The organism is Acidovorax sp. DW039 (assembly GCF_037101375.1).
GTDB lineage: Bacteria > Pseudomonadota > Gammaproteobacteria > Burkholderiales > Burkholderiaceae_C > Acidovorax.
In genome coordinates, this window is sequence record NZ_AP029020.1 from 172,333 (window position 1) to 228,660 (window position 56,328).

48 protein-coding genes and 9 pseudogenes (1 of these 57 only partly in view) are annotated in these 56,328 nt (G+C 59.5%); 34 read left to right on the top strand and 23 right to left on the bottom strand.

The annotated features are described in order from the left end of the window. From AACH87_RS22480 to AACH87_RS22505, 6 genes and pseudogenes are all read right to left on the bottom strand, one after another. Positions 1 to 23: pseudogene (locus AACH87_RS22480) on the bottom strand (IS3 family transposase) (its annotated part extends 118 nt beyond the left edge of the window); the annotation flags it as partial. A 75-nt stretch (positions 24 to 98) separates the two neighbouring features. Continuing rightward, entirely contained in the window at positions 99 to 1,550 is a 1,452-nt protein-coding gene (iaaH, locus tag AACH87_RS22485) for an indoleacetamide hydrolase (protein WP_338799361.1), read from the bottom strand. A 344-nt stretch (positions 1,551 to 1,894) separates the two neighbouring features. Next, a pseudogene (locus AACH87_RS22490) lies at positions 1,895 to 2,394 on the bottom strand (integrase core domain-containing protein); the annotation flags it as partial. A 169-nt stretch (positions 2,395 to 2,563) separates the two neighbouring features. Continuing rightward, complete coding sequence (locus AACH87_RS22495; protein WP_338799348.1) at positions 2,564 to 3,028, bottom strand: transposase; 465 nt, start codon at positions 3,026 to 3,028, stop codon at positions 2,564 to 2,566. Beyond that, entirely contained in the window at positions 2,959 to 3,642 is a 684-nt protein-coding gene (locus AACH87_RS22500) for a transposase (RefSeq protein ID WP_338799349.1), read from the bottom strand. The genes AACH87_RS22495 and AACH87_RS22500 overlap by 70 nt, the downstream gene beginning before the upstream one ends. A 103-nt stretch (positions 3,643 to 3,745) precedes the next feature. Further along, positions 3,746 to 3,895: pseudogene (locus AACH87_RS22505) on the bottom strand (helix-turn-helix domain-containing protein); the annotation flags it as partial. Between the two features lie 201 nt (positions 3,896 to 4,096). On the opposite strand from AACH87_RS22505, the gene AACH87_RS22510 reads away from it, so the two are divergent. From AACH87_RS22510 to AACH87_RS22550, 9 genes and pseudogenes are all read left to right on the top strand, one after another. Continuing rightward, entirely contained in the window at positions 4,097 to 4,858 is a 762-nt protein-coding gene (locus AACH87_RS22510; RefSeq protein WP_338799350.1) for a LuxR C-terminal-related transcriptional regulator, read from the top strand. Between the two features lie 79 nt (positions 4,859 to 4,937). After that, positions 4,938 to 5,291, top strand: coding sequence for a transposase (locus AACH87_RS22515; RefSeq protein ID WP_338799351.1), 354 nt, complete (start codon positions 4,938 to 4,940; stop codon positions 5,289 to 5,291). Positions 5,292 to 5,474: 183 nt separating this feature from the next. After that, the gene (locus tag AACH87_RS22520) at positions 5,475 to 5,762 is read left to right on the top strand and encodes an IS3 family transposase (protein WP_338799352.1); all 288 of its coding nucleotides are present in this window, start codon (positions 5,475 to 5,477) and stop codon (positions 5,760 to 5,762) included. A gap of 325 nt (positions 5,763 to 6,087) precedes the next feature. Continuing rightward, on the top strand, positions 6,088 to 6,786 hold the full coding sequence (locus AACH87_RS22525) for an HAD-IA family hydrolase (protein WP_338799362.1): 699 nt from the start codon (positions 6,088 to 6,090) through the stop codon (positions 6,784 to 6,786). Then, positions 6,783 to 8,012: an amidohydrolase gene (locus AACH87_RS22530; protein ID WP_338799353.1), complete on the top strand. Its 1,230-nt coding sequence runs from the start codon at positions 6,783 to 6,785 to the stop codon at positions 8,010 to 8,012. The genes AACH87_RS22525 and AACH87_RS22530 overlap by 4 nt, the downstream gene beginning before the upstream one ends. Before the next feature lie 66 nt (positions 8,013 to 8,078). Beyond that, the gene (locus tag AACH87_RS22535; protein ID WP_338799354.1) at positions 8,079 to 8,432 is read left to right on the top strand and encodes a cupin domain-containing protein; all 354 of its coding nucleotides are present in this window, start codon (positions 8,079 to 8,081) and stop codon (positions 8,430 to 8,432) included. A 335-nt stretch (positions 8,433 to 8,767) separates the two neighbouring features. Continuing rightward, positions 8,768 to 9,230: pseudogene (locus AACH87_RS22540) on the top strand (IS3 family transposase); the annotation flags it as partial. 258 nt (positions 9,231 to 9,488) lie between these two features. Continuing rightward, the gene (locus AACH87_RS22545) at positions 9,489 to 12,497 is read left to right on the top strand and encodes an IPTL-CTERM sorting domain-containing protein (RefSeq protein ID WP_338799355.1); all 3,009 of its coding nucleotides are present in this window, start codon (positions 9,489 to 9,491) and stop codon (positions 12,495 to 12,497) included. 232 nt (positions 12,498 to 12,729) lie between these two features. Next, positions 12,730 to 14,967: a choice-of-anchor U domain-containing protein gene (locus tag AACH87_RS22550; RefSeq protein ID WP_338799079.1), complete on the top strand. Its 2,238-nt coding sequence runs from the start codon at positions 12,730 to 12,732 to the stop codon at positions 14,965 to 14,967. A 414-nt stretch (positions 14,968 to 15,381) separates the two neighbouring features. On the opposite strand, the pseudogene AACH87_RS22555 reads toward AACH87_RS22550, so the two are convergent. The 8 genes and pseudogenes from AACH87_RS22555 to AACH87_RS22590 all read right to left on the bottom strand — a co-directional run bounded on the left by AACH87_RS22555 (position 15,382) and on the right by AACH87_RS22590 (position 23,731). Then, positions 15,382 to 16,336, bottom strand: a pseudogene (locus tag AACH87_RS22555) (IS5 family transposase). 237 nt (positions 16,337 to 16,573) lie between these two features. Then, entirely contained in the window at positions 16,574 to 17,767 is a 1,194-nt protein-coding gene (locus tag AACH87_RS22560; protein WP_338799081.1) for an FAD-binding oxidoreductase, read from the bottom strand. Further along, positions 17,764 to 19,152, bottom strand: coding sequence for an NAD(P)/FAD-dependent oxidoreductase (locus tag AACH87_RS22565; RefSeq protein ID WP_338799082.1), 1,389 nt, complete (start codon positions 19,150 to 19,152; stop codon positions 17,764 to 17,766). Before AACH87_RS22565 ends, AACH87_RS22560 begins: the two co-directional genes overlap by 4 nt. Next, positions 19,149 to 19,553 (bottom strand): (2Fe-2S)-binding protein, encoded by a 405-nt coding sequence (locus tag AACH87_RS22570; protein WP_338799084.1) that lies wholly within the window; start codon positions 19,551 to 19,553, stop codon positions 19,149 to 19,151. The genes AACH87_RS22565 and AACH87_RS22570 overlap by 4 nt, the downstream gene beginning before the upstream one ends. Before the next feature lie 18 nt (positions 19,554 to 19,571). After that, complete coding sequence (locus AACH87_RS22575) at positions 19,572 to 20,066, bottom strand: Lrp/AsnC family transcriptional regulator (protein ID WP_338799363.1); 495 nt, start codon at positions 20,064 to 20,066, stop codon at positions 19,572 to 19,574. Between the two features lie 96 nt (positions 20,067 to 20,162). Then, positions 20,163 to 21,566, bottom strand: coding sequence for an aspartate aminotransferase family protein (locus AACH87_RS22580; RefSeq protein ID WP_338799085.1), 1,404 nt, complete (start codon positions 21,564 to 21,566; stop codon positions 20,163 to 20,165). Positions 21,567 to 21,841: 275 nt separating this feature from the next. Then, positions 21,842 to 22,795 carry a glyoxylate/hydroxypyruvate reductase A gene (locus AACH87_RS22585; protein WP_338799086.1) on the bottom strand — a complete coding sequence of 318 codons (954 nt, stop codon included), beginning with the start codon at positions 22,793 to 22,795 and terminating at the stop codon, positions 21,842 to 21,844. 39 nt (positions 22,796 to 22,834) lie between these two features. Next, positions 22,835 to 23,731 carry a GNAT family N-acetyltransferase gene (locus AACH87_RS22590; RefSeq protein ID WP_338799088.1) on the bottom strand — a complete coding sequence of 299 codons (897 nt, stop codon included), beginning with the start codon at positions 23,729 to 23,731 and terminating at the stop codon, positions 22,835 to 22,837. Between the two features lie 299 nt (positions 23,732 to 24,030). On the opposite strand from AACH87_RS22590, the gene AACH87_RS22595 reads away from it, so the two are divergent. The 9 genes from AACH87_RS22595 (at position 24,031) to AACH87_RS22635 (ending at position 35,741) form a co-directional block, all read left to right on the top strand. Beyond that, a complete protein-coding gene (locus tag AACH87_RS22595; protein ID WP_338799089.1) occupies positions 24,031 to 25,512 on the top strand; it encodes an aldehyde dehydrogenase family protein in 1,482 nt (493 codons plus the stop codon). 210 nt (positions 25,513 to 25,722) lie between these two features. Next, positions 25,723 to 26,388, top strand: a complete 666-nt coding sequence (locus tag AACH87_RS22600) for a haloacid dehalogenase type II (protein ID WP_338799090.1) — start codon at positions 25,723 to 25,725, stop codon at positions 26,386 to 26,388. Between the two features lie 50 nt (positions 26,389 to 26,438). Further along, positions 26,439 to 27,740: an FAD-binding oxidoreductase gene (locus AACH87_RS22605; RefSeq protein ID WP_338799091.1), complete on the top strand. Its 1,302-nt coding sequence runs from the start codon at positions 26,439 to 26,441 to the stop codon at positions 27,738 to 27,740. A 91-nt stretch (positions 27,741 to 27,831) separates the two neighbouring features. Further along, positions 27,832 to 29,451 carry an ABC transporter substrate-binding protein gene (locus AACH87_RS22610; protein ID WP_338799093.1) on the top strand — a complete coding sequence of 540 codons (1,620 nt, stop codon included), beginning with the start codon at positions 27,832 to 27,834 and terminating at the stop codon, positions 29,449 to 29,451. A 37-nt stretch (positions 29,452 to 29,488) separates the two neighbouring features. After that, positions 29,489 to 30,445 carry an ABC transporter permease gene (locus AACH87_RS22615; protein WP_338799094.1) on the top strand — a complete coding sequence of 319 codons (957 nt, stop codon included), beginning with the start codon at positions 29,489 to 29,491 and terminating at the stop codon, positions 30,443 to 30,445. Between the two features lie 80 nt (positions 30,446 to 30,525). Further along, a complete protein-coding gene (locus tag AACH87_RS22620; protein WP_338799095.1) occupies positions 30,526 to 31,401 on the top strand; it encodes an ABC transporter permease in 876 nt (291 codons plus the stop codon). 10 nt (positions 31,402 to 31,411) lie between these two features. Next, positions 31,412 to 33,058, top strand: coding sequence for an ABC transporter ATP-binding protein (locus AACH87_RS22625; protein WP_338799096.1), 1,647 nt, complete (start codon positions 31,412 to 31,414; stop codon positions 33,056 to 33,058). A 32-nt stretch (positions 33,059 to 33,090) separates the two neighbouring features. Further along, positions 33,091 to 34,179 (top strand): tartrate dehydrogenase, encoded by a 1,089-nt coding sequence (locus AACH87_RS22630; protein ID WP_338799097.1) that lies wholly within the window; start codon positions 33,091 to 33,093, stop codon positions 34,177 to 34,179. Between the two features lie 74 nt (positions 34,180 to 34,253). After that, positions 34,254 to 35,741, top strand: coding sequence for an NAD-dependent succinate-semialdehyde dehydrogenase (locus AACH87_RS22635; protein WP_338799098.1), 1,488 nt, complete (start codon positions 34,254 to 34,256; stop codon positions 35,739 to 35,741). 179 nt (positions 35,742 to 35,920) lie between these two features. On the opposite strand, the gene AACH87_RS22640 is transcribed toward AACH87_RS22635, so the two are convergent. Further along, positions 35,921 to 37,315 (bottom strand): class I SAM-dependent methyltransferase, encoded by a 1,395-nt coding sequence (locus AACH87_RS22640; protein ID WP_338799099.1) that lies wholly within the window; start codon positions 37,313 to 37,315, stop codon positions 35,921 to 35,923. Between the two features lie 257 nt (positions 37,316 to 37,572). Then, positions 37,573 to 39,816: a FepA family TonB-dependent siderophore receptor gene (locus tag AACH87_RS22645; RefSeq protein WP_338799100.1), complete on the bottom strand. Its 2,244-nt coding sequence runs from the start codon at positions 39,814 to 39,816 to the stop codon at positions 37,573 to 37,575. Between the two features lie 707 nt (positions 39,817 to 40,523). On the opposite strand from AACH87_RS22645, the gene AACH87_RS22650 reads away from it, so the two are divergent. The 3 genes and pseudogenes from AACH87_RS22650 to AACH87_RS22660 form a co-directional block, all read left to right on the top strand. Further along, entirely contained in the window at positions 40,524 to 42,137 is a 1,614-nt protein-coding gene (locus tag AACH87_RS22650; protein WP_338799101.1) for a PepSY-associated TM helix domain-containing protein, read from the top strand. Next, on the top strand, positions 42,134 to 42,472 hold the full coding sequence (locus AACH87_RS22655; RefSeq protein ID WP_338799102.1) for a DUF3325 domain-containing protein: 339 nt from the start codon (positions 42,134 to 42,136) through the stop codon (positions 42,470 to 42,472). The genes AACH87_RS22650 and AACH87_RS22655 overlap by 4 nt, the downstream gene beginning before the upstream one ends. Beyond that, positions 42,469 to 42,825: pseudogene (locus AACH87_RS22660) on the top strand (IS3 family transposase); the annotation flags it as partial. The gene AACH87_RS22655 and the pseudogene AACH87_RS22660, both read left to right, overlap by 4 nt. Position 42,826: 1 nt before the next feature. Here the strand turns inward: AACH87_RS22660 and AACH87_RS22665 are convergent. Then, a pseudogene (locus tag AACH87_RS22665) lies at positions 42,827 to 43,028 on the bottom strand (IS5/IS1182 family transposase); the annotation flags it as partial. Positions 43,029 to 43,105: 77 nt separating this feature from the next. Continuing rightward, positions 43,106 to 43,840, bottom strand: coding sequence for a Crp/Fnr family transcriptional regulator (locus tag AACH87_RS22670; RefSeq protein ID WP_338799104.1), 735 nt, complete (start codon positions 43,838 to 43,840; stop codon positions 43,106 to 43,108). 449 nt (positions 43,841 to 44,289) lie between these two features. Between AACH87_RS22670 and AACH87_RS22675 the strand changes: the two genes are divergently transcribed. Beyond that, a complete protein-coding gene (locus AACH87_RS22675) occupies positions 44,290 to 45,906 on the top strand; it encodes a methyl-accepting chemotaxis protein (protein ID WP_338799105.1) in 1,617 nt (538 codons plus the stop codon). Positions 45,907 to 46,235: 329 nt separating this feature from the next. On the opposite strand, the pseudogene AACH87_RS22680 reads toward AACH87_RS22675, so the two are convergent. After that, positions 46,236 to 46,373: pseudogene (locus AACH87_RS22680) on the bottom strand (DUF1016 domain-containing protein); the annotation flags it as partial. Positions 46,374 to 46,807: 434 nt separating this feature from the next. Beyond that, the gene (locus tag AACH87_RS22685; RefSeq protein WP_338799106.1) at positions 46,808 to 47,080 is read right to left on the bottom strand and encodes an IPTL-CTERM sorting domain-containing protein; all 273 of its coding nucleotides are present in this window, start codon (positions 47,078 to 47,080) and stop codon (positions 46,808 to 46,810) included. On the opposite strand from AACH87_RS22685, the gene AACH87_RS22690 reads away from it, so the two are divergent. Further along, positions 47,010 to 47,489, top strand: coding sequence for a hypothetical protein (locus AACH87_RS22690; protein ID WP_338799372.1), 480 nt, complete (start codon positions 47,010 to 47,012; stop codon positions 47,487 to 47,489). The genes AACH87_RS22685 and AACH87_RS22690 overlap by 71 nt on opposite strands. A 242-nt stretch (positions 47,490 to 47,731) precedes the next feature. Here the strand turns inward: AACH87_RS22690 and AACH87_RS22695 are convergent, their stop codons facing one another. Next, a complete protein-coding gene (locus AACH87_RS22695) occupies positions 47,732 to 48,715 on the bottom strand; it encodes an IS5 family transposase (protein ID WP_338799107.1) in 984 nt (327 codons plus the stop codon). Between the two features lie 78 nt (positions 48,716 to 48,793). On the opposite strand from AACH87_RS22695, the gene AACH87_RS22700 reads away from it, so the two are divergent. From AACH87_RS22700 to AACH87_RS22730, 7 genes are all read left to right on the top strand, one after another. Then, entirely contained in the window at positions 48,794 to 49,072 is a 279-nt protein-coding gene (locus AACH87_RS22700; RefSeq protein WP_338799108.1) for a hypothetical protein, read from the top strand. Positions 49,073 to 49,220: 148 nt separating this feature from the next. Continuing rightward, entirely contained in the window at positions 49,221 to 49,661 is a 441-nt protein-coding gene (gene ssb, locus AACH87_RS22705) for a single-stranded DNA-binding protein (protein WP_338799109.1), read from the top strand. Positions 49,662 to 49,929: 268 nt separating this feature from the next. Continuing rightward, positions 49,930 to 50,211: a hypothetical protein gene (locus AACH87_RS22710; protein ID WP_338799110.1), complete on the top strand. Its 282-nt coding sequence runs from the start codon at positions 49,930 to 49,932 to the stop codon at positions 50,209 to 50,211. Then, on the top strand, positions 50,208 to 50,366 hold the full coding sequence (locus AACH87_RS22715) for a hypothetical protein (RefSeq protein ID WP_338799111.1): 159 nt from the start codon (positions 50,208 to 50,210) through the stop codon (positions 50,364 to 50,366). The genes AACH87_RS22710 and AACH87_RS22715 overlap by 4 nt, the downstream gene beginning before the upstream one ends. Before the next feature lie 202 nt (positions 50,367 to 50,568). Continuing rightward, positions 50,569 to 50,697 carry a hypothetical protein gene (locus tag AACH87_RS22720; RefSeq protein WP_338799112.1) on the top strand — a complete coding sequence of 43 codons (129 nt, stop codon included), beginning with the start codon at positions 50,569 to 50,571 and terminating at the stop codon, positions 50,695 to 50,697. Positions 50,698 to 50,757: 60 nt separating this feature from the next. After that, positions 50,758 to 50,991, top strand: coding sequence for an antitoxin VbhA family protein (locus AACH87_RS22725; RefSeq protein WP_338799113.1), 234 nt, complete (start codon positions 50,758 to 50,760; stop codon positions 50,989 to 50,991). Continuing rightward, on the top strand, positions 50,984 to 51,676 hold the full coding sequence (locus AACH87_RS22730; protein ID WP_338799114.1) for a Fic family protein: 693 nt from the start codon (positions 50,984 to 50,986) through the stop codon (positions 51,674 to 51,676). The genes AACH87_RS22725 and AACH87_RS22730 overlap by 8 nt, the downstream gene beginning before the upstream one ends. Positions 51,677 to 51,811: 135 nt before the next feature. Here AACH87_RS22730 and AACH87_RS22735 read toward each other — a convergent pair whose 3' ends face one another. After that, on the bottom strand, positions 51,812 to 52,297 hold the full coding sequence (locus AACH87_RS22735) for a GrpB family protein (RefSeq protein ID WP_338799115.1): 486 nt from the start codon (positions 52,295 to 52,297) through the stop codon (positions 51,812 to 51,814). 442 nt (positions 52,298 to 52,739) lie between these two features. Between AACH87_RS22735 and AACH87_RS22740 the strand changes: the two are divergent. Then, positions 52,740 to 53,109: pseudogene (locus AACH87_RS22740) on the top strand (DUF3363 domain-containing protein); the annotation flags it as partial. A 21-nt stretch (positions 53,110 to 53,130) separates the two neighbouring features. On the opposite strand, the gene AACH87_RS22745 reads toward AACH87_RS22740, so the two are convergent. Continuing rightward, entirely contained in the window at positions 53,131 to 54,039 is a 909-nt protein-coding gene (locus tag AACH87_RS22745) for a LysR family transcriptional regulator (RefSeq protein WP_338799116.1), read from the bottom strand. A 98-nt stretch (positions 54,040 to 54,137) separates the two neighbouring features. On the opposite strand from AACH87_RS22745, the gene AACH87_RS22750 reads away from it, so the two are divergent. From AACH87_RS22750 to AACH87_RS22760, 3 genes are all read left to right on the top strand, one after another. Further along, on the top strand, positions 54,138 to 54,638 hold the full coding sequence (locus AACH87_RS22750; protein WP_338799117.1) for a lactoylglutathione lyase family protein: 501 nt from the start codon (positions 54,138 to 54,140) through the stop codon (positions 54,636 to 54,638). Between the two features lie 15 nt (positions 54,639 to 54,653). Then, positions 54,654 to 55,655 carry a zinc-binding dehydrogenase gene (locus AACH87_RS22755; RefSeq protein ID WP_338799118.1) on the top strand — a complete coding sequence of 334 codons (1,002 nt, stop codon included), beginning with the start codon at positions 54,654 to 54,656 and terminating at the stop codon, positions 55,653 to 55,655. A gap of 65 nt (positions 55,656 to 55,720) precedes the next feature. Continuing rightward, positions 55,721 to 56,269, top strand: coding sequence for a hypothetical protein (locus AACH87_RS22760; RefSeq protein WP_338799119.1), 549 nt, complete (start codon positions 55,721 to 55,723; stop codon positions 56,267 to 56,269). Positions 56,270 to 56,328: the final 59 nt, after the last annotated feature.

Genomic DNA, 56,328 nt, shown 5'->3' on the forward strand with positions numbered 1-56,328 from the left:
TCTGAGTGGTGCGTCAGGCTGCCGTCGTCATCGCGCTTGCGGCCGTGTGCCGAAACTCTCAATTACTTGTTCCGGGGCGACGCCACGGCAGGCACCAATCACAAACCTGGAGCAGGAGCAAAGCCCAGCACAGCCTCTACAGACATGCCTATGCCCAAGAGCAACTGATCACTCCCTAGCGGGCCGTCTAGCTCTAGCCCGACGGGCAGCCCGTCACTAGTCATGCCAGCAAAGAGAGAGAGCCCCGGTAGGCCTGCACTGCTGCTGGGGTCCGTATTGCGGACGTAGGCACTAAATTCATCCATGAGAGCGCCTCCATTGATAGACACAGTGGACGAACCTCGAACCCCATCGATGAGCACTGCCGGCAAGGGGGTGGTGGGGAACATTACCGCATCAACAGCGTTCTCGCTGAAATAACGCGCATAGAGGGCCTGCATTGCCGGGCGGTGCACCGCCACCGCGTCTTCGTAAGGGGGACCGCCAAATGCGTCACCAAGAATAGCGAGGAACGCGTCCCGTACATCAGGGCTGGCTACCCCGGCTGCCAAGCTGGCCAGCGTAACTCCGGCGGCGCCATTGGCAGCAAGGTATGCTGGAATATCGCCAACTGCTTCGTGGAGTATCAAGGGGGAGGAGACTCTCTCGTTCAACGTTGCCAAGCCCGCCAAGTCGACGTCAACGAACACGACGCCCTGCTTTGCCAATTCCTCGCGCGCCGCTCCAGCGACGGATGCAACTTGTGTATCCAATCCAGCCCAGAAACTGGTAGGGACACCGACTCGAAGCCCCTTCAAGCCCACCGGATTTGGTACAGAGCGGCCCACAATCGCAGCATCCAGCAATGCTAGGTCGGCGACGCTACGCGCCATGGGCCCTACGGTATCGCGTGTATGACTCAGGGGCACCACGGCGTTGGTATCGGTGTACCTGCGCTGCACACCGCCGTTGCCGACTGAGGGCCGCATGCCGGCGATACCGCAAAGGGCTGCAGGTATGCGGCTTGACCCTGCAGTATCGGTGCCCAAACCGGCGGGTGCGATGCGCGCTGCAATAGCTGCGGCAGTGCCACCCGATGATCCGCCAGGGATACGGGCCGTATCGTACGGGTTCCGGACTGGTCCGGCGAAGGTGGTGAGATTAGTACTTGTGATACCAGCGGCTAACTCATGGAGATTGGTCTTGCCCAGTACGATTGCACCTGCATCGATGAGTTTCTGTAGCGATGGCGCGTTGTCCGATGGCTGAAGGGCCCGTAGGGCTGCAGTACCGCCGGTAGTTGGCAGGCTGCGCGTGTTGATGTTGTCTTTGACAACAATCGGCAGGCCGGCAAGCGGCGGTAAGGGGATTCCCGTCCTGCGCTGCGTATCCACGGATCGCGCGGCGGTCAAGGCGCCGTCCCTGTCCACAGTGATGAAACAATTTAAGTCCTTGAGAGCTTCGGCGCGAGTCAGAAGCGTCGTAACGTAAGCTTCTGCGCTCAGACGCCCAGAATTCATCGCCCGCAGTGCCTCGGTTGCAGTCAGCGCCAGTTGCTCGGCTGTCGTCATGCCTGGGAGCGTGTCATTACCGCCTCCACAGGCGCTGAGACCAACAGTGCTTAAGGGTAGCGATATCGCTGCACCCGTATTCTTCAGGAAGTTACGGCGTGTCTGAGATGTGCTCATGAAAGTACTCCGAAATGGTTGCTAGGTGGCGTTGGTAGATCCCACCGCTAGCATTCTCCAGTTCCCGTTGTTCTGCCAATATCCTCATGAATGAGGACGCTGACCTGCCCCCTTCAGCCGTACCAGTGATTCGGTTGGAGTCCTGGGGTTGAAGGGCTGCAGCCACCCAGCACGTGACCTTCATTGAAGCCCACCCTGAGCGTCATCTCCTACCGTAAGCTCCCCTGTCAAGCAGACAGTTGATTTCTAGAGTCCGCGGCGGTTGTGTTGATCAGTCGGGGCATGAACTGCTCGGGCGGCACGCCACCCAGCGAGTCATGCGGTCGGTACTCGTTGTATTGAGTCAGCCAGTCGTCCGCGATGGCCTGGACCTGCTCGATGGAATTGAACAGGTAGGCATCGAGCACCTCGGTGCGGAACGTCCTGTTGAATCGCTCTATACAGGCGTTCTGGTTGGGCTCGCCGGGTTCGATGTAATTCAGCGCGATACCCCGGCGCTGCGCCCATTCGACCAAGTCGTGGCTGGTCATCTCAGGCCCGTTGTCCATACGGATCGACGGCGGCGGCTGTTCCAGTCCACCAGGCGGTCCATCGTTCGGATCAGCATCGGGCCCGGCAGCGACTGGGCCACCTGGATGGCCAGCACCTCGCGGTTGGCCTCGTCGATGACGTTGAGGGTACGGAAGCGGCGACCGTCGTAGAGCACGTCGTGCATGAAATCGAGCGCCCAGCCTTGATTGACAAACTACCCCGCTGCCAACAGGCACTTCCTGAAACCCCTCGCGCTGCCGGCAATGGCCGGCGAGTGCGCGTGACCTGAGCGGACATTCGAGGTGCGAGGTCCGTCGATGCTCGTTTCCTCCCGCCGCAGCGCCCCGCGACGGGGATTTCAGCCCTCAAGCGGGCCATGCGGACGGACCTCCGCTCTTGACCAGACACACCAGTCGGCGCGCGTAGTACGCCGCGCACTGCAGTGTGATGGCCAGCGCGTTGCGCGACAAGGTCATCGCCCGCACACACTTGCCGCCTTGCTGGGCTAAGCTGGCGCAGACATGCTCGACACGGGCCCGAGTCTTGTTGATGGTGCGGTTGCGCTGGTTCAGTCGAACCCTGGCGGTCTGCCCCGGTTTGGCTCGGCGTGCGATGCCGTCTTGCAGTCCTCGTGCCTGCAGCACTTGCCGTTTCCCCTGGCTATCGTAGCCCCAGTCTGCCAGTAGCCGATCCCGTGTGTTGGTGGTCTGCAGCACGTCGGGCAGTTGTTGCCCATCGTCGGCGTTGGCCGGTGTGATCTTCAGCTCCCGGATGTGCTTGTAGCGCGTCCACGTTGCCGTGCAGCTTGTAGCCGTAGAAGGCCATGCCATGCTTGATCGTCCAGCGGGCATCCCGGTCGGTGTGGGCCAGGCGCTTGGCGCTCCAGCCTTGCGGGGGCGTCGCCACGGTTAAGTGCCTCGCGTTCCTTGGCGTTGGCTTGCGTGATCGGCGCCTGCACGATGCTGGCGTCCTCGATCTGCCCGCCACGCGGGATCAAACCGTGGTGTTGCAGTTGCTGGCTCAGTGTCTCGAAGATGGCCTTGCCGCCCAGGCCGCCTTGGGCCAGTCGCTGGCGAAAGGCCCACAGCGTGCGGGCGTCGGGGATGTGCAGTGCGCCGTCGAGGCGACAGAAGTGCTGGAAGCTCAGCCGGTCGAGAACTTGGTGCTCGCACTGCTCGTCGGACAGGTTGTACAGGCCCTGCAGGAACACCATGCGCACCAGCGCTTCGGTGGGGTAAGGCGGGCGTCCACCCTTGCTGCGGTCTGCTCGCGGGCAAGCCACGTCCGCGGCCTGCGCCATCTCCGAGAAGTCAATCAGCTTGTCCATCGCGGCCAGCGTCTGAACGTAGCTTTCGAGCTTGGCCTTGCGCTGGCGCACGAGGAACAGGTCGTCTGGGGCCTCTTCGGGGAAGAAGCTCGAGGGCTTGGTGCGCGGCGTGATCATCTCGCCATGTTGCCGCACCACGCGCCGCTCGGGCGCGCGAAGGCGCGGTTTTTAGAAGCGCCCTCATGGCTCCATTCTCCAGAGTTGGAGCCCCGTCATTGCCGGCATTGCGTCGCAGTTCCCTGCTCAGGCTGCCAGCGTCGCGACCCAGTACCTGCGCGATGGCCCGAAGGCCCCGCCCCTGCTTTCGCAGCGCGGCTAGAGTCACGCGCTTTTCGGGCTGCATCTGTTGGAGTCTTCTCGTCATCTTCATACTTTACCGGGACGGCAAGGTGTTGCATTTCAGATTTGAGGCCGCCCCTCCTTCAAGTCCGGGGGGCGATTCATCATGGTTGACGCATAGATGAGACGGTGCCAAACATGATCTGGCATCTTTCTTGCAGGCAGCGGAAGCCTGATAAGTAGGCATGCCTCGCTCTCGCTGGGCCGCTCATCTCGAAAGGATTCCATTGCTATGTACCTGAGCACTCACCAAGTGCATGTGTTATCTCGAGTGATGCGGACGCTGGCAGAGCCCCTTTCGGCCTACGAGATCCGCAAGCAACTCGGATGCTTGATGCTTGAGTTACTGGGAGCTCAGTTCTACGCCAGCTATGTGTGGGATGAGGAAGCCGGTCGATTTAGCAACGGTGTGCATATTGACGTAGACCCGGAGAACGTTCGGCGCTATGAAATCTACTATCAGTATCATGATCCGATTACGCCGCTCCTGCGGCAGAGACGCGACTCGGTTCTTGTCTCCGAGGTAATGCCGCAGGCCCAGCTGAAGCGCACCGAATTCTTCAACGATTTACTCTCGAGGGATGGGGCATATTGGGGCATCAACCTGTACGCCTGGAACGATCAGGAGAACATCGGCGACATGCGCATATGGCGTGACCGTAAGCATGAGAATTTCTCACGCGACGATGTTCAGTTGCTAGAGCTCGTTCGCCCCGCTTTCACAGCGGCGGTGGAGCGCTGCACAAGAAGACACACGCATCTGGCACAGACTGAATCAGCTCGCCTACACAAAATTGATTGCGACGAGACTCTGTCGGTACTGAGCGCCAGGGAGCGACAAGTAGCCCAATTGATCGGGCGAGGACTTGCCGACAAGGAAGTTGCTGAGCGCCTTTGCATTTCTGTCACAACAGTCCGAACCCACATCGACCGAGCATTTCGCAAACTGCGCATAAATAATCGTGTGGCGTTAGCGCGCAAGCTCAACACCTGAGTGGCCACGAAACTAGCCGCGTTGAATCCCCCCGGGTTTGAACTGACCCCCAGAAGTTGGACAAACTTCAAGGGGTTACATGAAGAAGTACAAAACGGAGTTCAAGCTGAAAGTGGTCCGAAGCTTCTTGGCTGGCGAAGGTGGCGCGAGGCTCTTGGCTCGACGGTGGTCGGTTCCCGAGGAGAAGGTTCGCACGTGGGTGAGCCACTACCGTCTGCGCGGCATCGACGGTTTGCGCCCCAAGCGCAGCGCGTACAGTGCCCAGTTCAAGTTGCAGGTGCTGGCTCATCAGGATCGCGAACAGCTTCCAGTCTTCAGGTCGCGGCGCTCTATGACATCCGCAATCCCAACCAGATCGTGGTCTGGCGGCGCAATTTCGATCAAGGCCGCCTGCAGGCGTGCGAGACCAGGAATGAAGAACATTCCAAGATGAAACCAGAACGACGTTCTGCCGCACCGTCGAGCACGGTCGTTGCCGAGCGGAGAAAGCCTTGCGGGAAGAGAACGACCGAATGCGCGCGGAGGTCGCGTACTTAAAAAAATTGCAGGCCTTGATCCGGTCGAAGAGATCAGCTGCGCCGACAAAGCGCGACTGATTGCCGGGTTGAGGTAACAATTGGCGGATCTGTTGCAGGTAGCAGGCTTGCCGCGCAGCACGTTCTACTACCAGTGTCAGGCGGCCCAGTGTGCCGACCAGCAAAGCGCCATGGAATCCAGAATTCGCGCTGTCTATGACGAACGCAAGGGGCGCTACGGATACTGGCGGATCACCGCAGCGCTGTGCAATTCAATGGCACAACCGGTCAACCACAAGTGCGTGCAGAGTCTGATGCAAAGGATGGGGCTACGTGCGTTGATTCGGGCGAAGAAGCGCTCCTGGCATGTCCGGGGCAACACCGCCTGATTGGCGGCAAGGCAACCGTCCAACTTCTGGGGGTCAGTTTAAGGCCGGGGCGATGCAAATCGAAGTGTTCGGCGGACTGCATTTTCTGGTGTTTGCAGTGCTCATGCAGCCTGCTGCCGTAAAGGCGCTTGTTGCCGCATGGAGTTCAAAGCACGCGCTAGTTCTCATTTACATCCTGCTCCAAGGACACACCAATACGCAATTCGATGCTGCGGCTGGGCCCTTGTTCAGTGCATCGGCTGGTGCATCTTCTTCTAAGCTAAAAGCTCGAATACCGTCGTCATTTGACGACCGTGACAATTTGAATGCTGACCTGAGGACCCACATGGCTCTGCACGATTTCAAAGTACTGACGTTTGATGTAGTTGGAACGCTTATCGACTTCGAGGCAGGGATGCTGGCTTACTTACGCCACGCTGTGCCTGACAGTGACGTAACCGATGACCAGTTTCTAGCTGCGTATCGAGAGGCACGAAAAATGCCAAACACCGATTGGTATCCCAATGACTTAGTTCGCTGCTGGCATGTCATTGCCCCTCAGCTAGGACTGCCTGAAAGTGATGCGCTGGCTGACGGCTTTCGTGATTCCGTGCCACATTGGCCTGCCTTCCCCGATTCAGTTGACGCCCTTGTGCGGTTGCGCAGGCATTTCAAACTTGTCACCATGACCAACGCGCAAAACTGGGCGCTGCAGCATTTTCAGAAGACGTTGGGTTCGCCCTTTGACATGCTGCTGGCGTGTGATGATGCTCTGTGCGAGAAGCCAGATCCCCGCTATTTTGCATATGCCCGGGGGCGCTTTGAGGAGGCTTGGGGCTACAAACAATCTGAAAACCTCCACGTTGCGCAAAGCCAATATCACGACATTGGTATTGCCAAAAAGCTCGGTATTACCACCTGCTGGATCGAGCGCCGCCACGGACTGACTGGCTCAGGCGGGACTATCGAGTCCGAACCCACCACGCCTGACTTCCATTTCCACTCTCTAGCCCAATTGGCCAATGCGGTGGAGGCAGAACAATGAGCCGAAGATTGAGCGCAGCTACTTTGGCAGATGTAATGGAGCCCGTACAAGATCTTCTGCCTGATCTCGTGGCACTAAGGCAAGATCTACATGCCCACCCTGAGTTGGCATATGAAGAGCGTCGCACAGCAGGAATCGTTGCACAGTCTCTGCGCCTGATGGGATTACAGGTTGTCGAAGGCGTGGGCGGTACCGGGGTTGTGGGCACGTTACGGTGTGGCGATATGAGTGAGGGGGCAAGCCCTAGCGTGGGACTGAGGGCTGATATGGATGCCTTGCCTATGGTTGAGCTAGGGCAGCGTAGTTACACCAGTCGCTATGCTGGCAAGCACCACGGCTGCGGACACGATGGGCACACCAGTATGCTGATTGGTGCTGCGCGTCACCTTGTGCGCACACATCAAGCACTGGGCCTACGTGGCACAGTGCATTTCATCTTTCAGCCTGCGGAGGAGGGAAAAGCGGGAGCCGCTCGCATGATCGAAGACGGCTTGTTTGAGAACTTTGCGTGCGACAGCGTGTATGCGCTGCACAACTGGCCAGACTTACCCCTGGGCCATGCGCAAACTCGCCCTGGACCGATCATGGCAGCGGCCGATCGTTTTGATATCACCGTGCGTGGTCGGGGCGGCCATGCCGCTCAGCCCCAGCACACTCCTGATGCCATCCTGGCTGCTAGCCAGCTAGTAGCTCAGCTGAATACCATCGTTTCGCGGCAAATCGATCCCAGTGAGTCTGCGGTTCTATCTGTCACACGCATTGAAGGTGGTCACAGCCACAATGTGTTGCCTGCCGAGGTACAGATCACAGGTACCGTGCGTAGCTTCGATGCCCATGCGCAGGACCGCATTGAAGCAGCTCTTCGCGCCACTTGCCAAGGTATAGCACTCGCTAGTGGAACCGAGGTGATGGTGGCCTATCAGCGCTACTATCCGGCGACCGTGAACGCCACTGCTCAGGCTGTACTGGCTTTGGATGCAGCACGCGCCGTGGGTCTAGAAGCCGAGGTTGCGCCGAGAGCGGCGTTCACGTCGGAAGATTTCGCATTCATGCTGCAGCACAAGCCTGGTGCGTACCTTTGGCTTGGTCAGGGGCGTGCTGATCCAGGTCCAGAGGGTGAGCGGGCATTGCACCATCCTTGTTATGACTTCAATGACGACGCCTTGCCCCTAGGCGTGCGGTGGCTATGCGAAATCGCTTCGCGTGCACTGGCAGTGCCAGCATAGCCTAGAGTTCAGTCAAGCTTATCTGTTGACCTGAACGCTCTCCATTTCTTCAGTCTGAGCAGAATTATGAGTATCACCCTTTTAAAAAATACATCCACCCTCACGGGCCTACTGCCTCAAGGTGGTCCAGCGATTCCGATCACGCAACCGCCTTGTCTCTTTAGCGGCATAGATGTTGATTTGGAAGGAGTTGCACCACACCAGACGGGTGTTTGGGAATGTACTCCTGGAAAATTCCAGCGTGTGCTACCCAATGCCGAAGTCATGCACATTCTCCAAGGTGCATGTATCTTTACCCCCTCTGGGGGGCAGCCGCTTCAAATTCAAGCGGGTGACACGCTCTTCTTCCCGGCTCACACCACGGGGGAATGGCATGTCACTGAGACTTTGCGTAAGGTGTTCTTTATTGTTGCGCTTTAATTAAGAGGTGTTGGTAACGAGCAATCGTATGTACGTGGCCTGTTCATAGATAGTCCGGGTGTTGATTTTGGGTGCGGATGAAAACTTGGGCTACCAAGAGGTAGTTCACGTATTCCTACGAAAATCGACTCCGAGCTGTTGAGCTTTATATCGAGCTGGGCAAGCGTGTCAGACCGACTATCCTGCAGCTGGGCTATCCGACGAAGAATTCTTTGAAGGATTGGTACTGCGAGGATCAGCGGTGTCTGGATCTGCAGGAGTGAGATGCTCGTCACTGCAGCTGATTGAGCAAGATAGGTTGGTCGTGCAAAGCCCAAGAGGCGTTGGTGTGCACCCCCAACAAGAAATGGCTGACCGACATCATGGAGTTCCAGATTCCTGCAGGCAATGCCTACCCGTCGCCGATCATCGATTGCTTCGATGCGATGGTGGTGATCTGGACTATCCGGAACGGTTCGAATGCGGAGAGGGTTAACGCCATGCTGGCTGCAGACATAGAGACGGAGGCGTGGCTGGCTATTAAGTATCAGCGAGGCCAACGTCAACCGCCCGATGCCCCGCAAGGCCTGATCTCCAGACAACGCAGCCGGCGAGGGGATCTACGGTCGCTTCAAAAACAAAAAGGAACTGTTCCATCTTCTGGACTGGAAGATTCTGGACTGGAAGAGCGTCACCGCTGAGAAGTTCATTGAGGTTCTTGAAGACTACACCCGTCTGTACAACGAGAAGTGGAGCAAGAACTCCCGTGGTTTTCTCAGTCCCATTGAAGATCAGGGGAGTTTTGGTCCTGCCGCATAAAACCAGTCCAAGTTTTTATCGGCACCCATCCGGGGGGTGATGGGTCACTTCTGGGTGTAAATCGACATATACGGAACTTACGCAGCGCATGAACTCATCCCATGGGGCGCAGACGTACCTCTTATTTCATCCCATGCGCAAATTTATCTTTGGATAACTCGAAGTGGGTGGTACACCGCCAACCGTTGCGAATGGCGCTACGCGTCGTCGACTTGCACCAAACAGCAATCCAGCGGACACACTCCAGGGAGATCCAACATGGCCGGAATAGCCGGACACCGCCCGCCCAGCGGGCATCGCCATTGGCACATTCATTGGCACACGCTTTGGCGCAGCAGCCCTCTGCAAGGGCTGTGGGCATTGGCCTGCCTGCTGTGGCTGGCCCTGGCAGCCCCTGCGGCCCAGGCACAAAGCACCACCCTGCTGCCCGGTGCGTCTTTGGGCACCATCGCCAGCCAAACATCCAGCGGTACTTTCCACACCTGCGCGGTGACCACGGGCGGGGCCGTGCAGTGCTGGGGCGACAACGGCAGCGGTCAAACCACCGTGCCGACCGCGCTGCAAAGCGGCGGGGCCATGTACGTGGCGGCTGGCAGCGACCACACCTGCGCGGTGACCACGGGCGGGGCCGTTCAGTGCTGGGGCTACAGCGGCAACGGCCAAACCACCGTGCCGAACGCGCTGCAAACTGGCGGGGCCGTGTACGTGGCGGCTGGCTACAACCACACCTGCGCGGTAACCACGGGCGGAGCCGTTCAGTGCTGGGGCTACAACGACTACGGGCAAACCAACGTGCCGACTGCGTTGCAAAGCGGCGGGGCCGTGTCCGTGGCGGCTAGCCTCGACCACACCTGCGCGGTGACCACGGGCGGGGCAGTGCAGTGCTGGGGCAACAGCGGTACCGGTAAAACCACCGTGCCGACCGCGCTGCAAAGCGGCGGGGCCGTGTCTGTGGCGGCTGGCTTCTTCCACACCTGCGCGCTAACCACGGGTGGGGCCGTTCAGTGCTGGGGCCACAACGGCAACGGACAAACCGACGTGCCGACCGCGTTGCAAAGCGGCGGGGCCGTGTCTGTGGCGGCTGGCGGGTTCCACACCTGCGCGGTAACCACGGGCGGGTCTGTGCAGTGCTGGGGCGGCAACGGCAACGGGCAAACCACCGTGCCGACCACGCTGCAAGGCGGAGGGGCCGTGTCTGTATCGGCAGGCTACAACCACACCTGCGCGGTGACCACGGGCGGAGCCGTTCAGTGCTGGGGCTACAACGACTACGGGCAAACTACCGCGCCGGGCGCACTGCAAAGCAGCGGGGCATCTGTGGCGGCTGGCAGCAGCCACGCCTGCGCGGTGACCACTGGCGGGGCAGTGCAGTGCTGGGGCTACAACGGCAACGGGCAAACTGAAGTGCCGACCGCGCTGCAAAGCGGCGGGGCCGTGTCTGTGGCAGCTGGCGGCCTCCACACCTGCGCGGTGACCACGGGCGGGTCTGTGCAGTGCTGGGGCGACAACTACAACGGGCAAACCACCGTGCCGACCGCGCTGCAAAGCGGCGGGGCCGGGTCTGTGGCGTCTGGCAGCAGCCACACCTGCGCGGTGACCACGGGCGGGGCCGTGCAGTGCTGGGGCTACAACAGCAACGGGCAAACCACTGTGCCGACCGCGCTGCAAAGCGGCGGGGCCGTGTCTGTGACGGCTGGGGGCCTCCATACCTGCGCGGTGACCACGGGCAGGGCAGTGCAGTGCTGGGGCTATAACTACGACGGGCAAACCACCGTGCCGACCGCACTGCAAAGCGGCGGGGCCGTGTCTGTGGCGGCTGGCTTATTCCACACCTGCGCGGTGACCACGGGCGGGGCCGTGCAGTGCTGGGGCTACAACGGCAACGGGCAAACCGAAGTGCCGACCGCGTTGCAAAACGGCGGGGCCTCATCTGTGGCGGCTAGCGGCAACCACACCTGCGCGGTAACCACGGGCGGGGCCGTTAAGTGTTGGGGCCTCAACGGAAGCGGGCAAACCAACGTGCCGACCGCGCTGCAAAACGGCGGGGCCTTATCTGTGGCGGCTGGCGGCAACAACACCTGCGCGGTAACCACGGGCGGGGCCGTTCAGTGCTGGGGCTATAACGGCAACGGGCAAGCACCCAGTGTGGTGCGTGCTACCCAGACCTTGTCCTTTACCCCAGGCACTGTGGCTGCAGGCGCACCACTGCGTGGGTTGTCTCTGGGCGGCAGCATCACCCTGGCGGCCACCTCCTCGGCCAGTTCCGGCAGCCAGCCTGTCACCTACACCAGCTGGACTCCCAGTACGTGCACCGTCAGCAATGGGGTGCTGACTCCGGTGGCCGGAGCCAGTGCTGGCAGCCTGTGCGGAGTGGTGGCATCGCGAGCGGGTGAACACAGCAGCGCAGCCAGCTTGGCCGCTGCCCCCGCACAGGCGCGCGTGCTGTTGCTCACCCAGGCCACGCCCACGCTGGCAGTCAGCACCAATCCCGCCAGCCCCGTCGCCCTTGGCACACAAGTGGCACTCACGGCCACGCTGACGGGGGCCTCCAATGCCACGGGTAATGTGGTGTTTACTTCGGGTGGCACTACCCTGTGCTCCACCACCGTAGGGGCAAGCACCCCCAACGTGGCCACTTGCCCAGCCAGTGGCCTCGCTGTGGGCTCGCACACGGTGACGGCCAGCTATGTCGGTGATGCGAACCATGCTTCCGCCAGCGGCAGCACCACGCTCACTGTCGCAGCGGCTGCACTGTCACTGCCAGGCAGCGCAGGCCAAGCCACCGTGGATGTACAAGGCCCTGCAGGGTGTCTGATCCAGAGCCCGCAGTTCACAGCCACCCCACCAGCAGGCACGCCCACGCTGCAGAACGTGAGCTTCCCGTTGGGGGTGTTCAGCTTTACGGCCAGTGGGTCGGGATGCGGCAACGCCACGCTGAACGTGAAGATCGACTACCCCGCTGGCTCACTCACCGGCTTGCAGCCACGCAAGTACGGCCCCAGCGCAGCCAATGCTGCCCCCAGCTGGTTTAACTACGGCACCATCACTGGCGACTCTGTGAGCTACTCGGTGAAGGACAACGATGTGGGGGACAACGATCTGACAGCCGGGCAGATCAAGGATCCCTTTGCTCTGGTTCTGCCTGCAGCGGCGGCTGCCCCGGGGGGAGTGGCCTCCATTCCAACGCTCAGTGAGTGGGGGGTGATCTTGTTGTCTCTGATGACGCTGGGGATGGGGATGGTCAGGGTGCGTCGGCGCTCAATTTGAGGGTGACCTTGCTGGGGTGGAGGCAAAAGAGCCTCTGCCCCAGCAGACCCTGCGCCACTGGGGATGGCCTGCCATACCAGCTCACGGACCTCGCTCCTCATTATGTGCGGCTCTCCTCGCAAGGGTGTGCAGCTGCATACATTTTGTTAAATTCGTTGCATCTTTCTGGCCCGGCGTAATGTTCAGGCTGCAAATCGCAATCCGTCCTCCTCTTCAGATCGACACCCCTTTCATGCACCATCGGTTTTCTCCCCTCACTCGCTGCGCACTGCGCATCGCCGCATGGGCGGCTACTTTATTGGGCGGCACAGCTCAAGCGGCCATGACGGTCACGCCCAGCAGTGTCTCAGCAGGTATGGCCACCCTCACGCTGAACTCGACCAGCGCAGGCACGGGCTCATGGGTGCTGTTGCGGTCTGGCAGCTGCGGCAGTGCAGCCCAAACCCAGGCTGGGGTGGATGGTTCAGGCAATGCTGCGTACAGCAAGGGCAGCTTGGCACTGGCTGCCAACACCAGCAGCAACTACACCGTGCGCCGCCTTTTGCAGTCGCAGGCGTACACCGTGTGCGCCACCAACGGCTCGGATACGGTCAGCTCCAGCTTTACTACCCAAGCCATGGCTGCCTACAACAGCCCTGCTTGGCAGGTGGTGGGCACGGCGGGGTTTTCTGCTGGTATGGCGTCTAACCAGTCCCTAACGTTCGCCCCCGACGGCACGCCCTATGTGGCGTACCAGGATGGCGGCAACAGTTCAAAGACCACCGTGATGCGCTTTGACGGAACTGCTTGGCAAGTGGTGGGCACGGCGGGGTTTTCTGCGGGTGATGCGCAGCATCAGTCACTGGCGTTCGCTCCCGATGGCATGCCCTATGTGGCTTACCGGGATGGCGGCGCTGGCGGTAAGACCAAGGTGACGCGCTTTGACGGAGCTGTCTGGCAGGTAGTGGGCGATGCGGCGGGATTTTCTGCGGGTGATGCGCAGTATCAGTCCTTGGCATTCGCCCCCGACGGCACGCCCCATGTTGCGTACACAGATTACGGCAACAGTGGTAGGACCACGGTGACGCGCTTTGACGGAACTGCTTGGCAAGTGGTGGGCACAGCGGGTTTCTCTGCGGGCTATGCTTACAACCAGTCCTTGGCGTTCGCCCCCGACGGCACGCCCCATGTTGCATACCAAGACAGCGTCTATGGCGGTAAGACCGTAGTGATGCGCTTTGACGGAACTGCTTGGCAAGCGGTGGGCACTGCGGGATTTTCTGCGGGTAATGCGCAGTACCAGTCCTTAGCGTTCGCCCCCGACGGCACGCCCTATGTGGCATACCAGGATGGCGGCAACAGTTCAAAGACCACCGTGATGAGCTTTGACGGAACTGCTTGGCAAGTGGTGGGTACGGCGGGATTTTCTGCGGGCTATGCGTCTTACCAATCCCTGGCGTTCGCCCCCGACGGATCGCCCTATGTGGCGTACTCGGATTACGGCAATGGTGGTAAGGCCACGGTGATGCGCTTTGACGGAACGACCTGGCAAGCGGTGGGCACGGCGGGGTTTTCTGCGGATAATGCGGCAAGTCAATCCTTGGCGGTCGCCCCCGACGGCACGCCCTATGTGGCGTACACGGATTACGGCGCCGGTACTATGACCACTGTGATGCGCCTGACAGGCACGGCATCTGCCCCGACGGGCCTGGCAGCGGTGGTGGGCAATGGCGCAGTCACCTTGTCCTGGACAGCCCCCGCCAGCAACGGCGGCAGCGCCATACAAAGCTACGCCGTCACAGGCACACCCGCTGGTGGCGGAGCCACGGTCAGCTGCCCCGCTCCCGTTACGACCACCACCTGCACGGTGTCTGGACTGACCAATGGAGTTAGCTACACCTTCACCGTCACTGCTACCAATGCGGCTGGCAGCAGTAACCCGTCCAGCGCTGTATCGGCTACGCCTCAGTGGAGCCAGCCAGCCCTTGCCCTGCCTGGCGGCGGTAGCGCGGCGGTCCAGATCAGCGCCCCCCCTGGATGCACCATTTCTTCAGCGCAGTTCACCAGCACCGTGGCTGCTGGCGCACCCGCAGGAGCGAGCGCTCCCAAGGGCGTGTTCAGTTTTGAGGCTGCAGGGTGTTCTAACGCAACCCTCACTGTGCGTATCGATTACCCCTCAGGGACGCTGAATGGACTGCAGCCCTACAAATACGGCCCACAGACAAGCGGTGCGGCTTCTACCTGGTTCCGGCACGGCACGATCACCGGGGACTCTGTGACATACACCATCACGGACAACGGAGTAGGAGACAGTAATACTGCACTGGGTGCCATTGCGGACCCCTTCGCCCCTCTTTTGCTGGCAGCCACGCCCAGCGGAGTTGCTGCCATTCCTACACTCAGGGAATGGGCGTTGATCATGCTTTCGCTGTTGACTGCAGCGATCGGACTAGTTGGTCTGGGACGCTCGCGCCGCGCAGTTCCAAACTAAGGGTGGAGCAAAACGCTTGCATGCCTTGCTGATCATGGCGTTAGATTGCCGTGAGATGGTGGCGGCAAGGTAGAGCGGAGCTTGCCTCGGCGCGAGGGTGGCACACCTGCAAGACCGGCTTGCGGGTGGCCTGCGTGCTTTGCTCTCCAGCGCGCCTCACCGTGAGGGTGAGACGGCAGTGGCGAAACAATGCGGCAGCGCTATGTGAGCTTTCGGGTACCTTGGCGCTGTCCCAAACCTTGATGCCTGGATTGGTTGTAGTTAACTCCATAGGGCAACTCTTCACAAATCGGTTCTGTGTGTGCCATACCGATATGCGAAGTTAAAAGCACTCATGTTGAGTAACATTGGCGTGAGCGGGGAGCCCTCAGACGCTGCGCGGGGCCCTTGACCCCTGATATTCGGTTATCACGCTCACTGCACGTGAACTTGCACCATGCATGTAAGCAGCTTGCGGCTAGTCATCCACAGACTTGGCAACGCAAACAACGTGACGATCTGTGCCGTGTTCCTCTTGTGCCCACGGTAGCGCACTTTCACATACCCAAAACTGCTGCTTGAGCGCCCTGACCGGGTGCTCCATGTTGACGCCGATGCTCGCTTTAGGCCAACCAGCGCATCCACAGGCTTGTGCTTGTCAAAAGCCCAGCATAAGCCCGGGCGCATGGTCATACGCCAGCGTACGTTCAGTTCGCTTGGCAACCCCTTGATAGACCGCATCGCCAAATGCATCCGTTTCTTGCCCATGCGGCAGTCATTGGCCTCATCACGTCGTTCGGATTGTCACTGGTACCTCGCACGCTGTGCACCAGCCCAGACTCGGCGTCTACCCCGGATGTGCGCCTTCATGCCAAAGTATCATTGTTCACCCTTCTTGTTTTGGTGCATCTCAGGGCCTCTTGGCTTACCTTTGTTCTTGGTGGATGCCGGCGCCCTAATCAGCGTGGCACCCACTATGGTGTCTGCTCTGAGTTGTAGCCCTTTGGCTTTTGGCAGTGCATTGACCGTAGCGAGGATCTGATCGGCCAGCTTGTGGCGCTGCAACACAGGTCTAAAGCGCAGGATGCTCGATTCACTGCTGATGTACTCGTCCCAGTGTGACAGGCCTGTAAGTACCGAAAGGCTGGCACGTCGTGTAAGGCCTCCTCCATGGCCGGGTCGCTGAGCTTGGACCAATGCTGCATGAAGTGGATGCGCACCAGGGTTTGCCCTGTAAATGGTTACCGGCCCCGTCGCTCCCTCTGAGGGCCGCAGGGCTCTATCAGCGAGACTAATTCGGCCCAAGGGGCCAGCAGTTCATAGCATATAGAAGCTTGCGCTTGAGCGTGCATTTTGTGGTGTTGCTCAGAGCCAGTCCGCTTTGCTTCATGCACGTATTGTCAGGGCTTCATGCTTGCTCAAACATCACAGCAACACTCGTGTAGAGGATCATTAGCGTGAAAGGCTTTTTCGGTACTCACACTGAATATTGGATATGCACTCTTTCGTTTTCCCTCCCCTTCGCTCAGAGAAACGATGAGCTCTTTATCCATCAATAAGTTCATCACTGTGTTGATGGTTTGCTAAGGCGTCCCCTCAGCTCGCACGGAAGCGCTCTTGCACTCATTCAGTCTTGGTGCTCAGTAGCTTCGATGGTTTTTTTCACCGCATGCCTGCCTATGTAGTAGGGCTCCAGCGGAATATCGGTACGTCCTGTCGCCATCAGTTCGGCCATGGTCTCGCCCACCCCGGGACTGATGGCAAAGCCTTCGCCGTTGAAGCCGAACGCATAGTGCAAGCCGGGCACTTTGGCACTGGGACCCATGATGGGCTGCCAGTCGGGGGTGTAGCCCTCGATGCCGCTCCATACGCGAACCAGCTGTACATGCTCGAAAGCGGGGACAAACCGGCGCAGTTCGCGCAGCTGGCGCAGGATGTTGTCTGGCTTGACGTAGGCGCGCACATGGTCGGCATAGGCGGGGCCTTTGAGCCCACCGCCAAAGACAATGTTGCCGCGCGAGATCTGGCGGAAGTACAGGCCCTCGTGCTCGATGGGGGACGACAGGCCGATGGATGGGCCAATGGCGTAGGGCAGAGGCTCGGTCACACCCATCTGGGGGCCACGTGGTTCCAGGTGCACGCCTTCGCCAAACTGCTCTGCCATGCGGTTGGACCAGGCACCGCAGGCTACTAGCATCTGTGGCGCTCGGTAGCGGCGGCCGTCGGCGGTGTGGGCCGTAAAACCGCGGCCGTCGTGCTCTACCTTCAGCACTTCGGCGTGTTCCACGATGTTCGCCCCGGCACGGCGGGCTGCGCGGGCAAACGCTGGACCTGCCAGACGAGGGTTGGCGTGTCCATCTTCGGGCGAGTACGAGCCTGCCACCACTCCCGGCGCAAAAATGCCCCACCGCTTGCGCAACTGCTCGGCGGTCTGCATCTCCAGCCGCAAGCCGTAGGGCTTCACATCGTGCGTGTGCTTTTCGATGATGGCGGCCTGCTTTTCGGTGTAGCACACGCGCAGGTGGCCGTAGGGCACAAACTCCGCGTCTTCGCCCAGCAGGTCCTTGATACGGCCCCACACCGCACGGGCGCGGTTGGCCAGGGGCAGCTGGTGCAGCTCGCGGCCCTGGCGGCGCACGTTGCCAAAGTTGGTACCGCTGGCCTGGCGGCCCACCAGCTCACGCTCCAGCAGCGTGACGGACTTGCCATGTTGGCGCAGAAAGAAGGCGGTGGTGGTGCCCATCAGGCCGCCACCCAGCACCAGCACATCGCTCTCATGCGTGGTGGAGGATGGGTTTGTTTGAGGGTGTGCGCTGCTCATGGCTGCACCTCGCGCGTGTTCATCATCAACGGTTTGACGGGGGCTTGCGAGCGCAGGCGGCCCACCTGTTCAACTGGGATGCTGCAGGTGTGCGCGATGACTTCTGCCGCTGCATGGCCGCAAAAGCGCCCTTGGCAGCGGCCCATGCCCACGCGGCTGAAGGCCTTGGCGCGGTTGACTTCCTGGCTGTCCAGCTCGGTCACGCAGCGGCGCAGTTCGCCCGCTGTGATGGCTTCGCAGCGGCAGACGATGGCCTCGTCGGGCAGGGTGGCTGCCTGCTGGTGAGGCCACGGAAAGGCGTGGATCAGCCCTTGGCGAAACCGGTCCATGGTGACCAGCGTGCGGCGCAGTCCTGGGGCCTGTGCGCGGTAGGCGGCTTGCCCCGCTGCGTGACCTGCATCGTTCAGCGCGGCCAGTGCGGCCAGGCGGCCTGCGGCTTCAGCCCCGTCGGCACCCAGAATGCGGGTGCCATCGCCTGCCAAATAAACCCCTTGGGTGGAGCTGCGTCCATCCTCGTCAATTTGTGGCAGCCATTGGCGGCTCTGGGGCTCGAACACAAATTCGCACCGGGCCAGGTCGGCCAGTTGGGTCTCGGACCGCAGGTGCCAGCCCATGCCCACCGCGTCGCATTCAAAGCGCTGGGTGGCACCCTGAGTGGTGCGTACCGTCACGGCTTGTACGCCCAGGGTGTCATCACCATCAATCTCCAGGGGCGTGACTCCCTGCAGTACGGGTACGCCCGCAGCGCGCAGCCCACGGATCAGCCCTAGCCCTCGCAGTGCCAATGTGGGGCGGGCGAGCAGACCCATCAAGGCTTTGGCGGATTTGAAGAACGGTGCCGTGTCGAGCACGGCCACCACCTTGGCCCCCGCCTGTACATACTGCGAGGCCACGAGGTACAGCAGTGGCCCGCTGCCCATGAAAACAACATGCGAGCCAATGGAGCAGGCCTGGGCCTTGAGGGCGATTTGCGATGCCCCGAGGCTGTAGCAGCCTGAGCGGTGCCAGCCGGGCACAGGCATGAGGCGGTCGGTAGCGCCAGCGCACAGGATGAGCGCGTCATATGCGAGCGTTGCGGGTTCGCCCTGGCTCACCACATGCAGCTCGCCTGCCGTGTGATTCCAGGCAAGGGTGTCAGGCCGGTAGTCGATGTGGGGGCGCAGGGCATCAAAGCTGTTGTGCAGCGCTTGGGCCTTATCGGCTTCGGTACCGTAGAGCTTGCTATACGGCCGCTTGAACCCCTCGGGCTGGCGGCGGTAGATCTGGCCGCCGTCGCGGCGGCTCTCGTCCACTACGGTAGGGCGCAGTCCGACTTCGACCAGGGCCTGTGCGGCGCGCACGCCTGCTGGTCCGGTGCCAACGATGACGATGCGGGGGGCAGTCATGCGTGGCCCTCGCTGGCATGTGTTGCCCGTGCAGGCTGTGGTTTGCCATGGCGCTGCAATGATTCGGCTAAGTCTGGGGTCACCGGCCAGTGCTGTTCAGGCGGCCGCGTCAGCACTTCCATGCCTGCCTTCACGGGCGTGGAGCATGCTCGCAGGCGTTCGCCCTGGGGCGTCCACACCCAGCAGTCCTGGCAGGCGCCCATCAAACAAAAGCCTGCGCGCGCGCCATCGCCAAATTCGCTGTCGCGGGCGCGGCGGCCGTTGCACATCAGGGCCACCAGCAGGGTGTCGCCCTCCAGTGCAGTGCAGGGCTTTGTATCGATGGTAAGTGGGACGGCGGGCCGGTCGGCCTCGGCCAGCCGCACAAAGCGCGGCGGTGGGGTGTAGGCGGGTGCAGGCATGGGGTGTGAGTGATCAGGTCAGCGCTGGTGTGGAAACAGGCGCTCGATAGGGCAGTGCGTCTTGATGAAGGGCGACTTGATGACGATGTAGCTGAAATACTTTGCGATGCCCAGGTTGCGCTCCAGCAGGTCTTCGATCACTTCCTGGTAGTGGTTGACGCCACGGGTCAGAAAGCGCAGCAGGTAGTCATATCCGCCGCTGACCAAGTGGCACTCCAGCACCTCATCTACCTCGCGCAGCGCAGCTTCAAAGCGGGCAAAGTCTTCGCGTCGGTGGTCCGACAGGGTGACTTCGGTGAACACCGTGAGCGTATCGCCCAGCTTTTCCAGCCGCAGGTGGGCGCCGTAGCCTGCGATGTAGCCCGCCTGCTCCAGCCGCTTGACGCGAATGAGGCAGGGGCTTGGCGACAGGCCCACTGCATCAGCCAAATCCACATTGGTCATCCTGCCATTCTTTTGCAACTGGCCCAGAATGCGCAGGTCCAGGCGGTCGATCTTGAAGACTTCGTTCATCATGGTGTGCAGGGGCTTGAAGAAATGAGTGCATCCATTCTGCGGCTGTGCAGGGGGCTGTAGCGATGTGGTTTACACGTGTTCTTTCGGTACGCTTCAGTCTTTCAGGGCGGCCCGCACATCGGGTGCGGCCAGTACATCGTCCAGGGTTTTCTTCAGGCGCTCGAACATCAGGCCGAAGTCCGATTCGGTGAAGGTGAGGGCTGGCGCAAAGCCGAGGATGTTGTCGCCAAACGCTCGGAATACGATGCCATTGCGGTAGGCCGTGGCGGCCATGCGGGCAGGCAGCTCCAGCGCGGTATCAAACCCTGCCTTGGTTGTCTTGCTGCTCACCAGCTCCAGCGCGCCCAGCAAGCCGCGGTGGCGCGAATCGCCCACTAGCGGATGGGCCAGCAAGCTGTCCAGTCCCTGGGCAAATGCGCTAGCCACGCGCTGGCCGTTGGCCAGCACGCCGCCTTCTTCGTACAGGCGCAGCACTTCCAGGGCCACGGCCGCGCTCACCGGGTGGGCCGAGTAGGTGGCACCGTGGCCAATGGGTGCGCCTTTGGGCGCGCCATCGGCAATGGCGGCATACACCTTGTCGCTCATCAGTGTGGCACCCATGGGCACGTAGCCAGAGGTCAGGCCCTTGGCCACCGTCATCAGGTCGGGCTCCACACCTTCGGCGTCGCAGGCAAACATAGGCCCCGTGCGGCCAAAGCCGGTGATGACTTCGTCCACCACAAACAAGATGTCCAGCTCCCGTGCGGCCTCGCGCATGGACTTGAGCCAACCCTTGGGCGGCACGATGACGCCACCCGAACCCTGGATGGGCTCGCAGAAGAAGGCGGCTACGTTCTCGGCACCCAGCGCGGCCACTTTGGCTTTGAGCGCAGCGACAGACGCATCAATGATGGCCTGCCCGTCGGCCGGATTGGCGGCGCGGTAAGGGTTGGGCGAAGGGATGTAGTGCTGCGTGGGCAGGGGCAGGTCAAAACCCCGGTGGAACACCGGCAGCGCCGTGAGGCCCGCCCCGGTGGACGATGAGCCGTGGTAGCCGCGCTCCAGCGCAATGAAATGCTTTTTTTGGGGCTTGCCCAGGGCGTTGTAGTACTGCACGATGAAGCGCACCGCAGCGTCTACCGATTCAGACCCGCCCAGCGTGAGGTACACATGCTGCAGCGATGCGGGTGAGATCTGTACCAGTTTGTCCGCCAGGCGAATCGCGGGCTCGCTGCTGAAGTGGAAGTACCCGGTCGCATATGGCAGCTTGCGCATCTGGTCTGCGGCAGCCTGCACCACACTCTCTTGCCCGTAGCCTACGTTCACACACCACAGGCCTGCAAAGGCGTCGAGCAGTTGCTGGCCTTTGCCGTCAGTTAGCCAGATACCTTGTGCGCCCGTGAGGATGTTGGGACCGCGCTCTTCGTGCGCACGCCAAGGCGCTACGGGGTGGATCAGATGGGCTCGGTCTAGCGCATCCAGCGCGGCGAGTTGGGGCAGGGCATCGGAGTGCGTCATAGCAGTGGAAGGTGGTTGGCAATAGGCTTGCAAAGGTCTGAAATAAAGGGGCGCGAACTTCTACCTGCGCCACTTCATGAAGACAAGGTTAGGCCGATTGGCCCTCAACTTGGTGCTGCAATGGGGGGCTTTGGCACAGCAGCCTGCGGTTGTGGCGGCCGCTACAGCAGATCGTTTGGTACGCACTGGCGTGGTGCGCAAGCACGTAGCCCTGCCCAGAAATGCAGCAACCGCGCACAACGTTGGATGCCGATGATTGCATGTCTAGGGCGCCCTCAGTAGCCGCGTGCACGGTCCACCAGCCCTGTCATTGGCTGGTTTGCGTGAAAGCGGCGCAGGTTGTCGATCACCACTGCGGCTGCGCTCAGCGGCTGGGTCATGCTTGCAATGTGGGGCGTGATTTGCACTTGCGGGTGGCGCCACAGTGGGTGCGCTGGGGGCAGGGGCTCGGGGTCGGTCACGTCCAGCACCGCTTCGCTCAGTTGCCCTGTGGCCAGTGCAGCCAGCAGGTCGGCTGTCACCAGTTGTGGCCCTCGGCCCACATGCACCAATGCAGCGCCCGGAGGCAGGCGACCGAACAGGCCTGCATTCAAAAAGCCGCGCGTGGCTTCAGTCAGCGGCAACAGGCACACCAGTACATCGAGCTTTTCTAGAAAAGCGGGCAATTCGTCGTTGCCTGCGTAGCAGCAAATGCCGTTCATCTGGTGCCGGGAGCGGCTCCAGCCTGCGCAGGCAAAGCCCAGTCCTTGCAATGTTTGCAGAACGGCTTGCCCCAGCGAGCCCAGGCCTAGCACGCCCACGCGACGCTGGCTGGCAGGGCGTACGGGCACGGCCTTCCATTCGCCGCGCTGTTGTTGGCGGCGGTACTGGGGCATGTCGCGGTGCAGGTCCAGCACGGCGCGTGTCACGTACTCGATCATGCCTTGCACGATGCCAGGCTCCACCATGCGCACGACTGGCAGTGTGGGCGGCAGGGCAGCGAAGTTGAACTGGTCTACGCCAGCGCCCGAAGAGAACAGCACTTGGAGGTTCGGAAAACACTCTGAGATGTTTTCTGGAGGCTCCCATGCCGCCAGAAAGCGCACCTTGGTCGGATCGCCCATATCGGGCCAGATACGAAAATCGATTTCGGGTGCCTGGGCCCGGAATACCTCGGCCCACTGCCGTCCTCTTACAGGATCCGACTTATAGAGAAAAGTAGCGCTTGGCAAGGGAGGGAAGGAGCTCATGCTTCGGTGCTCAAAGGCAAAAATACGGGGTGAGAGAAATCAGCCCACGGCCTGGGTCACCAGGGCGAAGATCCTTGGTGCACCCAATGGATGCTGCAGGGCGCTGCCGCGCACCATGGTGGTGGGTGCGTCTACGCGCAGTAGTCCAATGTTTTCCAGCCACTCGGTCAACCCGGAGTCAAAGTCAATATCGATCCGAGTGAAGTGACCTGCGTTCATCCCTGCCAGGTGGGAAATGAGTGCTTTGGCGCCTTCTGCATCAGGAGCAATTACGGGTCCAATGATGTGTCCGCGCCCAAAGCGTCGAAGCATGGCAAAGCCTTGCTGCGTACCGTCATGGTCCAGTACCACACAGGCATCGGCCTGAGTCAGAAGATCCTCTATCAATGCATGGCGTGGCATGCCCCGCGCATTCATGTCTAGCGCCTGTAATGCGGCAGTTTCGTTCTGGCCTGCTGGGCGCAAGCGCCAGCCTGATGGCAATGCAATGAGTGGTGTAGGTTGTGCTATTCCCTGATGTTGGCGCACTTCGCCTGTACGTACAAAGCCCAGCCGCTCATATAAACCACGCCCCTCGGCTGTGGCATGCAGCAGTACTGTGCAGTTGTCCATGTCATCAAGCAGAGCCTTCATCAGCCTGTGGCCAATGCGGCGCCCCTGGCAAGCGGGTGTCACTATCACCAAACCAATAGTTGCGTGCGCTGGCCCCCAGCGCCAACGCAGCGCGGTGGCCAGGATCTGTCCATCGCGCTCCGCAACCAGACCTTCTGAATGGACAAACACTTGCTCCCAGTCAGTGGCGCGGTGCGGCCAGCGCAGCTCCGCCGACAAGGCATGGGCGCTTTGCAAATCGGCTTCTGTCATCTGTCGCAGTAGTACTCCGTCTTCGGCTGTGACTGCGTTTTCCAGTGCCGAGAAAGGGGGCTTTGAGTGCATGTGCGGCAACCTCTTGTCATTGAAATTGCTGTCTATCTTGGCCGACAACGTGCTGACACACCAGTGCGAATAAGGGTTTGCTAGCAACTTGCAAGCTTTGTCTGTCATGCCTGAGGGTTTTGCAATTCGCTGCGGAAGTCGGGGCTCTTACGGCGACAAATGCTGGGGCTTACTACCTAGCATCAGTGACTGATTCGACCGCAGCTGGGGATGCGTTGCTGCAGCTCCTTTTGCCCCTGGCCTTGCGGTTGCCTTCCCCGCTATTTCGCTTTCTTTGTCTCCTCATTTTGGGTGCCTGTATGTCGTTATTTGATCCCCGCTCCATCGCTGTCAGTAGCGGCCACTTCATTGGTGGCCGCTTGGTGCGAGACACCCCACGCCTTGGTGTGCTGCGCCCCTCTGACGGACAAACGCATGCCGACTTGCCACTGGCTGATGCCAGCACTGTGGATGCTGCGGTACAAAACGCTTGGCAGGCTTGGCGCAGCAGCGACTGGGCTCGCCGCGCGCCGCGTGACCGTGCCCGCGTGTTGCGCCGCTGGGCTGATCTGATTGACGCCGATGTGGCACTTTTGGCACCGTTGGAGGCCGTGTGCTCTACCCGTCCGGTGCGTGACGCCACGGCTTGGGATGTGCCATTTACGGCGGAGGGGCTGCGCTTTTTTGCCGAGTACGCCGACAAGCTGGGCGGCGACGTGGCTGCCACGCGGCACGACCACCTGGGGATGGTGGTTGCCGAGCCCTATGGGGTGGTGGGTGCCATCACGCCCTGGAATTTTCCGCTGGTGATGATGTCCTGGAAGGTGGGAGCCGCATTGGCCGCAGGCAATGCGGTGGTGCTCAAGCCTTCAGAGATGACACCATTTTCTGCTGTGCGCCTGGCTGAATTGGCGGTGCAAGCCGGTGTGCCTGCGGGCTTGTTCAATGTGGTGCAGGGCGATGGGCGCACCACGGGCGATGCGCTCACGCGCCACCCGCTCATTGCCAAGATGACATTCACCGGTTCTACGCGCACGGGTGCAGCCATCATGGCCAGCTGCGCGCTGCAAGGCCCCAAGCCTGTGACGCTGGAGCTGGGTGGCAAGAGCCCGCAACTGGTGTTTGACGATGCCCCTGACCTGGACCGCCTGGCGGGGATCATTGCCGGGGCTATCACTGGCAACGCCGGGCAGGTGTGTGTCGCGGGCTCGCGCCTGATCGTACAGCGTGGCATTGCAGAGGCCTTGGTGGATCGCATTGCTGCCAGGTTTGCGGCTTTGCGCCCCGGCGCCACCTGGGATGCCGATGCCACGTTGCCCCCCATCATCTCTGCGCCCCAGGCGGCGCGCATCTTGGACATTGTGGAGCGCGCATGCGATGCAGGCGCGCAAGTGCGCTGCGGTGGTGGCCTGTTTGATGGTGGGCCGGGCGGTGCGTACTTCCAGCCCACATTGATAGAGGGCGTGACGGCCTCCAACCCTGCGGTGCAGGAGGAAATCTTTGGCCCGGTGCTCACGGTGCAGACCTTTGACACCGAAGAAGAGGGCCTGGCCCTGGCCGCGCACGAGCACTATGGCCTGGCCGCCGGGGTGCACACCGCAGACATCGGCAGGGCCCTTCGTGCCATGCGGGGCATCTCTGCGGGCACGGTGTGGATCAACCGCTACGGGCGCAGCGCCGACTTCGTCATCCCTACCGGCGGCTACCACCAGTCGGGCATTGGCAAGGACCTGGGGCGCCAGGCGGTCGAGGCCAATTTGCGCTTCAAAAGCGTGCTCATCGACTTTGCTGCAGCGCACTAATGGTGCGGGTCTGCACGCATGCAGTGCACACCGCACGGCATGCCGTAGCCCCCCACTCAAAGCGCAACTTTCTGGCGTGGACAGGGCCCATTTCCCAACATGTTCTGCGCCCTTGCATGCTCCAATGAATTTGTAATAACTCTGTCGCAAACGGTAATTAAGGGATGCGACCCGCTGCGGTCGGTGACCGTTCAAACTGGAATCGAGACCATGACTTTTCGCCCCAAGTACGTGACTTTTGACTGCTACGGAACGCTCACCCGCTTTCGCATGGGTGAGATGACACGTGAGCTGTTTGCCGACCGCATTCCTGCGCAGCACATGGAGCAGTTCATTGCCGACTTCACGGCCTATCGCTTCGATGAAGTGCTAGGCGACTGGCAACCCTATGAGGTGGTGCTGAAGAACGCCGTGCGCCGCCTGTGCAAGAAGTGGAGGATCCAGTACTTCGATGCAGACGGCCAAAAGTACTACGACGCCGTGCCCACCTGGGACCCTCACGCGGACGTGCCTGCAGGCCTGGCCAAGGTGGCCAAGGAGATCCCGCTGGTGATCCTGTCTAACGCCGCTGACGACCAGATCCAGAAGAACGTGGCCATGCTGGGTGCCCCATTCCATCGGGTTTACACCGCACAGCAAGCCCAGGCCTACAAGCCGCGCCTCAAGGCCTTTGAGTACATGCTCGACTCGCTGGGTTGCAACCCGGAAGATGTGCTGCACGTGTCCTCCAGCCTGCGCTACGACCTTATGTCGGCCGACGACATCGGCATCAAGAACAAGGTGTTTGTGAACCGTGGCCACGGCCCTGGTAACCCGGCCTACGGATACACCGAGATCCAGGACATTGGCGGCCTGCCCGGTGTGGTGGGCCTCTGACGCCCGCGATGGCCCAGCCCCCTTCTTTGTATCGCTGACCTGCCCACACCATGAAGCTCGACTCGTACTGGAATGATGCCATGCCCCTGTGGCCAGCAGGTGCTGCGGGAGGCCCACGCAGCCTGCCTGGCAAGGTCGATGTGGCCATTGTGGGCGGTGGCTTTACCGGCCTGTCTGCCGCACTGGCCCTGGCTCGCAAGGGCGCCCGTGTGGTGGTGCTGGAGGCTGGCCCCACCATAGCGCCCGAGGCATCGGGCCGCAATGGCGGGCATGTCAACAATGGCTTGGCGGTGGACTACGCCGATGTCGCTGCCAAAGTGGGGGTGGAGAAGGCTCGCGACTGGTACCACGCTTACGACGATGCAGTGAACACGGTGGCGCGTCTGGTGCAGCAGGAGTCCATCGATTGCGACTTTCTGCGCCACGGCAAACTCAAGCTGGCCACGCGCCCCCACCAGATGGACGCGCTGCAGCGCAGTGCTGAGCGCTTGGTGGCAGATGGTGTGGACACTGATGTAGAGATACTGAGCGCTGAGCGTGTGCGCGCCGAGGTGCAAAGCGAGCGTTTTCATGGCGGCTTGCTGTACAAGCGCAGCGCGCAGATGCACATGGGCCGTTTTGCCCACGGGCTGGCCCATGCCGCCGAGCGCCAAGGTGCCACCATTTGTACCAACACCTGTGTCAACCGGCTGGAGCGCGTGCAAGGGCAGGTGCACCGCCTGCATACGGCGCAAGGTACCGTCACGGCCCAGCAGGTGCTGCTGGCCACGGGTGCGTCGCGCCATGGCAGCTACGGCAGCTTTGGTTGGCTGCGCCGGCGCATCGTGCCCATTGGCAGTTTCATCGTGGTCACAGAGCCTTTGGGGGCGGAGCGTGCCCAGGCCTTGCTGCGCGAGCGCCGCACCTACACCACCATTGCCAACATCCACCATTACTTCCGCCTCACAGCAGACCACCGGCTGGTGTTTGGCGGGCGTGCACGCTTTGCCATCTCCAGCCCGCAGTCAGACGCCGCCAGCGGCGAGATCCTGCGTGCAGGTCTGGCCGAGACCTTCCCGCAACTGGGCCCCGTGCGGCTCGATTATTGCTGGGGTGGTCTCGTGGACATGACCCAGGACCGCCTGCCGCAAGCGGGCGAGCGCGATGGCCTGTTTTATTCCATGGGCTACAGCGGCCACGGCACGCAGATGTCGGTGCACATGGGCGAGCGCATGGCCGAAGTGATGGCAGGCAATGCGGCGGCGAACCCCTGGCAGGGGCGCCACTGGCCCGCCATTCCGGGCCACTTCGGCCCCCCTTGGTTTCTGCCTGCCGTGGGCCTGTACTTCAGGCTCAAAGACCGTCTGGCGTGATGCCGCATTCGCTGACAGCCGTATTTGCCCCGCGTGATTTTTCAATAACCACAACCCTGACCCCCACCCCTTTTCAACCAGGAGAGCGACCATGAGCGATAGCCACAAACAGTTCGAGAACCTTGTCGGTCCCAGCGAGAGCATGCGAGTGATGGAATCGCTCAAACGCGGTGCGTCTCGCCGCGATGTGCTCGCCATGCTCATGGCCTGCGGTATGCAGGCGGGCGCGGCGGGTGGCCTGGCAAGTTTGGCCACCTCGGCCCATGCGCAGACGCCCAAGCGCGGCGGGCGCATTCGCGTGGCCGGGGCCACGGCAGCCGCCACCGACACGCTGGACCCTGCCAAGCAGTCCAACCAGACCGATTACTCGCGCGGCAGCATGATCTACAACGGTTTGACTTCGCTGGATGGATCGCTCACTCCCCAGCCAGCGTTGGCTGAATCGTTCACCACGCAAGATGCCAAGACCTGGGTGTTCACCCTGCGCAAGGGTGTGGTCTTCCACGATGGCAAGGCCCTGTCACCAGCCGATGTGGTGTTCTCCATCCTTCGGCACAAGGACCCCGCCACGGCATCCAAGGCCAAGGTGCTGGCCGACCAGATCGAGACAGTGCGCGCTAGCGGCCCCAATGAGGTCACCATGGTGCTGTCCGCCCCCAATGCAGACTTGCCTGTGATCCTGGGAACATTCCACTTTTGCATCGTCAAGGACGGCACCACCGACTTCAATGCAGGCATCGGTACCGGCCCCTACAAGCTCAAGGAATTCAAGCCTGGTGTGCGTTCGTTGGTGGTGCGCAATGAAGCCTACTGGAAGCCCGGCAAACCTTACCTGGACGAGATTGAGTTCGTTGGCATTGGGGATGAGACGGCCCGTGTGAATGCGCTGCTGTCGGGTGGTATGGACTTGGTCGCCTCGGTGAACCCCCGTTCCGTGGCTCGTGTCAAGGGCACGCCGGGCTACGCCATCTTTACGACGCAGTCGGGCCAGTACTCTGACCTGATCATGCGCAAAGACATGGGGCCTGGAATGAGCCCTGACTTTGCGATGGCCATGAAATACCTGTTCGATCGAGAACAGATGAAAAAGACCATTGCCCTGGACTACGCCGTGCTGGGCAACGATCAGCCTATCGACCCAACCAACCGCTTCCACTTCAAGGACCTGCCACAACGCGGCTTTGACCTGGACAAGGCCAAGTTCCATCTGCAGAAGTCTGGTGTCACGGGCAAGATTCCCATGGTTGTCTCGCCAGCGGCGATGTACTCGGTGGAGATCGCGCTGCTGCTGCAGCAAGCCGGCCAGCGCATCGGACTCGACATCGACGTCAAGCGCATGCCTGCCGACGGCTACTGGTCCAACCACTGGCTCAACAGCCCCGTGGGCTTTGGCAACGTCAACCCGCGCCCCAGCGCCGACACCATCCTCACGCAGTTCTTTAAGTCCGATGCGGCCTGGAACGAATCGCGCTGGAAGAGTGCGCAGTTCGACCAGTTGCTGCTGGCCTCACGCGCCGAGACCGATTTGCCCAAGCGCAAGCAGATGTATGCCGACATGCAGACCATGATCCACAACGAGGCGGGCATTGGTATTCCGCTGTTCCTAGCCAGCATCGACGGCCATTCGACCAAGCTCAAGGGCTTGTCTCCCATTCCGCTGGGCGGCCTGATGGGCTACTCGTTCGCCGAGCACGTCTGGCTGGACGCCTGACACACGGGTCCCGGCACACTGCCATGGAAGGCTTTGCATGAACCGCGTGATTCTCTCGCTGCTGGCCAAGCGCCTGTTCTTTGCGCTGCTGTCGTTGCTGTCGGTTTCGGTGATTGTTTTTTCGATCACCGCCGTGCTGCCCGGCGACGCTGCTCAAGAGCAGCTGGGTCAGGAGGCGACCCCTGAGGCTTTGGCGGCCTTGCGTGCCCAGATGGGGCTGAATGTGCCCGCCCCCGAACGCTATTTGAAGTGGCTGTGGGGCGTAGTGCGTGGTGATTTGGGGCAGTCCGTGACGACGCAGATGCCAGTGGCCGAACTGGTGGGCAGCCGCCTTCCCAACTCGTTGCTGCTGGCGGCGGTAACGGCGCTGTTCTCAGTGCCTATTGCCCTGGTGTTGGGTATTACCTCTGCGGTGTGGCGCGGCTCGTGGCTGGATCGCGTTGCCTCAGGCCTATCGGTGGCCGTGGTGTCGGTGCCAGAGTTTCTGGTGGCCACGCTGGCAGTGCTGGTGTTTGCCGTGCAGTTGCGCTGGCTGCCTGCACTCTCGTACGCCAGCAATATTGAATCGCTGGGCCAGATGCTGCGTGCCTTTGCCATGCCGGTGCTTACCCTGTGCTGCGTGATTGTGGCGCAGATGATGCGTATGACCCGCGCCGCAGTGATCGACCAGCTGGAGGCTCCTTACATCGAGATGGTGCGCCTCAAGGGGGCATCGCCCATGCGCATGGTGTTGGCCCACGCACTGCCCAACGCCGTGGGGCCGATTGCCAACGCCGTAGCGCTTTCGCTGTCGTATCTGTTGGGAGGGGTGATCGTGATCGAGACCATCTTCAACTACCCCGGCATCGCCAAGCTGATGGTCGATGGCGTGACCCAACGCGACATGCCACTGGTGCAAACCTGCGCCATGATTTTCTGCACGGGTTACCTGTTGCTCGTAACACTGGCCGATGTGTGCGGCATTGTGGCCAACCCCCGTTTGCGCCACCGCTGATGAGGGCAGGAGCGAACCATGCACATACCAAAACATCGGCACATGCTGCTGAACACCGCCGAAACCACGGGGATCTTTTGATGGACACACTTCCTTCTTTGGCCGCCCCGGCGGTCCCTGCTTCCCGTCGCAACGGGGTGGGGCGTTGGCTGGCAGGCTTTGGTTTTTCCGGATTGGTCGGGCTGGTCATTCTGGTGTTCTGGCTCGCCACGGCGCTGGCGGGGCCCGCGCTGCTGCCCAGGTCGCTGGTGGACTTGCAGGCGTCTGTGGTCTATGCCCCCATCGATGCGACCCATTGGCTTGGCACCGACTACCTTGGGCGCGACATGCTGGTGCGCGTAGTGCAGGGCGCCCGCTACACCGTGGGGCTGGCACTGGTCGCCACCCTGCTGGCCAGTGGCACAGGCACGGTGCTGGCGTTGCTGGCCGCATCCAGTGGTCCGGTGCTGGATACAGTGCTCAGCCGCTTGCTCGATACGCTGACCTCCATTCCCAGCAAGATGTTTGCGCTGGTGCTGGTGGCAGGCTTTGGGTCTTCAGTGGGCATGCTGGTGTTTACGGCCGCGCTCATCTACGTGCCTGGGGCCTTTCGCATCGCCCGCTCGCTGGCCGTCAACATCAATGCGCTGGACTACGTGACGGTGGCACGCACACGCGGTGAAGGCAAGCTCTACATCATGCTGCGCGAGATACTGCCCAACATCATCGGTCCCATGCTGGCTGACCTAGGGCTGCGCTTTGTGTACGTGGTGCTGCTGCTGGCCAGCCTGAGCTTTCTGGGCCTGGGCATTCAACCCCCCGAGGCCGACTGGGGCTCGCTGGTGCGCGAGAACATCGGGGCGCTGTCAGAGGGTAGCTCTTCGGTGATTGCCCCCGCGTTGGCCATTGCCAGTCTGACGATTGCTGTCAACCTCGTGATTGACAACCTGCCGGGCCGTGCGGCCCGCGAACGTTAAGGAGCCCGGCATGGGTGCACCCGTCATCGTAGAAGGCCTGCACATCACGGCAGGCGACCAGACCTTGGTCGATCATTTGAGCTTTGCCATTCAGCCCGGCGAGGTACTGGCGCTGATTGGCGAGTCGGGCTCGGGCAAGACCACCACGGCCCTTGCCTTGATGGGCTATGCCCGGCGTGGCTGCGCCATCTCAGCGGGCAGCGTGCGCATTGGCGATACCGACGTGCTCCAGCTCTCGCCCGCAGGGCAGCGGGCCTTGCGGGGGCGCACGGTGTCGTACATCGCGCAGAGTGCTGCGGCATCGTTTAACCCATCGCGCACCCTCATGGACCAGGTGGTGGAGCCCGCTGTCATCCACGGCACTCTCACGCGGCAAGAGGCTGAGCTTAAGGCCGTGGAGCTGTTCCGCGAACTGGCTTTGCCCAACCCCGACACCATCGGCCAGCGCTACCCACACCAGGTGTCGGGCGGGCAATTGCAGCGGTTGATGGCGGCCATGGCCCTCATCACCGACCCCGATGTGGTGATCCTGGATGAGCCCACCACCGCGCTGGACGTGACCACGCAGATCGAGGTGCTGCGTGCCTTCCGGCGCGTGGTGCGCGAGCGGCAGGCCACGGCGGTGTATGTGAGTCACGACCTGGCCGTGGTCGCGCAGATGGCCGACCATATTTTGGTGCTGCGCGGCGGCAAGGCGCAGGAGGTCAACACCACCGCCCGCATCCTGGCCGAGCCGGCGCACGACTACACCAAGAGCCTGCTGGCCGCGGCTCGCCCCGCGCCGCGTGCCACAGAGCATTGCAAAGGGCAGGGTGAGCTGCTGCTGGATGTGCGCGAGCTGTCTGCGGGCTACGGTGCGGTGGATGCCAAGGGCCAGCCCGCCACACTCATCCTCGAAGACATCAACTTCAAGCTCTATCGCGGCCAGGCCATCGGGGTGATTGGTGAATCGGGTTCGGGCAAGACCACGTTGGCGCGGGCGATTGCAGGGCTGATCGCGCCGTGCAAGGGCGCCATGCTGTTCAACAACCGCGAGCTCAAACCTGACCTGGGGCAGCGCAGCAAGGAAGAGCTGCGGCAGATCCAGATCGTGTTCCAGATGGCCGACACGGCGCTGAACCCCTCACAGACCATCGAGCGCATCCTGGCGCGCCCACTGCAGTTCTACAAAGGCCTGCAGGGGCCCGCTTTGCAGCGCCGTATCCATGAGCTGCTGGACCTGGTGCGCTTGCCGCACAGCGTGGCCCAGCGCCTGCCGGGCGGGCTCTCGGGTGGGCAAAAGCAGCGGGTGAACCTGGCGCGTGCCCTGGCGGCCGAGCCCGATCTGATCTTGTGCGACGAAGTCACATCGGCCCTGGACACGGTGGTAGGCGCTGCCGTGCTGGATTTGATGGCCGATCTGCGCCGCGAGCTGGGCGTGTCCTACCTCTTCATCAGCCACGACCTGCACACGGTGCGTGCGGTGTGCGACGAGATCATCGTCATGCAGCATGGCCGCAAGCTCGACCAAGTGGCCCGCGCCGACTTTGACAAGGGCCCTCACCACCCGTACTACGAGCTGCTGGCGGCCTCGGTGCCCGAGCTGCGCCAGGGCTGGCTGGAAGAGCGTGACCCGCAGCGCCGGGCTGCCGCGCCTGTGCTGGCAATGGCTGCCTGATCCGTTCACAGGTCTTCAAAGAGGAACACTCCATGATTCCCGCATTCCGCATCGCCGTCCTGCCCGGAGACGGCATCGGCAAAGAAGTGATGCCCGAAGGCCTGCGCGCCATCCAGGCCGCAGCCGCCCGCTTCGGCCTGGATCTGCAACTGCACGAGTTTGAGTGGGCCAGCTGCGACTACTACGCCGCCCACGGAAAAATGATGCCCGACGACTGGAAGGCCCAGCTTTCAGGCATGGACGCCATCTTCTTCGGCGCAGTGGGCTGGCCCGCCACCGTGCCTGACCACGTGTCTCTCTGGGGTTCGCTGCTCAAGTTCCGCCGCGAGTTTGACCAGTACATCAACCTGCGCCCCGTGCGCCTGTTTGAAGGCGTGCCTTGCCCCCTGGCGGGCCGCAAGCCCGGCGACATTGACTACTACGTGGTGCGCGAGAACACCGAGGGCGAATACACATCGCTCGGCGGCGTGATGTACGAAGGCACGGACCGTGAAATCGTCATCCAGGAATCGGTCTACTCGCGCCACGGCGCCAACCGCCTTCTGAAGTTCGCCTTCGACCTGGCCCAAAGCCGTCCCAAAAAGCACGTCACCCTGGCCACCAAGAGCAACGGCATCGCCATCAGCATGCCCTGGTGGGACAAACGCGCTGACGACGTGGCCAAAGACTACCCAGAGATCACCCTGGACAAACAGCACATCGACATCCTGACAGCCCGCTTTGTGCTGCAGCCCGGCCGCTTTGACGTGGTGGCCGCCACCAACCTGTTTGGCGACATCCTCTCGGACCTGGGCCCCGCCACCACCGGCACCATTGGCCTGGCCCCCTCGGCCAACCTCAACCCCGAGCGCACCTTCCCCAGCCTGTTCGAGCCCGTGCACGGCTCTGCACCCGACATCTATGGCAAGAACATCGCCAATCCGATTGCGATGATCTGGTCCGGCGCGCTGATGCTGGACTTCCTCACGCAAGGCCAGGGCGCTGGCCGTCAGGCCCACGATGCGATCGTGAGCGCCATCGAGGAAGTCATCAAGAGCGGCCCCCACACGCCAGACCTGGGCGGTACGGCCAACACCACGCAGGTGGGTGAGGCCATTGCCGCACGCATTGCCCAGGGCTGAGATCTAGTTACTCCTAAAACCATAGCTGCTAGCGCTTAATGGATAAGCGCTAGAGCCTCATTTCATTCAAACCCATGTCCGCCACTCCTTCCCTGCCTCTGCCCTTGGCCCGCCCCGATCTCGTCCGCAGCGCCAACTTCATTGCGGGCCAGTGGGCGGCGTTTACCGGCCCCCGCCTGGATGTGACCAACCCGGCCACTGGCGCAGTCATCACCTCCGTGCCCGACTCCGGCGCTCCCGAGGCTTTAGCCGCGCTCAATGCAGCCCATGCCGCCTTTCCCACCTGGCGCAAAGTCCCCGCCAAGCAACGCGCCGCCATCATCAAGCGCTGGAACGATCTGGTGCTGGCCCATCAGGATGACCTGGGCGCATTGATCTCGCTGGAGCAAGGCAAGCCCCTGGCCGAAGGCAAGGGCGAGGTGGCCTATGCCGCCAGCTACATCGAATGGTTTGGCGAAGAGGCCACGCGCATGAACGGTGAGGTGATTCCCGCCCCCGTGCCGGGCCGCCGCATGTTTGCGCTGAAGGAGCCTGTGGGTGTGGTCGCCGCCATCACGCCCTGGAACTTCCCCGCCGCGATGATCGCCCGCAAGATCGCCCCCGCCCTGGCCGCAGGCTGCACTGTGGTGTGCAAGCCTGCCGAAGACACGCCGCTGACTTCGTTGGCCCTGGTGCAGTTGGCCCATGAAGCAGGTGTGCCCGCAGGCGTTTTGAACATCGTTACCGCCTCACGCCAGAACACGCCCGCCGTGGTGGACGTGTGGCTGGATGACAGCCGCGTGCGCAAGATCACCTTCACAGGCTCCACCCCCGTGGGCAAGCACCTGGCGCGCCGCGGTGCGGACACGCTCAAGAAGCTGTCGCTGGAGCTGGGCGGCAACGCGCCTTTCATCGTGTTTGAGGATGCCGATGTGGACGCTGCCGTGCAGGGCTTCATGGCCGCCAAGTTCCGTAACGGTGGGCAGACCTGCGTGTGCCCCAACCGGGTGTTTGTGCACCGCAGCGTGTTCGATGCCTTTGCCACCAAGCTCACCGCTGCCGTGGCCGCCTTAAAGGTAGGCCCGGCCAGTGACCCGGCCTCGCAGATTGGCCCCATGATCAATGACCGTGCGGTGGAGAAGATTGAGCGGCACGTCAACGACGCCGTGGCGCGGGGGGCCAAGGTGCTCACGGGCGGCCAGCGCCTGGCCCACCTGGGCCCCAACTACTACGCGCCCACCGTACTCAGCGGCGCGGACGCCACCATGGCCTGCGCCTGCGAAGAGACCTTTGGCCCGGTGGCACCGCTCACGGTGTTTGACGACGAGGCCGAGGTGATCGCCGCGGCCAACGACACACCGTTCGGGCTGGCCGCCTACTTCTACAGCCAGAACGTGCGCCGCATCTGGCGCGTGGCCGATGCATTGGAAACCGGCATTGTCGGCATCAACGAAGGGGCGCTGGCCGCAGAGGCCGCGCCGTTCGGGGGGGTGAAGGAATCAGGCTATGGCCGCGAGGGCTCGACCCATGGCCTGGACGACTACCTGCACACCAAGTATGTTTGCCAGGGGCAGCTGGATTGAGATTGAAATCGTTGCTTGGACCAGCTGGGTAAAGCCGCTAGCTTGAAAGTGTCCCGTGCTCAAATAGAGAAGATCCGTACACGGTTAATTTTTTCGGTGCTTCTTCATGGCAGATGCCACTGTTGATGTGAAAGATAGGACTATGAAGTTGAGTGCTTTTTGTTTTGTCCTCGTAGATTTTATGGATTCGTATCAATCGATATTGATCCGCCAATCAAATCTATAGCCTTGATGTTGCGTGGAGGTACACCTACAGGTAATTGACTTAATTCCCGATTGAGGGGCAGCAACGAAGGGGTTTCTGTTGAGATGATATCGCGTGCATCAGGTCGAACGTAATGTATCCATCCGGCATCAGACAAGCATTGAAGCAATTGATTAATCTGACCTGGCTGATTTTTGTATCTCGCCAACTGAGTCAATTCGGCATAAGTCATTGGCCCATTTTTTAGTGCCAAAAGTAGGGGGTGGATGAGCTCCATCGGTATTTCTAGTGGGCCAATCCTTGTGCTTATGCGTAGACTTTTGTTAGAACAGTAATCTTGATTTGGAAAGTTTTGCAGTAAACAAACTCGTTGACTCAGGAGATTTTTTCGATGAATTTCCGGCGGAAGAAGATTATTCTCAGATGGATTGTTTCTTTGAAATAGATCACGTCGTTGAGATTGGTTTCGTACAATGTCTTTGAACGTTTCCTGTGTGGCAATTGATGCACCTTGATTTTTCAGTTCTTCTAATAGGGGTTGGCATTTTTGTGGAACGGATGCAGCGTCTATGTTTTCGATACGAGCAGCGCTGCCTGCATAACTGCAATCAATGGCTTCGAATTCGGCTATAACATCAGCACAGTGCAAAGATTCCCAATGCGGAGAGATCGACTCGTGCGCTGTGTAATTGATATCCAGACCTGCCAAGTGGAGTATTTCTTGGGCTACGCGAGGTTGTTCCCGTAAGTAGCCCGCTCCAGCCCTGGTGAGTTGATCTATCAGTCCCACTGCATACTCAGTTCTCTGGACGCAATCCCCCCCCTGGAGACTAGCTACCTGAGACATCAGTTTGTATGCGGACGCAGCACTTGCGCTACCAGGTTGGCTCGCGTAGGACAGATACAAAATTCCTCCAGGTTTAAGAAGCGCGTGGACGATTGCGTGAACGGATTTGCGAGTTGCCCGGCTCACCCATGAATACACGCCGTGGCTCACTATGAAATCGTAGGCTGGAGCGGAATGTTGTGAAGCGCTGAGGGCTTGTTCGAAGGTCTCACAATGAAATTCGACATTAGTCACGCCCGCCAATTGCGCAAGCGCCCTGGCTTGTTCGATGGCGTTAGGGTTTGCATCGATGGCTACGAAGTGTCCCAAAGGATTTGTCGCAGCCGCTACTACTGCACTAATCCCATTTCCGCAGCCCAGCTCTAACCAGCGGTAGGAGCTTTGAAGGCTTGGTGCTGCTCGTCCCAACGCTATCAAGGTACTTTGTATCCACACCGGCATGATCTCTCGGTGGAAATGTGCCGGGTAAACGCTTTCATTGATATAGCCCTTTGCTCGGGCTGCGTGGATGGTTGCAATCATGGATTACAGAGGATCGAAGTGAAACACCTGCCACGCGAGTGCGGCAGGCATTCAAAAATGCAGGATTTCGCCATCAATTGGGGCTGGCTTGTGGCACTGTGGCGGACTAGGGATCCTCTGCCCAAATCGACTTGGCAAAGTGTGTGCAGCGGATCGGGATGGGCTGCTGGACGCAAACCTCGCAGCCTGCCCGAGGCGCCAGATACACACGGCGCGGTGTGACCTGTGCAGAAGGCCATAGAGGCCTGTAAAGAGCCTTAGAACGAGGCGGTATAACTCACGTACACAGCGCGTCCGGGCTCGTTGTACGTGGCCGCTCCTGCATTGCCTGTGCTGTTGGAAATGCGGGTAATCTTCCGGTCAAACAGATTGGTGATGCCAAAGGCAACACGGTTGTTTTTGTTGATCTCGTAATTAGCACTGACGCCGTACATGGCATATGAACCGACCTCAGATAGCGCCACACCACTCGCACCGCCGCTCTGATTGATGTTCGTGCTGGTGCGAGGTTTTTGGCGGCCATAGAACGTCGCCGTCAGCTGGGAAGACCACTGAGGTGAAATACGCCAGTCAAGCGTGCTATTGACGGTGTATTTAGGAACGATAGATATAGGCTGATGGTAGGTCTTATCTTTGTTGCTGAACATTATCGTGAAGTTATTCAGCATTTTGAGCTTTTGACCTGACTCACCCAGGATAGGAATGTTGAAATTACCTTCTAAGCCGTGCACGATCGCCGGACCGGAGTTAAACCACTGGGTAACCCAGTAGCCCGTGACAGGGTCAAGCGCCAAAGCGGATGATTCTCGCGTGGTGGTTATCTTATTTTTGTAATCGTTGCGGAAATAGCTAAGAGTGGCATCCCAACCGGTTTGGTTCTTCCACGCCACACCGATTTCTTTGTTCAGGCTGACCTCTGGTTGGAGATTTGAGTTACCCTGAATTTGGCAAGGGCCTTGACCGGTAGGGCATCCATTCCCCATACTTTGATAGTAGTAGTACGGGTTTGTTTGATAAACGCTGGGAGTTTTGAAAGCACGTGCTACGCCACCCTTGAGCGTCCATTCCGGGGAAAGCTCGTACACAGCATTTAAGCTCGGACTCCAGTTGTCACCAAATTGGTCACTGTGATCCAGTCGCATGCCGGGTGTCAATACCAGAGAAGGCCCAACAGCAATATTGTCCTCCACATAAGCAGCGACGGTTCGCGCTTTCATCTTTCGGTAAATCGCCGCATTAGCTACTCCATTAAGTACCGAGCGCTCCACCGAGCTGGGATCATTCAGACTTTGGTCGCGGAACTCAAAGCCTGAAGTCAGCACCTGATTCAAACCACCTAGCTTGAGCGGAGTGTGCAGTTCTGCCTGCAGGAAATAGTTTTCCAATACAGACACAGGGTTGTTCCCGGATACGCTGCCGGCGTTTGCGTTGGTCGTTTGGCAATTGCCGTCTGAGCCACCTGCAGTGCCCTTATAGCAATTGGCTGTACGGGTGTTTTCGTATTGGAGAATGACACGAGAATCTCCCAACTCACCCCATTTGGCCTTGTGCGTAACCGATGCGGTTTGTCTATAAACCCTGCGAACCTCTGAGCCGAGCAACTCTGGAAGGTAAGCAGTTCCAGTCAGTGTTTCTCCGGAGTAAATATTTCCCTGCCTGCTGAACCCCGCATCAAAGATCAGCTGTTGGTCGGGTGTGAGCTGCCACTGGAGTTGCCCGTTGATATCTCGGTTGCGCGTGCCTTCTCGACCTGCAGCGAGGAACGTACCAGCATCGTTGGTATTTGTGGTGGTAGGTTCCGCTTCGGTTTTGGCAACGTTGCCATAGAGCCGAAATGCCAAATGCTCACCCAACGGGCCTGAAAGGTTAAATCCAAGGCGCTGTGTGTCCCCACCTCCCTTCACATCACTGGCATAGGCAGTGACTGAGCCGGAAAGCTTTTTTTGGTCTGGTTTTTTAGTGATGATGTTAACGACACCACCGGCAGCCCCAGATCCATAACGAGCCGCAGCAGGGCCGCGAATAACTTCAATCCGTTCAATTTGGTCTACGGGAACCCAGTTGGAGTCCCCATGTGTATCCCGTTCGCCAGTGGCGCGAATCGCGGAGCCTTCACGCGATGCCACAGGCTTACCATCAACCAATATCAGCGTATTTTCTGGTCCCATGCCACGGAGATCGATCTGGCGTTGATTGCCGTAGCTGCCAGAAGAGCTATTACCGGTCAAATTGACACCAGGCATCGTGCGAATGAGCTCGGACAGATCGTTGGCAGGAGGACGACGTGCAAGATCCTCTGCGGTGATGATGGACGTGCCCAGAGCTTGGCGAGCTTCGTCTTCGGCAGTCCCCAGAACTCGTACTTCGGACATCGTTGCCTCCACCGCCGAAGACAGATTGGATGCAGTTTGAGCCATGACAACACTTTGCGCGGCCAACGCAACAGCAGTGACGGCAAATCGAACTGGGGTTTGGTAGCGACCAAAGGATGTAGCACGCATGATTGATTGCAAATGAGAATGATTTGCAATATTTTATTTGCGCGTGCTCTGCTGTTCAAAAAGGCGGGCAAACTTTACTTTTCGTTTACAGAGGAGAGTGGCGCTGGTTCGCTCGTTCAGGTACGACTCCCTGCGCAAGGTGCTATTTCGGCTTTGGCTCTCCTGCTTTTGCTGCGCACTGTCGCATGCATCACCTCAGACTGGCAGTGCAATGACTGATTGCTCAATGCATCTTGCACGTCACTGCACCTGCATTGCTTTGTCAAACTTTACATGGCGTTAAGCAAATTGGAGTCGCTCGAACTTATATTAAGAAGCATTCTCATTTAAAAATAGATTGGGAGTTCTATGCTTCGATTAGCCCTCGCCTTCAAGGTAAGACCCATGGTGGGTTATCGCCTTGTGGTGGCGTTGAGAGTTGTGCTTGCTGTTGTTGGGGGGTACGCCTTGGCATCAGCGTTTGCTGCCTGTGCGGGCCTGTTATTGGTTTGGGGTGGGAGCAGCCGTGTGGACGCAGTGCTGTGGAGCACGATGTTGGCATTTTTAGTTCATGCCATTGCTGCGTTGTGGGTCTTCGGCTGTCGCAACAGCTTGCGAGCTTTACTCGGAGTTTTTGCGCCTCTTGTGATGATGAGCGCGGCCCTGTTGATGGTCTATGGAGTGAGGCAATGAGGCCCGATGGTAAGGCGGAGGGCCTGAGGCAGTCCATGTCCTGGTTGCACACTTGGAGTGGTTTGGTTCTTGGGTGGTTACTCTACGCGGTTTTTTTCACGGGTACGCTGAGCTACTTTGTGGACGAAATCAGCAACTGGATGCGGCCAGAGTTACACAAGTCCGTTCCCAATGAAATGACGGCTGAACGGGCGATCAAAGCCATGGAGAAAATTGCTCCAGGTGCAAGCACTTGGACGCTGAACTTGCCGGATGAGCGTCAGACAGCGGTTGAGGCTAGTTGGCGTATGCCCGGCGCTGCGGTGGGCAGGGGTGGTACACAAAGAGCCTATTTAGACGCTGGTACTGGTGAAAAAATCGAGCCTCGAGAGACTCGGGGTGGTAGCTTCCTCTATCGTTTTCACTTCGAGTTGTACGCCATGCCTAGGACCTGGGGGCGTTGGATCGTAGGCGTGGCCACTATGTTCATGTTGGTGGCGATCATTAGTGGTGTCATCACCCACAAAAAGATATTCACCGAGTTTTTCACATTCCGGCCTCGAAAAGGTCAGCGCTCTTGGCTTGATGCGCACAATGCCACGGCAGTTGTAGCGCTGCCTTTTCATCTCGTTATCACCTTCAGTGGATTACTGCTGCTGATGTTCATGTTAATGCCTTCGGGCGTTCATGCTGTCTACCAAGGCGACACGCAACAGTTCTTTGCGGAAAGTCGTGGTGGACGAGGAGGTGGCGCGCAAGACCGTGAGGGAGGAGGGCGAGCGGGTCGTACTCTAGATGCTGTAGCGGGTGGGATGCTGACCCCCATTGGCCCTCTTCTGCAAATTGCACAAGCTCAATGGCCGGAGCGTGGCGTAGGCTCGATCGTTGTACAGCAACCGGGCTCTTCGCGCTCCACCATTGAACTACGTGAGCAAGGAGGGCGAGGCCTGTCTCGTGGGGGCGGTGAGATGCTCGTTTTCGATGGACAAACGGGAGAGGCGAAGACAGCACAGCAGCCGCGCAAACAATCACCGGCACAGATGGTGTCGGGGGCGATGACGGGAGTGCATATGGGACGTTTCGCCGATCCTTCTGTGCGCTGGCTGCTGTTTCTCTCGGGGGTCATCGGCACTGTAATGGCCGGCTCGGGCATGGTGCTGTGGGTTGTGAAGCGGCAGCCAGAGCGCCGCAAGTTGGGCAGAACCCCGAGTGGGCACAGGTTGGTGGAGGTGCTGAATGTGGCTGCCATCGCGGGTCTTTCTGTGGCAACCGCTACATACTTCTGGGCCAATCGCTTGGTTCCGGTGGGGCTTGAGGGGCGCAGCGACGTGGAAATTAGCTGCTTCTTCTGGGCCTGGGGGGCCTGCTTGATGCACGCTATCGTGCGTCCTCATCGGCAAAGTTGGCTGGAGCAACTGGGGCTGGCAGCGCTTGCCTTTGCGTTATTGCCGCTTCTGAATGCCTTCACAGGTGGCGTGCCTTTGCCAGTTGCCATGGCACAAGACCAGTGGAGCATCGCGGGCTTTGATCTGGTCGTGTTGTGTCTGGCCGCCTTGCATGGGTATGCAGCTTGGAAAGTTAGCGCACCCCCAGTGGCTGCAAGCTCTACGATCGGCAAGGGTGGGCGTCTTCGCCATGCAGTTGTACAAGCAGCGGAGCGACAGTCATGACCGCTTGGATCGCTTGGGCTTTTTGCCTTCCTGCATTTTCTGCCTTGTGTTTGGCGATGGAGCGTCACCAGACACAAGTGTTTGGTCGTGCACTTTCTTCCTCTGCTTCATTGGTCTGGCGGGTTTTGGGCGCAGCACTGCTGGCGTCAGCGCTGACGATTTGCATCATGTCTCATTGGAGCTTGTCCATCGCCATCGTCGCCTGGACAGGCATCCTGAGTTTTGGCGCCTTGGGTACGTGCTGGATGTTGACGTTCATACCCAAAGTGCTGCCTCGTGTTGCGGCCATGGTACTGGTTGGGGGCATTGCATCTCTTGGATTCGTGAAGGGGTAGTGAGCTGGACTATCGGCACGAGTCCGGATGCAGAGCTGGTTAACACCATGCTGAATGCAGCCATCGAGACCGTCACAGAGACAAGCGATCGACCAGTGGTTCACTCAGACCGCGGAGGTCACTACCGCTGGCCTGGCTGGCTATCCAGAATGAGCGAGGACAGGCTCACCAGCATGATGTCCCGCAAGGCCTGCTCGCCTGACAGCGCAGCGTGCGAGGGCTTCTTCGGTCCGCTGAAGAATGAGCTGTTCTATCCTCGGGACTGGAAGAGCGTCACCGTTGAGCAGTTCATTGAGATGCTCGACGACTACATCCGTTGGTACAACGAGAAGCTGATCAAGACCTCCTTGGGGGGGCCACATCCGGCATTGTTAACCATTGCTTCAGGAAATGGATGCTTAGCATGGCCTCCTGGGCAAAGGGCGGGCGACTTTCTTTACGGTGCAATGAGGTAAATCATTACAGCCCAGGCAACCAACCGATCCATCTAAGCCAGCAGCTTTTGCTTGCGGGTCTTCTTGGTGCTTAGGTTCAGGTCAAGGCTGCTTTGCTTCATGCCTGTGAGCATACCGTGACCGAATTACGTCAACCATGCTGTTCACGAGGTTTTGCGGGATTTCCCAAAATCTTCGGCTATTCTCTTTCTCTGACAAGCTTTGAGGGTGTATTTAGTCCTGCCATCAGGCGAAGAGCTTCCAGATCCAGTATTTCTATGCCACGATAATACTGGCGTATAACGCCCTCTTGCTCTAATTTCTGGAGCGCTGAATTAATGCTTTGCCGACTCGCTCCAAGCATATTTGCCATGAGCTCTTGAGACAAGCTCAAGCGTAGTCTTGGTTGATCACTGCGCGAACCAAAGCCATGTGCTAATAGCCAAAGTCGGCGTGCAAAACGCTGCAGCAACGGGCCTGCTTCGCCTAATACTTGATACGCAACCCGTAATTTCATTGCTGATAATTTCGCAAAATCACGCCAATGAACTGGATGATGATCCAGCCATTTGAGAAGACGTGAATGAGGGACACTGAGCACCAAGCTAGGGCCATCTGATACTGCATCATGTAGGCGAGGTAGGTTGTCTATAAGTGGCAGTTCCCCGAACCAATGGTATGGCTCCAAGTACACAAGTAGCGTAGGGGATCCTTGGGCATCTGTATTTCCGACGCAAACGGCTCCCTCTAGGACGCAAAACAGGGCATGCTCTGCACTAGCCTCCCTACTGTATAGAGCTTCACCATCAATTAACCGACGAAGTCTCCCATGGACGAGAAGCGCGTCCTGTAGGTCTGCACTGCACCCGCCAAACCATCTTTCTTGGCTGAGTTCACTCCGCAGAGAGTGAGTATTGATGTCATCGTAAACCATTGGATTTGCCGACTGTAAATGTCAAATTTTTGACAGAGTCAATATTTGGTGAACCCTAGCATAAGCTTAAAAAACTTATGGATTGGCACAGCAACGTATTTTTACTGTGTACAGCGTCTGCGTTTGAACTTTTTACTGGGGTAGGCAATGACTGTTCAGGGAGCATATCGTGGCCACCCTCGTGTTGTCTTTTTGAGACGATGTCTATATTTGCGAAGATTGTCTCTTTCAATATTTTGAGTAAAAATAGATCTCGTGAATAAATTATGCGATTTTAAAAATGTTGCCAAAATATTAACTATCCATTTTTGGTATGAAGTTAAATTCTGCTATTTAATAGTTGCGCGTTTTAGATGGCGCTGTTTTTGTGGTTAGATAGATTCATATGGCTGTCATTTTAAAAGCATTCAACGCTAATGGGGTTTGGAATGAGTATAAATAATATCCGCATGTCGCGAAAGTTGTGGATCGCCCTTATGGGTCTAATGCTTGCCATGGCTTTATTGGCTGCAGTGACGCATCGTTACACCAATAATCTGATGGCTGATGCAATTCAGAAAATTAATGAAACCGACAAGCGCCTGACATCCGTTGTTAAATGGAGAGGCGCCACAGGCTTCGCAAACTTACTGGTTGAAGGTATCGCCGTCACAACTGATGAATCACTTGAAAAACAATACAATGCACGCCTTAAAGATGCAATCATTGGCATCGGAAAAATTCAAGAGGAGATTTTGGCGGAAATCACTGATCCTTCGGACAAGGTATCTATGGATGGAATTCAGGAGATAAGAAAAAAAGTTCTGGCTGGCGTTGCTAAGATTCGAGCTTTCCGTCTAGCCGGAGATATAAACGGATCTCAGAATTATGTAAAAGATGAGTTTGCGCCATTAATTCGAATATATGAAGGAGCTCAAGATGAGTTTATCTCTATTCTCGAACGCCGTCGTAGTGCTGTGCAGGAAGAGGCCACAGCCCAGCGCATCCGTGCCGGGGTGATCAGCGGCTTTACGGCCCTGCTGGTGTTCGCCCTGGGCGCGCTGGCGGCCTGGTGGCTGGTGCGCTCGATTACCGAGCCGCTGCGGCAGGCCGTCGAAACCGCCAACGCCATCGCCGCAGGCGACCTCACGCGCGAGCTGCAATCCAGCCGCAAAGACGAACTCGGCCAGATGCTGCGCGCCCTCTCCGACATGTCCGCCCGCCTGCGCGGCGTGGTGAGCGAAGTGCGCCAGGGCGTGGACTCCGTGTCCTCCGCCTCCATCGAAATCGCCAACGGCAACCACGACCTCTCCGCCCGCACCGAGCAAACCGCCGCCAACCTCGAAGAAACTGCTTCCAGCATGGAGGAACTCACCGCCACCGTCACCCAGTCCGCCGACACCGCCCGCCAGGCCAACCAGCTCGCAGGCACCGCCGCCCAGGCCGCCGCCCGCGGTGGCGAAGTGGTGGGCCAGGTCGTCACCAGCATGCAGCAGATCACCGAAAGCAGCCGCAAGATCAGCGACATCATCGGCGTGATCGACGGCATCGCCTTCCAGACCAACATCCTGGCGCTGAACGCCGCCGTGGAAGCCGCCCGCGCAGGCGAACAAGGCCGCGGCTTTGCCGTCGTCGCCAGCGAAGTACGCAACCTGGCCGGGCGCAGCGCCGAAGCCGCCAAGGAAATCAAGACCCTCATTGGCAAATCGGTAGAAAACGTCGAAAGCGGCTCTGAACAAGTCGCCCAGGCGGGCAAGACCATGGACGAAATCGTTTCCAGCGTGCGCCGCGTCAGCGACCTCATTGGCGAAATCACCGCATCGTCCACCGAACAACGCGACGGCATCGCCCAGGTCAACCAGGCCGTGGCCAACCTGGACCAGATGACCCAGCAAAACGCAGCGCTGGTGGAAGAATCCACCGCCGCCGCCGCCTCCATGCGCGACCAGGCACAAAGGCTGGCCGAAGTGGTGGCCGTATTTAATGTTGGCGCTGATAACTCAAAGACCAGTGCTCGCGCGGCAGTGTCGCCTTCAACGATACCCGCCCAGCGTCTCATCGAGACTACTTGGCCGGTTGCTAAGTAGGCGCACACAGTGAACTAAGGGCGAACGGGAGGCACACAATTCCATCTCGGACTCAACTTCCTCCGGCGCGGCCTCGGGGATTGCCAGCCGCTGTGATTGGCATGCCGGGCTATCGCTAAGTCGCCCGAAGAACGTGCTAATGCTCCCCTTAGATTACATCGGGTGCAGGGGCACTACTCCGAACCTACCGTACCAGCCACACAGGTCAGTCACTGCGATCAGTGTAAAGCTGCTCTGCGGCATCAGCACCTCGTCACGCTTGGCTCTGGCGCAGGCGTCAGTGCGCGGTCAAAGTTGGTCTGACCCATCAGCGACTTTTCGTAGCTCTAGTTGTCTATCTGGTGGATCAGCACGTTCTTGGACCCAGCTCAGCTGGCGTGTCACTCGCTGGTAGAACTCGCGCTGCAGCACTCCAAGATCACTAAGTAGTGACTCCAGCCCACTTCTCGCTTAAGTGGTGCGCGTTTTTCCTTGATCGTAAAAATAAACTCTGTACCCTGAAAATAAAACCTGTAATGGTGCAAAGCGCGCCTCAGTTGAGGGGCTTTTTGTTTTCGGAACGCGAAGGCATGAGCGTGGTTGGAGGGGCCCCGGCGATACCCAGGCAGACTGTGTGATCCCATCGATGGCGCAAAGCCTAGAACAGATCTGCACCACCGCTGCCGTCACGGTGGTGCTGCATGGCCACCAGTGACACTGGTGGGGAGTGAATCGGCCACCATTCGCGAGGGGCTTATCAGCAAGGACAGGCAAGAGGCTGAAGAACCATGCGGCTGTGGTGGGCGCAGAGCCAGCCCACAGAGTCGCCAATCAAAACAGGTTCTGGCGCTTTGGCAACATACACAAGCAGCTATATATTTAATAGCGAATCTACCTGCTCAATCCGAGGGGGCCTCCCCCCTCACCCCACCGTCCGGCGGCGCATGCTGCCCAGCCTCACAGCGCCTGTCGCCGCTGCTAGCAGCGACAGCACAATCATCCCCCACTCGCTCAGCGTGGGAATAGATGCAGCTCCAGAGGGCCCAGATACCAGCAACAGAGGGGCGAAAGGGTCCGCAATGGCACCCGGTGCAGGATTACTGTCTCCTACTCCGTTGTCCGTGATGGTGTATGTCACCGAGTCTCCGGTGATCGTGCCGTGCCGGAACCAGGTAGAAGCCGCACCGCTTGTCATTGCTGATCGCGGCTTTGTGCGGGTCAGTGAGCCAACGAGCGGGGCCGGGGGCATGGTCATTGCGGTTGCTGATGTGTTGGCAGAGCAGGGCTTCAACTACCAGCGTTGCATGCATGTGGTGGCTCAGGATATGGATCTGACAGCGGTACCAATGACCTATGTTCAGTTGACCCTCTTGCACATCCCCGCCGTGGTGATTTGGGGCAATGCCTTTGCGATGGAATCGCGGGCCAGGTGGTACACCCCCTCGCACATTTTGGGCGACTGGGGCCGACGCCTGGCGGCAGATGGCCGCGATCGCCGAGAGACTCCAGCACCGCCTGCTACGGTCAAAGATGACCAGGACGGCACAGAATCGTTGATAACCTTGCCCGGGCGGATTGGAGCGGGACAAATGGCATTGTTTTAATGTGAAGTATTTCACGCTTTATTAGCGCGAAATTAGATGGGCTTGGTGAAATTGAGCAGGTTCTTTAAAATGAATTTGGTTTATCTTTTATTCACCAACCATTAGGGAAGGTCTGCACGAATCGCATTGAGCTGTGTTTCATCCAACCCAAGACTGCCGCAGGCGGTGTCATCGATCAATGACGCCTGCGCAAACCCGCATTCATGCGGTTTTTGAGCGCTTGGGCGCCCCTTTTTCAGGCCCTACGCCCGCTGCACGCGCACCTGCCCCATCGCCAGCAGCTGGTGCCTGACCATCCACAGGTTACTCAGCGCAAACAGCGTGACGATCTGCAGCGTGTTCTTCTTCAAGCCCCGGTAGCGCATCTTCACATACCCGAACTGCTGCTTGAGCACCCTGAACGGATGCTCCACCTTAGCTCGGATGCTGGCCTTGATCTGCTCGACCTTCTCCAGCAGCGCCTGCACCGGGTGCTCCTTGTCCAGCTGCTTACGCTTGGAGTGCTTCATGGCGACATGCCAGCTCACCCGTGCTTTGGCATCGGGGTGTTTATGCACTCCCTGGTAGCCCGCATCGCCGAAGGCATCCGTCTCTTGCCCATGCAGCAAACTGTTGGCCTCCAAGACATCCGAGACGTTGCCTGCCGTGCCCCGCACCGTGTGCACCAGACCCGAGTCGGCATCCACCCCGATATGCGCCTTCATTCCGAAGTACCACTGGTTGCCCTTCTTGCTTTGGTGCATCTCGGGGTCTCGCGCCTTGCCTTCGTTCTTGGTGGAGGTGGGGGCCGCAATCAGCGTGGCATCCACTACAGTGCCAGCTTTGAGTTGCAGCCCTTTGGCTTGCAGCAGCGCATTGACTGTAGCCAGGATTTGTTCGGCCAGCTTGTGGCGCTCCAGCAGGTGGCGAAACCTCAGGATGCTCGATTCGCTGGGAATGTGTTCGTCCCAGTGGGATAGGCCTGCAAAGTCACGGAAGGCCGGCACGTCGTGCAGCGCTTCTTCCATGGCGGGGTCGCTGAGCTTGAACCATTGCTGCATGAAATGGATACGCAGCAGGGTCTGCACTGCAAAGGGCTGCTGGCCCCGGCGACCACTCTCGGGGGCGTAAGGCTCTATCAGCGAGACCAGTTCAGCCCATGGCACCACCAGCTCCATCGCATCCAGGAATTCGCGCTTGCGTGTGCGCTTGACGGTGTTGCTCAGGCCCAGGCTGCTTTGCTTCATGCGGGGATTGTCTCGCCTTCACTCCCTCTCAAACACATCGCATCGGGATTCGTGCAGAGAATCCTTAGCACAGTTCTTATGAAAAATATTGTAAAAGTTGCAGCTATTGCGGTAATTGCTGTTTCTGTTTCTGGTTGTGCCGGAGTTCTCTCCTCAGTGACCAATGCGAACATGGACGAGAAGACCGCTCAGGCCAAGACGGCAGAGTATTTTGGTGCACCGGCGGGGCAGGTCAAGATTTCCAATTTCTCAAAGAACCTGATCGACACAACCTACCGAGCCTATTACAAGGGCACAATGTATAACTGCAATATTCAATATGGTGGTGTGGAGTGCAAGAAGCCTGGCGCTTCCTGACTATGACTCTATATTGAAAGGGGCTTCGGCCCCTTTTTATTTTCGTTTCCTATTATTACAATATCCCTAATTATATTCTGACTTGATGGGGTTGTATATATTATAATAATACTCATGCAAACGCGGTGTTTGCTTCAAGGGGAGAATAATGGCTTCTGTTAATAAAGTGATTATTGTTGGGAACTTGGGGCGTGATCCTGAAATGCGAACTTTCCCAAGTGGCGACCAGGTGGCAAATGTGACGATTGCCACGACCGACAAGTGGAAAGACAAGCAAACAGGCGAGATGAAAGAGGCCACGGAGTGGCACCGTGTTGTGTTCAATGGACGGCTGGCCGAAGTGGTGGGGCAGTACCTTCGCAAAGGCTCACAGGTCTATGTTGAGGGCAGCTTGCGCACCCGCAAATGGACAGACCAAAACGGCGTAGAGAAATACAGCACTGAAATTCGCGCTGACCAAATGCAGATGCTGGGCAATCGTGCTGCAGCGCCTGGGGCGCAGCCGCAGGGCCATGATGGCCCGCCCCACGATAACCAAGGGCATCCCATGGACGACGATGATTTAGGCCCTGATGGCTGGCCTCGATAGCCTTGTGAGGCATGGCCCCGAGTAGTCGGGGCAGGACTAAATTTTTCAAATTGCGAGGCCTGGGGATGATTGTTTTGCGATTGGAAGGCCTCCCGAATGCGGCAGGTTTTCATTTTGTTGGAGTGACCAAAGACGGCAAAAAGGTGCCCTGCGTTGTGGAGCTGGGCCAAGACCGCTGCTACAAGGTTGCAGGGACCGTTTGGCGCGACCTGGCGGACTTGAGCCGCAGGGAATCTTCAACTCATTTGCCAAGCTGAAAGGAACTGAAATGGCTGCAGAACTGACTTATCAAGAGCGTTTGAATCGTTTTGAAATCGCTCAGGAAACCATCGGGTTCATGATGGCGATGCATACCCGTTCAATCGACCAAGAACAAAAGAAGGCTGCGCCGGATACCGCAGTTATTGATTCATTGCGGGCCGAATTCAAAAAGCTCGCTGACGAACTCTATTACCTGCGTTTGAAGGACGACGCGACGATTCAGCGGGTGCTTGATGAGTATTGCCCCATCGTCAAAGCCGCCTATGAGCAAGAGCGTGCAGCTTCATGAGCGCGGAATACAAGCTGGACGCTGCGCGTCACGAGGCGATTTACAAGGACGAGATTGCACCTTACTGCCTGCTCAAGAGCCGCCCGCAGGAAAACCCGGCAGCGGTAATCACGGGGGGCAACTTGGCTCTGGTAAATCGGGGGGTGCTGACATAGCGACAGTGGTTATGTACTGGTGGACGCAGACAAACTCAGGCCTTTCCACCCTGAATACGTCAACCTGATGGCGACCGATGACCGCCATGCCGCAAACCTGACCCATGCCGACTGTGGGCCTTGGGCAAACAGGCTTTTGCACGATGGAGTGGAGGGACGCCGCAACATCATGATCGATCAGACTTCGCGTGATCCCTAGGCCTTGGCCAAGATGACGGCGGGCCTGCGTGAGGCCGGTTACCGTGTTGAACTGCGTGTGGTTGCCGCGTCTGTCCGTGTAGAGCCTGAGCGGGTGTCCCACCGCTCACAAGAGCGGGATCTGGAGCGCTGACGAGGCCAATGCCCTTCATTGCTTGGAGGGCTAGAATTTGTTCGATCTTGCAGAACCAACATGGATGCAGCACTGCGCGAAAGAACTCGGGAGGCTATGGCTCAGACCGATGCGATTTTTGCGCTGGAAGGGTTTGAACCGACGCCCGAGAGTAGGGTGGTCAACGCTGCCATTCTGGATGGGCGCGTAACGATTCCCCAGCTCATTGCGGAAATGACAAGCTACGTGCGTGAACACAAAACCATGAGTGGCTTTGTCGAATCTCGCTCATGGGCTTCATGTACCCATGGCTAACGCCTATACCGATAGCAACGGCGTATTTAAAAATCTCCTGGGGCAAACCGAGGCGCAGGCTCTGCAGGTGGCAGAGTACGGTTTCCCCACGGCGCGAAGCATCGAAATATTGGGCGGTCACGTTCAGCTAGAAGCCCATGGCTTTGGGTTGCAGAGATTGGCCGTGATCCATCGCCATCTTTTTAGGATGTTTTACGAATGGTCTGGGAAAGTTCGCACGGTGCCGTCTTCCAAGCGTGCCGAGCTGGGCGGTGTAACTCGTTTCGCGGAACCTGATGCCATCGTGAAGGACTGGCAGGCCTTGGAGCCGCAGACGCAAGGCTTTGCCGAGGCAAGGCAGTTCAGCTTTGAAGATAAGTGCAAGGCCCTGGCCTTGATCTTCATCGAGGCCAACCGCATCCATCCGTTTCCCGAAGGTAATGGACGCAGCTTGCAAGTCTTCATGCAGGAGCTGGCTTTGGTGCAGGGGGTGAAGCTGAACTATGCCAAGGTTTCAGCCCGCGAATGGAATGCGGCAAGCGCTGTCAGTGGCACGCACGGGCGTTTGTTTGAAGGCATGCACTCAGCCAGTCCAGAGCCGATCCGAAGGGTTTTCAAAGCGATTGGTCGAGATGGTGCTTTACATTGCTTCGTGCCTTCAGAGCCGAACACAGACAAGAACGTTTTGCGCCGACGCGGCGACTAGTTTCGGCCAGGAAGAGCCGGTCGCGGCATATGAAGCGGACGTTCAACGCCACGTTAACAGGCGGCTGCCAGCGAAGCTGGAAGACGTCCTGTTGAACCCCTGGTTAGGCCATGGTGGGAGATGAGATGGGGACGACTATTGCAGCTTGGTTTCACGGATCACTCGCTCGATGAAGGTCGATTTTGCTGCTCGGTACTCGACTTCACAGAGGTGAGCAGCATTCAACTTGAGTTGGTTGTACTCGGCGACAAGCGCAGGGCGTGCAATTAGCGCATCTCGGAAGGCCATGAACATCTCGAAAGGCGAACCCGACGCTACCAGTTGAACCGCATGCTCTTCGCCCGGCTTGTGCCATTCAAGCATACATAGTTGTTCAGTGCGCAGGGTGTCACGCTTCTCCACGTAGCCGAAATTTGTCAGGGTGAGAACGTACAGTTCGTGATGTGTTGGAGCAACCAGCACGCAGATGTCAAGGTCCCCTTTTGACAAAGCCCCTGGTATGGCAGATGAGCCGATGTGCTCCACGACTGCGCTGGGTAAAAGTCTTTGTATTTGAGAACGAGCCGAAACGAACCGCGATGCGGCTTCGGGTTGATAGTCGGTTGGGTGCAATAAGCGCATAGGCTTAACGAATGAAAGGGACTTCCCCGTCCCGAGTGAACCGCACAGTTGGGGAATAGGGCATCCTCGCCCCATAGGATGACGTAGCGCTCTTCATGCGCAGTGACGACGAAGCCTTCGAACAGACCGTTCGTTTCGATGAGGGCACGGTAGGCAGCAGGTAGTTGAATATTCATCGAGAACGTCTGTTCATGGCCGATAGTACTCGTTCCCGAATGCTCCCATCCAGGCATCTGTAGCCGTTACCAACCGGAAACAAAAAACGCTACAACTGAGGCGTTTGGAAACGATCCAAATCTGGCGTCCTGCAAATTTACAGAGCTTTTTTTCTCTACGTAGCGCAAGCTGAAATCTTCTTCATTGCAGCATCTGAAAAAGAGAAGATACAAAGACGTTTTTTCAGGCTATATTTTTACGATCATCCTGGTCCTGGTACGCCTCAGAAAATGGCTTTGGCGGCTATGCTAAGTAGGCCATGGAGCAGCGTACCGACTTCCTGGTCTAAGGGGGACGGGGGCACCGAGTAACCTACTGAGCCCAGTGTGAAACCCGGAACTGGCGCAGGCCGCGAAGTACATTGCCGCAGGTACCGGTTTGAAGCATCGCCGCCGGCCAGCAGGCGGCCAGCATCTACTGTCATAGCATCACGCTCGCCAGCGGGCACTACGCGATGTTCGATGACGGCATGGGATACATGCCTAGTGCCGTGGAGGCTAGTGATCGAACAATGGCTGGGGCAGCAGATCGCCGCGGTGGTGGGCGAGGGTGGAATTTGGTGGGAGATCAGGCGGCCACGTGGGTCGTCATTGGGATGGACTGCCGGATTGGATCGTTCAGGCCACTTCGCGTCGCTGTCCTCCCCGTCGCTGATTGAACGGCGGCATCTTCCTGAGTTGCTCGAGCACCCAGACCGCGCGGGCCGATAGTGGCCATTCCGCCCGGTGGATTAACCAGAGCGTATCGACCACAGGCTTGCCACACTCGATCACCCGGATGGCATCGGCCTCTGCGAAGGCCAGACGAGCGTGCCGGGGAATTACTGTGAAACCCAGGCCGCGGGCGACCGGTTCAAGGATCAGCGCGATCTGATTGCTGAAGCCATGGCAGGGCATGCTGCGGATCCCGGGGTTACCTGGAAAGTGGCGTACCAGCAGGCGGGTGGCCATCGCCTGGCCGTCGGGATGGTCGATAAAACCCAGACGCTCCAGATCCTCCCAGCCTGCCACGGCCGCATCGGTTGGCACGACGAGTTCCAGCGGCTCCTCGATGAACGACGTGGCGACCAGACGCGGGTCGTCCGGCTTGAGCGTGACCAGGCCGAGTTCGTACTGCTTGCTCAGCACTGCATCACGGGTTTCAGGATCGGGCGCGAAGCGATGACGGATGACCAAGCCTGGATGGGACTGCTGCAAGGTCAGTAGCAACGGATAGAGGGCGAGCCCCACGCTGCCAGGTGTGATAAGGCTGATTTCCCCGCTGCTTGCATTTGCATCGGACAGGCGCAGTTTCAGGCGCTTATCGGCCAACTCGATCTCGTTGCAGTAGTCATGCAACGCCATGCCTGCGGGCGTCAGTTCGATATGCCGGTGACGGCGGATCAACAATGGGCCGAGTTTTTCCTCCAGATGACGCACATGCTGGCTGACCGCGGCCTGGGTCAAACCCAACCGATCCGCCGCACGCGTGAAGCCCCCTGTTTCGACCAAGGCAGCGAAGGAACGCAGCCAGTGCGAGTTATTCATAACGAAATTTTATTAAACCAATAAGTATTCATTAGATAAAACATTGGTCGTATCCGCTTAGTCTTCCGAAGACTATTTTTTGCCAAGAGGCTATCGCCATGTCCCTGACATACCCCCGCAGTTTTTCTCACATCGGCCTGTCGGTGACAGACCTGGATGCCGCCGTCAACTTCTATACCGAGGTCATGGGTTGGTACTTGGTCATGCCGCCGACCACCATCAGCGAGGATGACAGCCCTATCGGGGTGATGTGCACTGACGTGTTCGGCGCCGGCTGGAGCTCGTTCCGCATCGCTCATCTGTCTACTGGCGACCGCATCGGCGTGGAAATTTTCCAGTTCCTCAACGCGGAAAAGCCAGCCAACAACTTCGAATACTGGAAGACTGGGGTGTTCCACTTCTGCGTGCAGGATCCGGACGTCGAAGGTCTGGCGGCGAAGATTGTGGCCGCCGGCGGCAAGCAGCGCATGCCAGTGCGCGAGTATTTCCCGGGCGAGAAGCCGTACCGCATGGTCTACATGGAAGACCCGTTCGGCAACATCCTGGAAATCTACAGCCACAGCTACGAGCTGACCTATTCAGCCGGTGCCTACCAGTAAACGGAGGACGCTTGCATGCACAACGGATCCTTGTCCTCGCTACCCGCCCACTACCGCGCCTGGCGCTGGCAGGGCAGCGCCGAGCCGCAGGAACTGGCGCTGGAGCTGGTGCCGCTGCAGCCACCAGCGGCCGATGAGGTGCTGGTGCGCAATGCTGTGATTGGGTTGAACCCGGTCGATTGGAAGGTGCTCGGCGGCGGGCTGGTCGATTGGCAGCCGGGCCACATCCCGGGCGTCGATGGTGCCGGCGAGGTGGTGGCTCTGGGCGAAGGCGTTCCCGCCGAATGGCTGGGTCGCCGCGTCGCCTACCACACCAGCCTGCACGGCCATGGCAGTTTCGCCGAGTACACGCCGGTGGCTGCGCGTGCGCTGATGCGTCTGCCCGACACGCTGGACTTCGAGGTGGCCGCCAGCATTCCGTGCCCGGCGCTCACCGCTTGGCTGGCAATCGAGAAGGTGCCTATGCAGACCGGACAACCGCTACTGGTCAGCGGCGCAGGCGGTGCGGTCGGGCAATACCTGGTGCAACTAGCCTCGACCCGAGGTTTTGCCGTCAGCGCGATGGCTCATGCCCGTCACCACGAAAGGCTGCGCGCTCTGGGCGCGGGCGAATGCCTCGCCGGGCCGTTAGCTGATGGGCACGCCTGGGACGGCGGCCGGCTTTTCCATGCAGTGATCGACACAGTCAGCAGCAGTCACGCCGAACGCATAGCAGAAGCACTGCGGGCCAACGGCCACTTGGTCTGCATCCAGGATCGAGTGCCCGGATGGCCGTGCCCGCCGTTCGGCCTGACCCTGTCGATACACGAAGTGGCCTTGGGTGCGTTGCATGTGCACGGCGACGACACGGCTTGGCAGCACCTAACCGCAGCCGGAGAACGGCTACTGGGCGAGATCGCCGAGGGGCGCCTGCACGCGGAGGTGCGTCTGGTGCGCGGCTTCGACGAACTGGCGCAGTTGCTGGAAGACCTGCGCCACCGGAACTTCTCCGGCAAAGCCCTGGTGCAGATTCGCTAAAGCCAACAGAAAGAACACTCATGGATCCAGGGATCTTGGAAGTGCTTGAGCGATACCACACTCGCATGCACGCCGAACGCAGCGGGCCGTGTGTCGAAGCGCCCGGCGGGCGCGACGGGGCCAAGATCAGCGCATGCGCGCTTTTGCGATCCAGGGAAGTGCATGGAATCTTCGTCGATGGAACTGATCACCGCAGCTGCAACATTGACGGCACCGGCTACGCCTATGTGATGCGTTTTTCCCGGAACTATCCATCGATCTCCAACCGCCCCGGGGAGAATGCGAACGTGCAGAAGTACATCGGGCTTAACAACAACCATGAGGGCCTGAAAACCAGCATGTGGCTGGTTCCGACCAGTGACAGGAAGGCGCATGGCGCGCCAGTCGGCATCACTAGCGGCGCAAGCGCGCTGCGTCTGTTGGTAAAGGCTATGGCGATCGCCGGGCAGCAGCTGGTCAATGTCCTGGTGAGCGTTGACGGTAAGGACGTTCCGAGGGCTGCGGAGTTGGTGCCGCAAGACGAATACCGCCAACTGGGAGAGTCGATCGCCCGTGCGGAGGAGACTTTGGCATCTGCGGTGAGTCCGCCCGCGCTGCTCGATTACCAGATCTAACTGCTCTATTTGACGCGCAATGGCAGCGCTGGCGATATCGGAGCCCGCATCGGTGGCTA

Excerpts from the sequence above, each read along its gene's own strand:
- iaaH (WP_338799361.1), bottom strand. The coding sequence starts at position 1,550 with ATGACGACAGCCGAGCAACTGGCGCTGACTGCAACCGAGGCACTGCGG.
- AACH87_RS22495 (WP_338799348.1), bottom strand. The coding sequence starts at position 3,028 with ATGGCATGGCCTTCTACGGCTACAAGCTGCACGGCAACGTGGACGCGC.
- AACH87_RS22500 (WP_338799349.1), bottom strand. The coding sequence starts at position 3,642 with ATGATCACGCCGCGCACCAAGCCCTCGAGCTTCTTCCCCGAAGAGGCC.
- AACH87_RS22510 (WP_338799350.1), top strand. The coding sequence starts at position 4,097 with ATGTACCTGAGCACTCACCAAGTGCATGTGTTATCTCGAGTGATGCGG.
- AACH87_RS22515 (WP_338799351.1), top strand. The coding sequence starts at position 4,938 with ATGAAGAAGTACAAAACGGAGTTCAAGCTGAAAGTGGTCCGAAGCTTC.
- AACH87_RS22525 (WP_338799362.1), top strand. The coding sequence starts at position 6,088 with ATGGCTCTGCACGATTTCAAAGTACTGACGTTTGATGTAGTTGGAACG.
- AACH87_RS22530 (WP_338799353.1), top strand. The coding sequence starts at position 6,783 with ATGAGCCGAAGATTGAGCGCAGCTACTTTGGCAGATGTAATGGAGCCC.
- AACH87_RS22535 (WP_338799354.1), top strand. The coding sequence starts at position 8,079 with ATGAGTATCACCCTTTTAAAAAATACATCCACCCTCACGGGCCTACTG.
- AACH87_RS22545 (WP_338799355.1), top strand. The coding sequence starts at position 9,489 with ATGGCCGGAATAGCCGGACACCGCCCGCCCAGCGGGCATCGCCATTGG.
- AACH87_RS22550 (WP_338799079.1), top strand. The coding sequence starts at position 12,730 with ATGCACCATCGGTTTTCTCCCCTCACTCGCTGCGCACTGCGCATCGCC.
- AACH87_RS22560 (WP_338799081.1), bottom strand. The coding sequence starts at position 17,767 with ATGAGCAGCGCACACCCTCAAACAAACCCATCCTCCACCACGCATGAG.
- AACH87_RS22565 (WP_338799082.1), bottom strand. The coding sequence starts at position 19,152 with ATGACTGCCCCCCGCATCGTCATCGTTGGCACCGGACCAGCAGGCGTG.
- AACH87_RS22570 (WP_338799084.1), bottom strand. The coding sequence starts at position 19,553 with ATGCCTGCACCCGCCTACACCCCACCGCCGCGCTTTGTGCGGCTGGCC.
- AACH87_RS22575 (WP_338799363.1), bottom strand. The coding sequence starts at position 20,066 with ATGAACGAAGTCTTCAAGATCGACCGCCTGGACCTGCGCATTCTGGGC.
- AACH87_RS22580 (WP_338799085.1), bottom strand. The coding sequence starts at position 21,566 with ATGACGCACTCCGATGCCCTGCCCCAACTCGCCGCGCTGGATGCGCTA.
- AACH87_RS22585 (WP_338799086.1), bottom strand. The coding sequence starts at position 22,795 with ATGAGCTCCTTCCCTCCCTTGCCAAGCGCTACTTTTCTCTATAAGTCG.
- AACH87_RS22590 (WP_338799088.1), bottom strand. The coding sequence starts at position 23,731 with ATGCACTCAAAGCCCCCTTTCTCGGCACTGGAAAACGCAGTCACAGCC.
- AACH87_RS22595 (WP_338799089.1), top strand. The coding sequence starts at position 24,031 with ATGTCGTTATTTGATCCCCGCTCCATCGCTGTCAGTAGCGGCCACTTC.
- AACH87_RS22600 (WP_338799090.1), top strand. The coding sequence starts at position 25,723 with ATGACTTTTCGCCCCAAGTACGTGACTTTTGACTGCTACGGAACGCTC.
- AACH87_RS22605 (WP_338799091.1), top strand. The coding sequence starts at position 26,439 with ATGAAGCTCGACTCGTACTGGAATGATGCCATGCCCCTGTGGCCAGCA.
- AACH87_RS22610 (WP_338799093.1), top strand. The coding sequence starts at position 27,832 with ATGAGCGATAGCCACAAACAGTTCGAGAACCTTGTCGGTCCCAGCGAG.
- AACH87_RS22615 (WP_338799094.1), top strand. The coding sequence starts at position 29,489 with ATGAACCGCGTGATTCTCTCGCTGCTGGCCAAGCGCCTGTTCTTTGCG.
- AACH87_RS22620 (WP_338799095.1), top strand. The coding sequence starts at position 30,526 with ATGGACACACTTCCTTCTTTGGCCGCCCCGGCGGTCCCTGCTTCCCGT.
- AACH87_RS22625 (WP_338799096.1), top strand. The coding sequence starts at position 31,412 with ATGGGTGCACCCGTCATCGTAGAAGGCCTGCACATCACGGCAGGCGAC.
- AACH87_RS22630 (WP_338799097.1), top strand. The coding sequence starts at position 33,091 with ATGATTCCCGCATTCCGCATCGCCGTCCTGCCCGGAGACGGCATCGGC.
- AACH87_RS22635 (WP_338799098.1), top strand. The coding sequence starts at position 34,254 with ATGTCCGCCACTCCTTCCCTGCCTCTGCCCTTGGCCCGCCCCGATCTC.
- AACH87_RS22640 (WP_338799099.1), bottom strand. The coding sequence starts at position 37,315 with ATGATTGCAACCATCCACGCAGCCCGAGCAAAGGGCTATATCAATGAA.
- AACH87_RS22645 (WP_338799100.1), bottom strand. The coding sequence starts at position 39,816 with ATGCGTGCTACATCCTTTGGTCGCTACCAAACCCCAGTTCGATTTGCC.
- AACH87_RS22650 (WP_338799101.1), top strand. The coding sequence starts at position 40,524 with ATGTCCTGGTTGCACACTTGGAGTGGTTTGGTTCTTGGGTGGTTACTC.
- AACH87_RS22655 (WP_338799102.1), top strand. The coding sequence starts at position 42,134 with ATGACCGCTTGGATCGCTTGGGCTTTTTGCCTTCCTGCATTTTCTGCC.
- AACH87_RS22670 (WP_338799104.1), bottom strand. The coding sequence starts at position 43,840 with ATGGTTTACGATGACATCAATACTCACTCTCTGCGGAGTGAACTCAGC.
- AACH87_RS22675 (WP_338799105.1), top strand. The coding sequence starts at position 44,290 with ATGTCGCGAAAGTTGTGGATCGCCCTTATGGGTCTAATGCTTGCCATG.
- AACH87_RS22690 (WP_338799372.1), top strand. The coding sequence starts at position 47,010 with ATGGTGTATGTCACCGAGTCTCCGGTGATCGTGCCGTGCCGGAACCAG.
- AACH87_RS22685 (WP_338799106.1), bottom strand. The coding sequence starts at position 47,080 with ATGACAAGCGGTGCGGCTTCTACCTGGTTCCGGCACGGCACGATCACC.
- AACH87_RS22695 (WP_338799107.1), bottom strand. The coding sequence starts at position 48,715 with ATGAAGCAAAGCAGCCTGGGCCTGAGCAACACCGTCAAGCGCACACGC.
- AACH87_RS22700 (WP_338799108.1), top strand. The coding sequence starts at position 48,794 with ATGAAAAATATTGTAAAAGTTGCAGCTATTGCGGTAATTGCTGTTTCT.
- ssb (WP_338799109.1), top strand. The coding sequence starts at position 49,221 with ATGGCTTCTGTTAATAAAGTGATTATTGTTGGGAACTTGGGGCGTGAT.
- AACH87_RS22710 (WP_338799110.1), top strand. The coding sequence starts at position 49,930 with ATGGCTGCAGAACTGACTTATCAAGAGCGTTTGAATCGTTTTGAAATC.
- AACH87_RS22715 (WP_338799111.1), top strand. The coding sequence starts at position 50,208 with ATGAGCGCGGAATACAAGCTGGACGCTGCGCGTCACGAGGCGATTTAC.
- AACH87_RS22725 (WP_338799113.1), top strand. The coding sequence starts at position 50,758 with ATGGATGCAGCACTGCGCGAAAGAACTCGGGAGGCTATGGCTCAGACC.
- AACH87_RS22730 (WP_338799114.1), top strand. The coding sequence starts at position 50,984 with ATGGCTAACGCCTATACCGATAGCAACGGCGTATTTAAAAATCTCCTG.
- AACH87_RS22735 (WP_338799115.1), bottom strand. The coding sequence starts at position 52,297 with ATGCGCTTATTGCACCCAACCGACTATCAACCCGAAGCCGCATCGCGG.
- AACH87_RS22745 (WP_338799116.1), bottom strand. The coding sequence starts at position 54,039 with ATGAATAACTCGCACTGGCTGCGTTCCTTCGCTGCCTTGGTCGAAACA.
- AACH87_RS22750 (WP_338799117.1), top strand. The coding sequence starts at position 54,138 with ATGTCCCTGACATACCCCCGCAGTTTTTCTCACATCGGCCTGTCGGTG.
- AACH87_RS22755 (WP_338799118.1), top strand. The coding sequence starts at position 54,654 with ATGCACAACGGATCCTTGTCCTCGCTACCCGCCCACTACCGCGCCTGG.
- AACH87_RS22760 (WP_338799119.1), top strand. The coding sequence starts at position 55,721 with ATGCACGCCGAACGCAGCGGGCCGTGTGTCGAAGCGCCCGGCGGGCGC.